58 protein-coding genes and 2 pseudogenes (1 of these 60 cut by a window edge) are annotated in these 56011 nt (G+C 52.8%); 23 read left to right on the top strand and 37 right to left on the bottom strand.

What is annotated here, in order from left to right:
- Positions 1 to 32, bottom strand: partial view of a hypothetical protein gene (locus tag ACGYLI_RS17015; RefSeq protein WP_394420018.1) — the 5' portion only. 385 nt of this gene lie to the left of the window's left edge; the window shows 32 of its 417 coding nt (coding positions 1-32); it begins with the start codon at positions 30 to 32; its stop codon lies off the left edge, out of view.
- Between the two features lie 116 nt (positions 33 to 148).
- Here ACGYLI_RS17015 and ACGYLI_RS17010 point away from each other — a divergent pair.
- From ACGYLI_RS17010 to ACGYLI_RS16995, 4 genes and pseudogenes are all read left to right on the top strand, one after another.
- Positions 149 to 906: pseudogene (locus tag ACGYLI_RS17010) on the top strand (IS5 family transposase).
- A 53-nt stretch (positions 907 to 959) separates the two neighbouring features.
- A complete protein-coding gene (locus ACGYLI_RS17005; RefSeq protein WP_394420017.1) occupies positions 960 to 1241 on the top strand; it encodes a hypothetical protein in 282 nt (93 codons plus the stop codon).
- 207 nt (positions 1242 to 1448) lie between these two features.
- On the top strand, positions 1449 to 2474 hold the full coding sequence (locus ACGYLI_RS17000; RefSeq protein WP_394420016.1) for a hypothetical protein: 1026 nt from the start codon (positions 1449 to 1451) through the stop codon (positions 2472 to 2474).
- A gap of 101 nt (positions 2475 to 2575) precedes the next feature.
- On the top strand, positions 2576 to 2977 hold the full coding sequence (locus ACGYLI_RS16995) for a hypothetical protein (RefSeq protein WP_394420015.1): 402 nt from the start codon (positions 2576 to 2578) through the stop codon (positions 2975 to 2977).
- A gap of 57 nt (positions 2978 to 3034) precedes the next feature.
- Here ACGYLI_RS16995 and ACGYLI_RS16990 read toward each other — a convergent pair whose 3' ends face one another.
- The 7 genes and pseudogenes from ACGYLI_RS16990 to ACGYLI_RS16960 all read right to left on the bottom strand — a co-directional run bounded on the left by ACGYLI_RS16990 (position 3035) and on the right by ACGYLI_RS16960 (position 7502).
- The gene (locus tag ACGYLI_RS16990) at positions 3035 to 3238 is read right to left on the bottom strand and encodes a hypothetical protein (protein WP_394420014.1); all 204 of its coding nucleotides are present in this window, start codon (positions 3236 to 3238) and stop codon (positions 3035 to 3037) included.
- Positions 3239 to 3804: 566 nt separating this feature from the next.
- Positions 3805 to 3963 (bottom strand): annotated as a pseudogene (locus ACGYLI_RS16985) (IS110 family transposase); the annotation flags it as partial.
- 128 nt (positions 3964 to 4091) lie between these two features.
- Positions 4092 to 4493: a replication initiator protein A gene (locus tag ACGYLI_RS16980; RefSeq protein WP_394420057.1), complete on the bottom strand. Its 402-nt coding sequence runs from the start codon at positions 4491 to 4493 to the stop codon at positions 4092 to 4094.
- Positions 4406 to 4996 carry a replication initiator protein A gene (locus tag ACGYLI_RS16975; RefSeq protein WP_394420013.1) on the bottom strand — a complete coding sequence of 197 codons (591 nt, stop codon included), beginning with the start codon at positions 4994 to 4996 and terminating at the stop codon, positions 4406 to 4408. The genes ACGYLI_RS16980 and ACGYLI_RS16975 overlap by 88 nt, the downstream gene beginning before the upstream one ends.
- A gap of 489 nt (positions 4997 to 5485) precedes the next feature.
- On the bottom strand, positions 5486 to 6256 hold the full coding sequence (locus ACGYLI_RS16970; protein WP_394420012.1) for a hypothetical protein: 771 nt from the start codon (positions 6254 to 6256) through the stop codon (positions 5486 to 5488).
- A gap of 65 nt (positions 6257 to 6321) precedes the next feature.
- Positions 6322 to 6489 carry a hypothetical protein gene (locus tag ACGYLI_RS16965; protein ID WP_394420011.1) on the bottom strand — a complete coding sequence of 56 codons (168 nt, stop codon included), beginning with the start codon at positions 6487 to 6489 and terminating at the stop codon, positions 6322 to 6324.
- Between the two features lie 551 nt (positions 6490 to 7040).
- Positions 7041 to 7502, bottom strand: coding sequence for a hypothetical protein (locus tag ACGYLI_RS16960; RefSeq protein ID WP_394420010.1), 462 nt, complete (start codon positions 7500 to 7502; stop codon positions 7041 to 7043).
- Positions 7503 to 8291: 789 nt separating this feature from the next.
- On the opposite strand from ACGYLI_RS16960, the gene ACGYLI_RS16955 reads away from it, so the two are divergent.
- From ACGYLI_RS16955 to ACGYLI_RS16935, 5 genes are all read left to right on the top strand, one after another.
- Positions 8292 to 9284 carry a site-specific integrase gene (locus tag ACGYLI_RS16955; protein ID WP_394420009.1) on the top strand — a complete coding sequence of 331 codons (993 nt, stop codon included), beginning with the start codon at positions 8292 to 8294 and terminating at the stop codon, positions 9282 to 9284.
- Positions 9285 to 9673: 389 nt separating this feature from the next.
- A complete protein-coding gene (locus ACGYLI_RS16950; RefSeq protein ID WP_394420008.1) occupies positions 9674 to 10024 on the top strand; it encodes an H-NS family nucleoid-associated regulatory protein in 351 nt (116 codons plus the stop codon).
- A 685-nt stretch (positions 10025 to 10709) separates the two neighbouring features.
- Positions 10710 to 11408 carry an ArsR/SmtB family transcription factor gene (locus ACGYLI_RS16945; RefSeq protein WP_394420007.1) on the top strand — a complete coding sequence of 233 codons (699 nt, stop codon included), beginning with the start codon at positions 10710 to 10712 and terminating at the stop codon, positions 11406 to 11408.
- A gap of 82 nt (positions 11409 to 11490) precedes the next feature.
- On the top strand, positions 11491 to 11952 hold the full coding sequence (locus tag ACGYLI_RS16940) for a hypothetical protein (RefSeq protein ID WP_394420006.1): 462 nt from the start codon (positions 11491 to 11493) through the stop codon (positions 11950 to 11952).
- A complete protein-coding gene (locus ACGYLI_RS16935) occupies positions 11949 to 12407 on the top strand; it encodes a hypothetical protein (RefSeq protein WP_394420005.1) in 459 nt (152 codons plus the stop codon). The genes ACGYLI_RS16940 and ACGYLI_RS16935 overlap by 4 nt, the downstream gene beginning before the upstream one ends.
- A 659-nt stretch (positions 12408 to 13066) precedes the next feature.
- Here the strand turns inward: ACGYLI_RS16935 and ACGYLI_RS16930 are convergent.
- The 4 genes from ACGYLI_RS16930 to ACGYLI_RS16915 all read right to left on the bottom strand — a co-directional run bounded on the left by ACGYLI_RS16930 (position 13067) and on the right by ACGYLI_RS16915 (position 16855).
- Positions 13067 to 13786, bottom strand: a complete 720-nt coding sequence (locus tag ACGYLI_RS16930; protein ID WP_394420056.1) for an IS110 family transposase — start codon at positions 13784 to 13786, stop codon at positions 13067 to 13069.
- Positions 13787 to 14064: 278 nt separating this feature from the next.
- Complete coding sequence (locus ACGYLI_RS16925) at positions 14065 to 14733, bottom strand: MAE_28990/MAE_18760 family HEPN-like nuclease (RefSeq protein WP_394420004.1); 669 nt, start codon at positions 14731 to 14733, stop codon at positions 14065 to 14067.
- Positions 14733 to 15794, bottom strand: coding sequence for a DUF262 domain-containing protein (locus tag ACGYLI_RS16920; protein WP_394420003.1), 1062 nt, complete (start codon positions 15792 to 15794; stop codon positions 14733 to 14735). The genes ACGYLI_RS16925 and ACGYLI_RS16920 overlap by 1 nt, the downstream gene beginning before the upstream one ends.
- A 332-nt stretch (positions 15795 to 16126) precedes the next feature.
- The gene (locus ACGYLI_RS16915) at positions 16127 to 16855 is read right to left on the bottom strand and encodes a formyltetrahydrofolate deformylase (RefSeq protein WP_394420002.1); all 729 of its coding nucleotides are present in this window, start codon (positions 16853 to 16855) and stop codon (positions 16127 to 16129) included.
- Positions 16856 to 16945: 90 nt separating this feature from the next.
- Here ACGYLI_RS16915 and ACGYLI_RS16910 point away from each other — a divergent pair, with 90 nt between their 5' ends.
- Both ACGYLI_RS16910 and ACGYLI_RS16905 read left to right on the top strand, forming a co-directional pair.
- Positions 16946 to 18835: a restriction endonuclease subunit S gene (locus ACGYLI_RS16910; RefSeq protein WP_394420001.1), complete on the top strand. Its 1890-nt coding sequence runs from the start codon at positions 16946 to 16948 to the stop codon at positions 18833 to 18835.
- A gap of 234 nt (positions 18836 to 19069) precedes the next feature.
- Positions 19070 to 19336, top strand: a complete 267-nt coding sequence (locus ACGYLI_RS16905; RefSeq protein WP_394420000.1) for a hypothetical protein — start codon at positions 19070 to 19072, stop codon at positions 19334 to 19336.
- Between the two features lie 332 nt (positions 19337 to 19668).
- Here the strand turns inward: ACGYLI_RS16905 and ACGYLI_RS16900 are convergent, their stop codons facing one another.
- From ACGYLI_RS16900 to ACGYLI_RS16865, 8 genes are all read right to left on the bottom strand, one after another.
- Complete coding sequence (locus ACGYLI_RS16900; RefSeq protein ID WP_394419999.1) at positions 19669 to 20016, bottom strand: hypothetical protein; 348 nt, start codon at positions 20014 to 20016, stop codon at positions 19669 to 19671.
- 283 nt (positions 20017 to 20299) lie between these two features.
- Positions 20300 to 20740, bottom strand: a complete 441-nt coding sequence (locus tag ACGYLI_RS16895; protein WP_394419998.1) for an HIT family protein — start codon at positions 20738 to 20740, stop codon at positions 20300 to 20302.
- 217 nt (positions 20741 to 20957) lie between these two features.
- Positions 20958 to 22118 carry a 2Fe-2S iron-sulfur cluster-binding protein gene (locus tag ACGYLI_RS16890; RefSeq protein WP_394419997.1) on the bottom strand — a complete coding sequence of 387 codons (1161 nt, stop codon included), beginning with the start codon at positions 22116 to 22118 and terminating at the stop codon, positions 20958 to 20960.
- Positions 22119 to 22121: 3 nt separating this feature from the next.
- The gene (locus tag ACGYLI_RS16885) at positions 22122 to 23162 is read right to left on the bottom strand and encodes a Rieske 2Fe-2S domain-containing protein (RefSeq protein ID WP_394419996.1); all 1041 of its coding nucleotides are present in this window, start codon (positions 23160 to 23162) and stop codon (positions 22122 to 22124) included.
- A 112-nt stretch (positions 23163 to 23274) separates the two neighbouring features.
- Positions 23275 to 23562 (bottom strand): hypothetical protein, encoded by a 288-nt coding sequence (locus ACGYLI_RS16880; RefSeq protein WP_394419995.1) that lies wholly within the window; start codon positions 23560 to 23562, stop codon positions 23275 to 23277.
- Positions 23478 to 24176 (bottom strand): LysR family transcriptional regulator, encoded by a 699-nt coding sequence (locus tag ACGYLI_RS16875; RefSeq protein WP_394419994.1) that lies wholly within the window; start codon positions 24174 to 24176, stop codon positions 23478 to 23480. Before ACGYLI_RS16875 ends, ACGYLI_RS16880 begins: the two co-directional genes overlap by 85 nt.
- 66 nt (positions 24177 to 24242) lie before the next feature.
- Positions 24243 to 25082 (bottom strand): S-formylglutathione hydrolase, encoded by an 840-nt coding sequence (fghA, locus tag ACGYLI_RS16870; RefSeq protein ID WP_394419993.1) that lies wholly within the window; start codon positions 25080 to 25082, stop codon positions 24243 to 24245.
- A 59-nt stretch (positions 25083 to 25141) separates the two neighbouring features.
- Positions 25142 to 26260 carry an S-(hydroxymethyl)glutathione dehydrogenase/class III alcohol dehydrogenase gene (locus ACGYLI_RS16865; protein ID WP_394420054.1) on the bottom strand — a complete coding sequence of 373 codons (1119 nt, stop codon included), beginning with the start codon at positions 26258 to 26260 and terminating at the stop codon, positions 25142 to 25144.
- A 162-nt stretch (positions 26261 to 26422) separates the two neighbouring features.
- Between ACGYLI_RS16865 and ACGYLI_RS16860 the strand changes: the two genes are divergently transcribed.
- Positions 26423 to 27292, top strand: a complete 870-nt coding sequence (locus ACGYLI_RS16860; protein WP_394419992.1) for a LysR family transcriptional regulator — start codon at positions 26423 to 26425, stop codon at positions 27290 to 27292.
- Positions 27293 to 27332: 40 nt separating this feature from the next.
- On the top strand, positions 27333 to 28238 hold the full coding sequence (locus tag ACGYLI_RS16855) for a bestrophin family protein (RefSeq protein WP_394419991.1): 906 nt from the start codon (positions 27333 to 27335) through the stop codon (positions 28236 to 28238).
- Positions 28239 to 28787: 549 nt separating this feature from the next.
- On the opposite strand, the gene ACGYLI_RS16850 is transcribed toward ACGYLI_RS16855, so the two are convergent.
- A complete protein-coding gene (locus tag ACGYLI_RS16850; RefSeq protein ID WP_394419990.1) occupies positions 28788 to 29348 on the bottom strand; it encodes a hypothetical protein in 561 nt (186 codons plus the stop codon).
- Positions 29349 to 29532: 184 nt separating this feature from the next.
- Entirely contained in the window at positions 29533 to 30336 is an 804-nt protein-coding gene (locus ACGYLI_RS16845; protein ID WP_394419989.1) for a metallophosphoesterase, read from the bottom strand.
- 555 nt (positions 30337 to 30891) lie between these two features.
- Between ACGYLI_RS16845 and ACGYLI_RS16840 the strand changes: the two genes are divergently transcribed.
- Complete coding sequence (locus ACGYLI_RS16840) at positions 30892 to 31680, top strand: hypothetical protein (RefSeq protein WP_394419988.1); 789 nt, start codon at positions 30892 to 30894, stop codon at positions 31678 to 31680.
- Positions 31681 to 31686: 6 nt separating this feature from the next.
- Here the strand turns inward: ACGYLI_RS16840 and ACGYLI_RS16835 are convergent, their stop codons facing one another.
- Positions 31687 to 32730 (bottom strand): TRAP transporter substrate-binding protein, encoded by a 1044-nt coding sequence (locus tag ACGYLI_RS16835; RefSeq protein WP_394419987.1) that lies wholly within the window; start codon positions 32728 to 32730, stop codon positions 31687 to 31689.
- Between the two features lie 372 nt (positions 32731 to 33102).
- Between ACGYLI_RS16835 and ACGYLI_RS16830 the strand changes: the two genes are divergently transcribed.
- The 3 genes from ACGYLI_RS16830 (at position 33103) to ACGYLI_RS16820 (ending at position 35492) form a co-directional block, all read left to right on the top strand.
- Positions 33103 to 33894 (top strand): alpha/beta fold hydrolase, encoded by a 792-nt coding sequence (locus tag ACGYLI_RS16830; RefSeq protein ID WP_394419986.1) that lies wholly within the window; start codon positions 33103 to 33105, stop codon positions 33892 to 33894.
- A gap of 120 nt (positions 33895 to 34014) precedes the next feature.
- Positions 34015 to 34503, top strand: coding sequence for a GFA family protein (locus ACGYLI_RS16825; protein ID WP_394419985.1), 489 nt, complete (start codon positions 34015 to 34017; stop codon positions 34501 to 34503).
- Between the two features lie 356 nt (positions 34504 to 34859).
- Positions 34860 to 35492, top strand: a complete 633-nt coding sequence (locus ACGYLI_RS16820) for a tyrosine-type recombinase/integrase (RefSeq protein ID WP_394419984.1) — start codon at positions 34860 to 34862, stop codon at positions 35490 to 35492.
- Positions 35493 to 35721: 229 nt separating this feature from the next.
- On the opposite strand, the gene ACGYLI_RS16815 is transcribed toward ACGYLI_RS16820, so the two are convergent.
- Positions 35722 to 36462: an alpha/beta fold hydrolase gene (locus ACGYLI_RS16815; protein WP_394419983.1), complete on the bottom strand. Its 741-nt coding sequence runs from the start codon at positions 36460 to 36462 to the stop codon at positions 35722 to 35724.
- A gap of 425 nt (positions 36463 to 36887) precedes the next feature.
- Here ACGYLI_RS16815 and ACGYLI_RS16810 point away from each other — a divergent pair, with 425 nt between their 5' ends.
- Both ACGYLI_RS16810 and ACGYLI_RS16805 read left to right on the top strand, forming a co-directional pair.
- Positions 36888 to 37445 (top strand): hypothetical protein, encoded by a 558-nt coding sequence (locus ACGYLI_RS16810; RefSeq protein ID WP_394419982.1) that lies wholly within the window; start codon positions 36888 to 36890, stop codon positions 37443 to 37445.
- Positions 37445 to 38719, top strand: coding sequence for a HEPN/Toprim-associated domain-containing protein (locus ACGYLI_RS16805; protein ID WP_394419981.1), 1275 nt, complete (start codon positions 37445 to 37447; stop codon positions 38717 to 38719). Before ACGYLI_RS16810 ends, ACGYLI_RS16805 begins: the two co-directional genes overlap by 1 nt.
- Before the next feature lie 373 nt (positions 38720 to 39092).
- On the opposite strand, the gene ACGYLI_RS16800 is transcribed toward ACGYLI_RS16805, so the two are convergent.
- From ACGYLI_RS16800 to ACGYLI_RS16755, 10 genes are all read right to left on the bottom strand, one after another.
- The gene (locus ACGYLI_RS16800) at positions 39093 to 40130 is read right to left on the bottom strand and encodes a serine/threonine-protein kinase (protein WP_394419980.1); all 1038 of its coding nucleotides are present in this window, start codon (positions 40128 to 40130) and stop codon (positions 39093 to 39095) included.
- Positions 40127 to 40594: a hypothetical protein gene (locus ACGYLI_RS16795; protein WP_394419979.1), complete on the bottom strand. Its 468-nt coding sequence runs from the start codon at positions 40592 to 40594 to the stop codon at positions 40127 to 40129. Before ACGYLI_RS16795 ends, ACGYLI_RS16800 begins: the two co-directional genes overlap by 4 nt.
- 202 nt (positions 40595 to 40796) lie before the next feature.
- On the bottom strand, positions 40797 to 41267 hold the full coding sequence (locus tag ACGYLI_RS16790; RefSeq protein ID WP_394419978.1) for a DNA methyltransferase: 471 nt from the start codon (positions 41265 to 41267) through the stop codon (positions 40797 to 40799).
- 549 nt (positions 41268 to 41816) lie between these two features.
- A complete protein-coding gene (locus ACGYLI_RS16785) occupies positions 41817 to 42083 on the bottom strand; it encodes a helix-turn-helix domain-containing protein (RefSeq protein WP_394419977.1) in 267 nt (88 codons plus the stop codon).
- Positions 42084 to 42274: 191 nt separating this feature from the next.
- Complete coding sequence (locus tag ACGYLI_RS16780) at positions 42275 to 42646, bottom strand: hypothetical protein (protein WP_394419976.1); 372 nt, start codon at positions 42644 to 42646, stop codon at positions 42275 to 42277.
- Positions 42647 to 42915: 269 nt separating this feature from the next.
- Positions 42916 to 43965 carry a helix-turn-helix domain-containing protein gene (locus tag ACGYLI_RS16775; RefSeq protein ID WP_394419975.1) on the bottom strand — a complete coding sequence of 350 codons (1050 nt, stop codon included), beginning with the start codon at positions 43963 to 43965 and terminating at the stop codon, positions 42916 to 42918.
- Positions 43966 to 45272: 1307 nt separating this feature from the next.
- A complete protein-coding gene (locus ACGYLI_RS16770; protein ID WP_394419974.1) occupies positions 45273 to 45665 on the bottom strand; it encodes a hypothetical protein in 393 nt (130 codons plus the stop codon).
- Positions 45662 to 46411 carry a ParA family protein gene (locus ACGYLI_RS16765; RefSeq protein ID WP_394419973.1) on the bottom strand — a complete coding sequence of 250 codons (750 nt, stop codon included), beginning with the start codon at positions 46409 to 46411 and terminating at the stop codon, positions 45662 to 45664. Before ACGYLI_RS16765 ends, ACGYLI_RS16770 begins: the two co-directional genes overlap by 4 nt.
- Positions 46412 to 46960: 549 nt before the next feature.
- Positions 46961 to 47269: a helix-turn-helix domain-containing protein gene (locus ACGYLI_RS16760; protein WP_394419972.1), complete on the bottom strand. Its 309-nt coding sequence runs from the start codon at positions 47267 to 47269 to the stop codon at positions 46961 to 46963.
- 22 nt (positions 47270 to 47291) lie between these two features.
- The gene (locus ACGYLI_RS16755) at positions 47292 to 47798 is read right to left on the bottom strand and encodes a hypothetical protein (RefSeq protein ID WP_394419971.1); all 507 of its coding nucleotides are present in this window, start codon (positions 47796 to 47798) and stop codon (positions 47292 to 47294) included.
- 158 nt (positions 47799 to 47956) lie between these two features.
- On the opposite strand from ACGYLI_RS16755, the gene ACGYLI_RS16750 reads away from it, so the two are divergent.
- Positions 47957 to 48361, top strand: coding sequence for an H-NS family nucleoid-associated regulatory protein (locus ACGYLI_RS16750; protein ID WP_394419970.1), 405 nt, complete (start codon positions 47957 to 47959; stop codon positions 48359 to 48361).
- 502 nt (positions 48362 to 48863) lie between these two features.
- Here ACGYLI_RS16750 and ACGYLI_RS16745 read toward each other — a convergent pair.
- A complete protein-coding gene (locus ACGYLI_RS16745; RefSeq protein WP_394419969.1) occupies positions 48864 to 49190 on the bottom strand; it encodes a hypothetical protein in 327 nt (108 codons plus the stop codon).
- 31 nt (positions 49191 to 49221) lie between these two features.
- Positions 49222 to 51165: a hypothetical protein gene (locus ACGYLI_RS16740; protein ID WP_394419968.1), complete on the bottom strand. Its 1944-nt coding sequence runs from the start codon at positions 51163 to 51165 to the stop codon at positions 49222 to 49224.
- Positions 51166 to 52711: 1546 nt separating this feature from the next.
- On the opposite strand from ACGYLI_RS16740, the gene ACGYLI_RS16735 reads away from it, so the two are divergent.
- Entirely contained in the window at positions 52712 to 53590 is an 879-nt protein-coding gene (locus tag ACGYLI_RS16735) for a hypothetical protein (RefSeq protein ID WP_394419967.1), read from the top strand.
- On the opposite strand, the gene ACGYLI_RS16730 is transcribed toward ACGYLI_RS16735, so the two are convergent.
- Entirely contained in the window at positions 53575 to 54825 is a 1251-nt protein-coding gene (locus ACGYLI_RS16730; protein ID WP_394419966.1) for an IS256 family transposase, read from the bottom strand. The genes ACGYLI_RS16735 and ACGYLI_RS16730 overlap by 16 nt on opposite strands.
- Before the next feature lie 184 nt (positions 54826 to 55009).
- Between ACGYLI_RS16730 and ACGYLI_RS16725 the strand changes: the two genes are divergently transcribed.
- On the top strand, positions 55010 to 55510 hold the full coding sequence (locus ACGYLI_RS16725; protein ID WP_394419965.1) for a hypothetical protein: 501 nt from the start codon (positions 55010 to 55012) through the stop codon (positions 55508 to 55510).
- A gap of 20 nt (positions 55511 to 55530) precedes the next feature.
- Complete coding sequence (locus tag ACGYLI_RS16720; protein WP_394419964.1) at positions 55531 to 55962, top strand: hypothetical protein; 432 nt, start codon at positions 55531 to 55533, stop codon at positions 55960 to 55962.
- The last annotated feature ends 49 nt before the right edge of the window (positions 55963 to 56011 follow it).

Below are 56011 nucleotides of genomic sequence, written 5' to 3'. Positions count from 1 at the left end.
CCCTGCTTTCTGTTCATATTTTTGTCAGTCATAGACACCTCCATTCCCATAAGGAAATGTGTGGCAACCCTAAAAGGAAAGCTAGGGTCAGGATGCATTGATTTCGCTCGCACAGCATGATTCACCGCTCGGAAAATGGAGCAGTGATATGAGCGATCTTTTCTGGCTGACCGACGCGCAGATGGCCCGTCTGGCTCCCTTCTTTCCCAAGTCACACGGGAAGCCCCGGGTAGATGACAAGAGGGTGCTGAGCGGGATTATCTTCATCAATCGCAATGGCTTGCGGTGGCGCGATGCGCCTGCTGCCTATGGTCCTCACAAGACGCTCTAGAGCCGGTGGAAGCGTTGGAGCGAGAAGGGGATCTTCGCGCGGATGATGGCCGGGCTGGCGGCAGAACACGGCGAGAAGACGACCGTGATGATCGACGCGACGTATCTTAAAGCCCACCGAACGGCGACCAGTATGGCCGCCAAAAAAGGGGGCGTGGTCGCCTGATCGGTCGAACCAAAGGCGGCATGAACACCAAGCTGCACGCCATCTGCGACAGTCAGGGACGACCGATCGACCTGTTCGTCACCGCCGGACAGGTCAGTGATTACATCGGCGCACGGGCCCTGCTGAGCGGCCTGCCAAAGGTCAAATGGCTACTCGGGGATCGCGGCTATGATGCCGATTGGTTCAGAGAAGCGTTGCAGGACAAGGGGATACGCGCCTGCATCCCAGGCCGAAAGAAGCGCAAGACGCCGGTCAAATACGACAAGCGGAGATACAAGCGGCGCAATCGCATTGAGATCATGTTCGGAAGACTCAAGGACTGGAGGCGTGTGGCCACCCGATATGACCGATGCCCGAAGGTCTTCCTTTCGGCCATCGCCCTCGCCGCCCTCGTCATCTACTGGCTATGAATCCTGACCCTAAGGAAGTAATGCGGAGGGTCGAACGTGATACAACTGATCGCATGTCGCATTGGCTGAAGAAGTCACGGCGCATTGAAATTATGACGCCATCAGAAAGCGAACTTCGCTCGATGTCCCGGACGCAGCTAATCGAGTACAAGCAGGAAGCCATCAGGCAACGCAACAGGTGGGCTGACCATCTGCGCCAAGCACTCGAGATCTCTCCTCAGCTGAAGAACCTAGATCCAGACGAAACCGATCCGCTTGCCTTCACCAGGATCCAGATCAACGGCTGGAATAGCACCCTCGAGTGGATAGATGACGTGCTCACCTTGAAGAGCTAGCCAGTTGACCACGGCTCAGAAATCGAGGACCATCATCTCATGACCTCGATCTCGTTCACCACTCACTTCCGAATATCCGGCTGATTTCAGACCGGAATTTTGGGAGTGCGTTGGTACGGCAATGGGTCTTATACCCCCGTTTTGGACGCCAGATTAGCGTCAGCGCGACGGTTCGATTCCGTCCACTCCTACCATAAGGGCGCCCCAATGAAGAACATTCTAAAGTTAGCTGCCACAGCTCTATTAATTTGTTCGCCAGCACTTTCCGCAGAGCTTAATCTAAAAAAATATCATAACAAAACAATAGTTCACCTAAGTGGACCGATAGAACTTGGCGATGCAGAAGAATTTCGCGGGATCATGAAAGCGGCAATTCTAGAACCTGGTATAGAAAGGTTAGTGGTGTCCTTGGATAGCCCAGGGGGAAATGTTCATGAAGCAATCGAAATCGGCAAAACTGTTAGAAAAGTTCTCGCTGAAACGTGGACCACTTCCACAGAAGTATGGACCCATAACCTGAAACGAGAAGTCCAAGGAACATTGATTCCTGGACATAAACAGGCTTTTGCAGACCTAGATGCACCCCTCCCTGAATTATCCAAGTGCTGGAGTGCATGCACTATTATATTCTATAGTGGCGCGTCTCGAGCGGTGTTTGACAACAGAGACCACCGCTTAATCGAGCTAGGAAAGACTAGGGTATACCCAACCATAGGTGTTCATCGCCCAATCTACCTAGCTAAAGAGTACGGCAAACTTACTCCAGAAGAAGCGCAAAATGCATACGCAAATATGCTTCAGGATATGTCGGACGCATTAACAAAGATGGGCGCGCCAGATGAGTTCATAAAACTTACAATGGCTACGCCTTCGGAAGATATCCAATTAATTCCCAAGGAAAAAATGGAGACCCTCTTAGAACCAACTGAACCGTTCTTTGAGGAATGGGTAGCAGCAAAGTGCGGACGACGGACCGATGTACTAGCAGATCAGGAAGAGCATAATCTATTCAATCGCTATAGCCAGATGTGGTCAGATGTTATGGATATGTCGATAAATGAACGGCTTGAATGGAGCGAAGATGTCGCTTTAGTAAAAGAGTTTGGTCTAACAAATGCAGTTCGAGTCAAAGAAATTAGCAAAAAAGTCAGCAATTGGGAAAAATCCCTCCAATTTTGTGAAGATATACTCGTACGGACTACTCGTAACGCATGGGCTAAAAAGGCGAACTGAAAGGATATATGGTGTTTAGATGGATACGAAAAAAGGCTCTCTCGGCAACCAGCAGTCTTCAGGAAAGTGAAATAAAGGATCAAATACAGCTACTTAAGGGCATGTCAGACGAAGAGATCGGATTCATTGTTGCAGGGAGCACAATATTACGTCTGAATTACATAGCTGAAGGTACGATCCCCCCTGAAGCACTAGACTTAAGCTTGGAACGGGATGATCTAGAAGTGGATATGGTTCCAGTAAAGCTAATTAGCTTTATTCGTGAGTTTCAGAAAATGGATCAGCCGATAGACGCAGCTTTCACAATGCCATGGCTGCATAGCACCAGAGCTTTGAGCAACCACGATATTCGCGTTTTCGGTAGGGAAATGTGGGCTGAGATGTCCCGTGGGTTTCCTTATGCAAGAATGAAGCTCAACGAAATTGAGGAAATGTCATTTAAAACCAGAGAGATATCAGATGAAGATCTTACATTTATACCTATAGGGCTTGAACCATCGTAACCTTTCAAAAACTGACACACCCCCTTGGTAGGAGAAAGTCGCTTCTCTCCGACTACCTCACATGCTCGTCGGCTTTTTCTTCGGGTACTTCGTAATCTGTGGCCAGCCTGTACCGCATTCGCAAACAGCCCTCTTCTCAAACTGATGGGCTGTTATACCTTCTGGCACCTCATTGGGCTTCATCATCACCGTGTGGCTGCACTCCCAGCAGCGAACTTCGATGAACGTGACCCCCGGCGCAAACAAAAGATCATCGGTCATATTTCTATCCTGCCGCCTCAGCTTCCAGATACCTGCGAAGTCGTACCATTGCTGGAAGGCCACCTTCCACCATCGTAACCAAGGCAGATCGACCACCCATAGCGGGTGCCTGATTAGGCGCTAAGAGCCATTTCTGTACCCGTGCGGTATCCCCCAAAAAAAATGACCATCAAGGCGACGTGGATCCCCACTAGGCTCAGGACTTCGGTAACGGGGACGTGTCTGTCAATGATAAAAAGACAGCCGAACATTGACGGCGGCGGAAGTTTTCGTCGTCGTACTGTGATGACAAGGTTGGGAGCAGACCCTCGAAGCGCTTCGTATTTTCAACCCTTCAATACAAGATCTTCCCCGGGTTCATGCTTCGGTCCGTGGTCAGCGCGATGGCTGCCAACATGATGCTGATCCAGTGTGGTGCCCGAAGTGCCCATCTCATAAGCGTGCTCGAAGGTCCATTCGGCGACAGTCCTGACCACGGCATCTTCGGAACCACGTCCCGGTGGGGACCTCGAAGGGCCGCAGTCAAGCAGCCTTCAATGGTTCGCTTCCAAGCGTTCTAATGCTGTCTAAATGCCTCCAACGATTGGTGAGGTTGCGTGATTGAACTCGGTGCCGTCCCGCCACATGCGATGAAGAACAATACCAATGCGCCTTGCCAGCGCGACCATTGCCCTCTTACTTCCCCGACGCTTGGCCACTCGCGCAGCCCATGCTCTGAGCCATGAGGGCGGCCGCGATGTAACATGACTGTCGCGCTGCAGCAGCTTTTGATAAAGTGTATTTCATACAATATCGCTACTATTGAATAATGTTGCGCTGTTGCGTTTTGCAGTGCGTATCGCTGTCGCCACCTTCATCTTAGAGTGTCCTGTTTTTTGCAATATGCAACAAAAGCGGCGCCTGCATTTTGTGGTGGGTTGCCCTTACTAATCGCCTCGTGTGCAAAACCGATCCAATTTGCACGGAGGGTCTGATAGTCCCAGCCTTTTTCCCGCGCAATTTCGCGAGCTTTTTCCTCCGCCCATTCTGGGAGAGAAATGTCTGCCGTAATGGCCGCGCTCTGTTTGCGCGGGCGGAAGACAACCAGATCGGCACAGGTTAGCTCTAGCCTGTAGAAGAGCAGGTGGTCACCCTCAATGATCTGGCGAATGTTAAGGCGAAATTTCTTTAATGGAGCGTTGCTGCCTGTCTTGTCTTGGAGCTTGGATAGATTGATGTGCCAGCGCTTCTGGCTACCGCAGTGTTTACGAGCAATCTCATAGATGCGACGTTCGAGCGGTCGGCGGAGACGGAAATAGTCCTCAGAAATGCACTGACGACTTCGTTCGCTTCAATCGCCCGCATGAACCAATCTGACAGGACAACCTCGCAGTAGTCGAGCCGCCATTCGCCTTCCTCGCGCATCACATATCCGCCTTCATCAATCAGGCTAAATATGCGTACTTCCTTTTTTCCGCCCGTGCGGATGCTGGTCTTAAATTGCGTGCCTTGTAAACGCTGAAAGGCTTTCTCAACACGTTTGTATTCACGCCCATCAGTGTTGCGGTTGGTGGCCATCATCAGCTCTCGTGCGCTGAATCTGACGCGCTTTCCGATTTCTTCGCCACGGTTCTTCCGGTGCATCAGCTGACTGATGCAGAAAATGAGGATGTCTTTGTCCTTGATGGAGGGTGACCCAAGACCTGACGGGATAATTTCAAGACTGTTTTCGCCACTCTTGTAGCGCAAAAATATGAAAACCGAGCCGAAGTCTCCCAAAAATATGAAAAAGCTCGAAAATATGAAATTTGCGGGTGCCTCTAAGTCACTTTGAAGAAAGAACAAATTAGGTTCGATAATGAAACTTATCGGATTTAATCGATTTTTCTAAGCCTGCTCGTTTTCATATTTTTGGTGCCGGTTCTGTCGGCCCGCTGTTTTGCGAACCACTCGCAAGATCGGGTCGATACCTCCGAGCAGGTCCGGCTCGACGCTCACCTGGACGACTGGCCTTCAGCTACCGACCCTCAACTACATGACCGGCGTCAGCAAGACCGTAGAATGGCCCGATCCACTACATTTTCAAAATGTAGTGGATTTCAGCCCCGATCAGGCTTTCCAGCGGCATTGTTTTTAGGATGGATTTCGGCCCCAGCCAGCATTCAGATGCCTAAAAATAAAGGGATTTTTGGTAACTGCCCTGACGATACGGATGCTCATACGGCATCGAAGATCTACTCAGACGATACGAAGGTCGATGAAAGCGCTCTAGGACGCGTTTTGGATGGTGGATACCGCATCAGAGATATCCGGCAGTAACTTATGCACCAGTCGATGACCGGTTGGCTGCGCTCCGCACTTCAAACACCGTAATTTCAGGCTCAGGCTGGCTAAGACCTCGCCCTTTTTACGGAGAGCCATCAACTGCTCGTTGGAAAGTATGGAAGAATTTCTGCAATCGGGCATATAGCAAACAACACGCATGTCTAATCCGGTTTCTGTCCAGCGGATTAGGTCATCTCTATTTCTATTGAACAAGCGGATGTGCGAATTGATGACTGGATAAGCGAGCCTTACCCAATTAAATAGTTTCGCTTGATCGGGGAAACAAAGATACAATCCTTTAATATCAAACTTATGCTTACCTCGGTTAAGGGTTGGCATAGAACTCTTTCTCTGGTCTCGCCAAAGATCGGCTTCATAGACGAATATATCATCAAGAGCTGAATCAAAGTATGACGAAAACTCCGCAATTAAGAAGCCTCCAGCATCCTTAATAGAAACCGAACGGAACTGCTCCCCGGTCCCATTGACATCGTTCTTATAGCTAGCCTCGATCCCATGCACCCTTTTGAAAAAGGCGTGGTGTTCGTAGGAAATGACTGACAAAGAAGCCAGCTCACGGGCCCCTATCTCGTGGGCGCCTTGAAAGATAGGAGCACTAAGGGCTTCGTCCTTGCTCCAGTTGAGGTAGCTCAATCCAGAGTCGGCTCTCTCGGCATCTAAAGAGCCCGCGTCTGTAAGCCAGATATCGTCCATGCCTCAGAAACCCTCATGCATGCCCCATAAGGCAGCGTAATGCGTCACCGAGAGGCCTTCAACACTTACCGCTTCGCAAGGCCCCGGTAGACTTCCTCGCGGGTCTCCATGCTGTCCAGGCTGCTTTTCAAGATCTTCTCCTGGGCCTCTACCTCAAACAGCTCGTCAGCAGAGAGCCCTTTGGTCGGGGTAGAAGCCTTCTCAGAGGCTTCGGTCTTCTTTGCATCGGTCATCGTGGTTTCCCTCCGAACATGACGATATTTGGCCCCATGTAGGTACTGACTTGAAAGGCAGCCTCCTCAAGCACGCCGCGCACGTAGCCTAAGTTGCGGTAAACCTTCCTGCGAGGCCGGGGTGAAGGCTTCAACTGGAGAACCTTCAGGTAATCCGGCTCATTCGGCAAAAAGTCCCCCCGTGCGCGCAATCGAAGCCGATCCACCAGTAACCGTCTTCCTCATTAGTGTGCGGGTGACATGCGGAGGCGTAGCTCCAGCCCTTGTGGGAAGAAATTTCGGCAGGAACATCATCGATACCCCATAAAACATGGGTGTTGGGGATAGCTAGATAGCCGTTTAGATGCCCAAAAGTAGGGTTGCGCAGGACCAAAGCCCGAAGCCCATGGGACTCGAACTCAAGGTGGTCAGGTTCTCTATCCCATTCATTCATGTGGCCTAAAATGCCCTATGGTGAGCTTGAAGGAAACCATATCGTTGCCCAACCCCTCCCAAGACATACTACAGCCGCCTTGTTGTCCTTGGCGGCCGTAGCGCTTTCACCTACTTGTTCAGGCCGAAACAGGCTTTCCGCCGACTGCGACCAAAGCCTTCAGAACATCGTTGAACTGGCTGTTTCCATTCAGTTCGACCTTGTTAACTTGGCCGAAAGCCATTTGGGTTTCGACCCATTGGTAGGCCTGTACGCGGGTCTTGCCGTTGGACGGAAAGATGGAGAAGCGAACATAGCGCTCGGGCGTCGTGCTGTACGAGTTCCCAATCAGGAACTGAGTCATGATAGCATCCCCACCATCCATGGTGCCGCCACAGACCACCTGATTTTGCGAGGACTCCCGGATCAGCAGGCCTTTCTGCGCACAGAGCGCTGTGAGCTTCTCACTTACGGATGCCGTGTTCCGTGTAGAGAAGACTACCTCAGGCCTCCCAGATGGCGTCTTTGCCATCCTTTCGACAGGTTCAGCGCATCCAGCCAGGCCAGCGACCAACGCAGAGATTGCAATAAGCTTTTTCATAACGATCCTCCATAAAATGATCGCCTTAGCATCTCCAAGAGGCACAACCGGTCAAGGGAAATCTGTACCCAGCACTCAACCCTAGGAGCGAGTGTTATTCGCATATCGGGTTTTTAGAATGCAGTGGCTACCGTTTGAGCAATCCTTTGCGGGCCGCTTCATGCACACGCATGCTTTTGACGCTCGATTCCAAAATATCCTGTCGTGACCTCTTCTCAGATACCTCTTTAGCCGCCGCCTCCTTTTCACTCGGCTTAATTGAGTCCTGATCGCTTTTTTTATTCTTGGACTTAGGCAATGTGGCCTCCGGCGCTCGACTATAATGGATTGAAAATACGGTAAGCCGCACTTGGAATAAGTAAAGGCCTACCTGCGCGCCAAGCCAATAAATCTTAGCATTTATGGCCTTATTCTAGATTTTATCTAGAATTTCACAAAAAGCCACCCATTATTTTGACTGTTTATTAAAACCAAAATGGTGAGATCCACCTTTAAACTCTTCTAGAGCTCTCACTCAGGATTTCGCTCTGGCGTTCTGGTTCCTTCAAGTTCCATAATCTTGTTTCCGGTTCATATGATGATCCAGAAAGAGGTGAGAACATTTGGTATGTTATCAATTGAAAGCTATGAATTTTTCTAGGCCGCTCTACCTAAGTTTAACATGCAGCCTATGCTGACAAATCCGCCGCAGTAACCTGCATTTGATGTAAGCAATCAGCAAACATACCTTTCAGCTATTGCTCTCAGCGTGTTACGCTCCGACAACTCCGAATTTCAGGGATCAGAAATATGCCAGATCGCCCGTCAGTAGCCCTCAAAGTAACCGAGAAAGCTTCCACGAGCGTTGGCTACCCCCCATCGATCCATGAAGACACTCAGCGCTATATCGATGCTTCCCAAGCGCCAGCTACCATCAGAGCTTATGCAGCTGACTGGAGGATCTTCGAAGATTTCTGCCTACGGAACGATCTATGCCCCCTCCCAGCTTCACCAGAGACGGTAGCTTACTTCTTGACGAATGAAGCCAACCGAGGGCTGAAGATAAAGACGATAGAGCGCCGAATATCGGCTATAGCTGACTATCATGGTAAGATGGGGCAGCAGGCTCCTACCGGCACACCCGGCGCCAAGATCATTGCGGCCGTCATGCAAGGCATCCGTAGAGAAATCGGTGAACCGGTAGAGAAGAAGCATCCAGCCACTGACGAAGTAATTATCCGTCTGATCGAGAAGATCACTGGAGATGCCCTGTCCGATTACAGAGATCGCGCTCTGCTGGCCTTCGGGATGGCTTCTGCAATGCGCCGTGGTGAAATCTCAGCTCTCTCGATGGAGGACCTCTCCTTTGGGCCTCGTGGGGTCACCGTCACTATCGAAGGATCGAAGACTGACAAGAACCGAACTGGTCAGGTTATCACTGTCCCGCACGGCAGGGTCATCAGGCCTGTATCCATCCTTCAAGACTGGCTTGAAGCCGCAGAGATCACCTCTGGGCCCGTTTTCCGGCCTGTTGTGAAAGGCGGTAGGAGAACCCGGCGCATGCACCTCACAGGCCACGCTATTGCTCGCATCGTCAAGAACCGTGCGCTTGATGCTGGGCTCGATCCGAAGCTGTTTTCTGGACACTCTTTCAGAAGCGGTTTCGTCACTACGGCAGCCCTAAAAAACGCTCCCTTGTCGAAGATCATGGAGCAGACACGCCACAAAGACGTGAACACGGTAAGACAGTATTTTGCGGAGTTCGAGAAGTTCAACGACCACGCGGGAACGAGCTTTCTTTAAAAGCTACCGCTTGAAACAAGGCTTTGATCTCAATTCTAACCTCTCGCTATACAACCTTGAGAGAATTGAATTCACGCTATTATGAATGATTTGCCCGTGTGCACAGATGTCTGCATTTCTGACTGCCAACCCGTTCTATCACGATCGCTATAAAGCCTCCGAAGTAAGACCCCCCGAGCCATGAGGCCTAATGGGAGCCTACAGAATGGCCACAGTAGACCTACAGAACAACCACAGAAGGTCGCTGGACAGGGCTCGGCAGAGTTCAACACCAGATGTCTTAGGTGTTTTGCCGGGGAACAAAAATACTAAGCCCCCCGCGTTCTTAGAGGGTCGACGTTGATGTGTAGTAATACATATATGGACGCATATCTGGAATAGAGGTTGATATGCATACGAAAAATGATCTGAAAGCAATGTCGCGAAAAGAGCTCGAAAGGCTTTTGTCTGATGTAAAAAAAGCATTAGAGGCTGCTCGAGCCCGAGATCAGAGAGAGGCAAGAAAGGCTGCTAAAAAGGCGGCCGCAGAGTTTGGATTCTCCCTGGGGGAAATTTCTGAAACGCAACCCTCAGCTCCTGCGAAAAAGCGAGCTAAGGTTAAGAAAGCTTCGAAGCCTTCAATACCAATGTATGCCAATCCAGACGACAAAAAGCAAACTTGGACAGGTAAGGGCCGACAGCCAAATTGGTTCCGTAGTCAGGTCGAGAGCGGCACTGCGCCCGATGCTATGCGTATCTGACCTCTGTAAACCCGAATACAATTATTTCTTGACTGGAAAGCACGTAGGGCATCAAAGAGCAGGGCTGATGGTTAACTGCGTATTTCAGAATGGTTTTCCCCTGATGCGCAGCTCCCTGCGTTTCGCCAGTCCTGCTTATATTGATCAGTATAAGGTCTCTCAGAGGCTCTTCCCTCTGCATGAGGTCCATACCGGGCTACAGAACGACCAAAGTTGTCTACTGGGCGCCTACTGGAGGGCCACAGAAGGCCTACAGCATGGCCATAAAAACGGGCCAAACTAGAGAACTTTTGCAGTTCTTCGGAATGGGGGCTGAGACTTAGGCCATCTACTATTGGGATCTTTGCGGAGACGAGCCAACTGACGACATTGAGAGATAGTCCGGTTCGTTTGACCAGTTTCGGGCTGTTATCTAAGTGGATTTTCCGTTCGGTTATGGATACATGACTGACTGCGGGCGAGTTCATGCCCAGCGTTTTGGACAATACCCCCGGCCCAACACGGTCGTTATCGCCTGTGACAGAAACGGTTGAGTTTTGGCACATCCTGCGGTGCAGAGAAGGTCGGCTTTGAGCCCAAATCTCCCAAATGCTGCACCTTGAACGAATGTCCGGATTGTTCGGTGAGGACCGAACAACAACTGGTATCGCCAACGCCCTTCATCATTTATTGTTGCCATATGTCTATGGAACCACGACTTGATATCGTCGGCGCGGCCCTTGCAGACCCCAGTCGCATTCGCATTTTGTGCGAGCTTATGGATGGGCGCTCCCACACCGGCAAGGAGTTGGCGTCAGTGGCGGGAGTGGCGGCTAACACAGCGAGTGGTCATCTCGGCAAACTCATCGAGGCCGGTATTGTAGCCGCAGAGAAAAGTGGGCGATGCATCTATTATCGAGTGGCAAGTGCTGAGATTGCCGAAGTGCTCGAACAGATGTCGGCACTTTCTCCGACCGACCATCTCTATCGGGCACATGGAACATCCATCGCTCCCGAATTAATCGCCCGTACCTGCTACAACCACATCGCCGGCAGATTAGGTGTTTTGCTCGCTCGTGAAATGACTAGTCAGGGTTTGGTCAGTGTTGAGGGCACCTCAGCAAGGGTTACGGAGGCCGGAGCACAGACTTTTGCTGAGATCGGTATTTGGTCCAACGGTACCCCGCTCCCAGATGTCAAATGCTGCCTCGACTGGTCGGAGCGGCGGCAGCACTTTTCTGGCCAGTTGGGTACAGCACTGTTGTCGCATGCACTATCACAGAATTGGGTCACACGGCCGAGAAACGGGAGAGCTTTGGCGATTGAACCAACAGGATACGACACCTTCGAGCGATATTTTGGTGTCAAGCGGGCTGACCTGTCAGGCCAAGCTGATCCTCAGTAAAGTTCGGTTATCGCCGAACCGATACCTTTTGTAATCGAGGCCTAGTGGCGGTTGTATACCGCAAGTGCAAGAGGCCAGCTACATGACGCTTTCCATCCAATCAGAACGTTTTGAAATCGAAGAAGGTTTCGAAATATCGCTGCAAGTGCCAACGGCGCATACGGCACAGCTGCTAGAGGCGATCTATCGTACAGATACGCTTCGTTATGGCGACTATGATCGTGTGTCTTTTACCACTGCGCCGGGCCTTCAGCGTTTCCGGTCATTGCCTGGCGGACGTAACGCAGCGTCTGAGACTGTGCTGGAGGTTCAATGCGAAGAGCTTTCCTTCTTTGTTGGTTCGCAAGAGCAGGTCATGGAGGTAGTCCAAACGGTCCACGATCATCATCCCTATGAAGAACCCGTGATCGTTGTCCGTACCGTCCAACGTAGCTTGCATCGCTCGGGAATGGACGAAGATAATCCCAACAAATTCTGGAACCGTGGTCCCGAAGATTGGGTGCCCGAAATCCATAGAAATCAATCCGGGGACACCAACACATGAGCCTACTTGAAAACTATCAAGCGAAATCCGGCCATTTCGTGCCAGTCTGGACCATCGAGGTTCAAACGTTGCCGGAAGACACAGATCGCATCCTGGATGAGATCATAAAGGTGTATCCGCTTAGCTATGGACGCTACCAACGCAACGCCAGCGTCTCAGCGGTTGGTCAAGAGACGTCGCAACCGACCGAAGGGTCAACCACCACAACGCATGTTGATACCTATACCGCAGGTGATACTGAGACATATCCCATGGTCGAACTGAAAATTTCCATCGACCGAGACCCCAAGGTCTTGGCCGCTGTGATGGACGCAATCCATTTTGCACATCACTACGAAGAGCCAGTGATCTTTCTCCGTGAGGACTGGGCGAGCCGGGCAGCTTATGACCCGAACAATGACAATCCAAACAGGTGGTGGAACAACGATCGCGGTTTGCCAGATCGTGTTGAGTAGGAACTCCGAACATCGCTAAAGTGGACCTCGGCGCAGTCGCAGCGAAAGCTCACTTTGTCCGCACTGTGTGATTTGATGCACATCGCGGCGAATGGCGGCTTTCACAAACGCAGGTTTGTGAAACGGATGTAAAATAGGCTCTCAGATAGCGAAGTCGTGCATCTCAGCTCCTGTCTCAATGTAAATTCCGCAAAGGGTGCCAGCGTCAAGGACAAATATTCCTTAACGTAGGATTTGGCACTGAGCCGGAGCAGACCCCCAAGAAGGGGCTCTGCAGACGCTGAGCAACTCGTCGAAAGCAATCCGTTTGAGCTGAATTTTTTAGGGAACGAAGGCTTCGCGGCGAACGTTTACATATTTTAACAAACAGGAAAAGGATATTAATTTCAATTATATAGTTCACCAATAGGATTTTATGTTGATAAGAAAATTTAAGAAGGTTATAGCTGACATCAAGGCTTCGAATGCGAAGCGTCCGAACCGAAAACTGAGTCTGTGGGCTATCGCGGCGCTCATCTTCTGGGCAATCGCACTTTCAAAAGTTTTTGCAGGTCTTGTCTTGTAGTTTTGTGCTCTGCAGCACGTGACTAATTCATTTTCAGAATAGGAGAAAAACACGGTAAGCGGTGTTCCGGTTACACGGTCTAGCAACTGTATCTTCAACTTTCTGGAACGGCCCATTTCTGGCTTGATTTACAGAGGGCGTTGACGATTGTGACGAGCTTTCGAGCGACAGCTGTAATGCTGACCTTGTGTGGCTTTCCTGCGGCCCGCAAACGACCGGCGAAGATTTTCAGGACTGGATTGTGATTGCTGGCGACGAGAGCAGCCTGGAACATGACATGTCGCAGCAGCCGCCGACCGCCTCCAATTGCACGCTTGCCTCGCATCGCCCCGCTGTCATGTGCAATGGGGGCCAAGCCTGTCAGGGCAGCAGCTTGCTCGCCACTGATCTGACCGAGTTCTGGCATTTCTGCAATTAGCATTGTGCTGGCAACTGGGCCGATTCCAGGAACGGAACGCAGGATATCGGCAGTCATGGCAAGGCTCGCATCGGCCGCGATGATATCTTCAATCTGAGCTTCGAGCCCGGCAATTTGCCTGTCGAGCAAGCCTTTGAAGTCTTCGTCCATGGCTGCAAACATCTCGGTTGATCCGAGCTTCCCCTGCGCCTTGATCTGCCCAAGAAGGCGTTTTCGGGTTTTAACCAGCTGCGCCCGCTTAGAGGTCAAGGCTCTGAGAAGACGTAACTTTCCATGTGGGAGGGTTCGCCCGGCATCAGGTCTGAAAGCCACGAAACGCGCAATCAGTTCCGCGTCGATCCGGTCGGTTTTGGCCCGTGTGCCCCTGCTCGGGTCGTTTGCGGGAGAGTGTGAAATCCTACGCTAAGCTGACAGCGGTCGTTCGTGCAGCGCGCGGCGAAGGTCGGCTTCGAGCCCAGACCTACCGCGTGAGGGGTGAAGCTATTCGCAGTCGCAGCATCGTATGCTTTGCAAGAGACGGCCCTAAGCCGACATCCAACCCTCTTTCTCCATGATGCGGACGCAGCCCGCTTACCGGCTATTCGCTACGGGTGCATAATCTGGCGGTGATCGAACTCACAGATCGCCGGCCAAGGACGAAACCACTCTCGCGGTATTGGAGCTTTCGGCGTAAGTCAGGCGATCTGCCTCAAATACCCCTTTGTTGCGCAGTGCCCTTCAATAGAAAGGACAAAGGCCGCGACAACCTCGTCAGCTGCGTTGTAGAGATTGTCGAGTTCTGTGATGGTGTAGCGTTCCCCAACCTTGGATGCACTTTCCCGACCATGCGCTACGGCATTTCTTCGTTCACGAAGTGTATTGGTGCGCCCAATTGATGCAACGTCTGGTGTCATCTCGGGCGCACCGAACAGCTTCAATATCCACGATAAAGTCTTGGCATCAACATTCTGAAGGCTTTCGGCTAAAGGATTGTCAGTGGCCGACAAGGTTGCATCGCTAAAAGCGACCTCAAAGAGGTCTGCGGACTTATCAAACAAGGAATTGCGACCACAAGAGTGAACAGCTTGGACCTTGTTGTAGTGAAAAATACCATGCAAGTTGAACTTACTATCGGAGCTCTTTATCGACTTGGATGAGATATCCGCGATAGCCGCCTCTACCACTGAGTTTGCTGACCTCTCAACTGCCGCATACAGCGAGACCAGCCAAAGCCCTCTTAGGGCCTTTTGGGTCTCGTCAACCGGCGTGAAGGCGGGTGGAGAAGACTTTCGTAAGTTTTCTAAGAGCATTCTTGCCTCAGAGAAACGTGCCCGCACCTCAGCCTTGGCAGAAGAAAAACTCATTATACCACCGAGGCACTGACCAAATCGATTCTTGCATTCAACTTGGGTAAGCTGTTGGTCGCTCCTGTCGTCACCGCCCTAAGATCTTCGCTCTCTATAACATCGCCAAGCTTTTGCGGGTCTATTTGCTGGCCAGCCAATAGGACATCTGCCACCCCGACAGAGACCGCCTCAAATAGCACGAGTGGTGTTGAGTTTGGGCGACTGGCCCGCACAATTCCGTTAGGCAAGGCCTGCCTTAGAGTTTGGAATGTTCTGTCAAAAATGCTTCTGAGATAGTCTTCGTTGTCAAAGGATTCAGATTTTGCCTCCATGTAGTCGTTCAGGAAGTTTTTTACAGAGTGCCTGAAGTCAGCTCGCTTCTCCAAATATGCGAAAAACTTCAGCGCAAGCTCTTCCACGTTACCTCGGCCGCTTTTGTCTGATCGCTTGATGACATAATTGAAATCTTCTTTAGCGGCGCATTCTTTCAGGAAATGATTAAATCGGCCCTGAAATACACAGTTTCTAATCTCCTGATCGTGGAGAATAATCCCACCGGTATTCAATCTCTCAAATAGATCAAATCTCACCTGAAAGTCACTATTGTCATTGAGAACTGTAATTCTCAAGGGGCGCGTCATGAAATTAAGTTTTAGATTTGGGGGCAGATCGTCGAATTTGGCACCGTTCAGAGAGGGAATCTTCTCCATCCCCTTCAAAGTTAGCGTTTTTCCCGGGGGGGATACCAAATTTGGCGAGACGAAATTGAGGATAGTTGTGAGTCGCTGCAAGCCGTCAACAACATCCCATGTAGAGTCTCTATTTGTCGCCATGAAAAGATTTGGCACTGGTATTCCAAGGTAGATAGACTCAATTAACTGAGATTGACGGACCTGATCCCAAACAAACCTTCTCTGATAATCTGGCGCAACGTGGATCGCCTGTTCTTCCACCATATCAACTAACTGCTTGACTGTGATGTCATAGGTGTCAAATCCCACGGCTCGGCGTTCAGACTGGATCTCACTTAGTGCCTCAGAGATATTCATGTTTGCTTCCACCGAGAATGTTTGTTTCATGCGCTTCCGACCAACGATAGCAGTGGCATAGTTGCTGCAACTTGTCACGCTGGTCAGCCAGTGTGTTTCCTCCAATGCCCTTGCTTGCTGCTCTCGGGTCGCAACTCGGTGCCCAAAGCATTGCGAAGCTCTTCGCATAGCTGCCGTTCGTCGTGAATGCAGCGAAAGTCGGCTCTCCGCCCTTCGTGTCGGAGTCCTCGCAACCGCAGCGAAAACTGAGCGCCCGCAACGAACGGCGGGAAGTTTCCGCATAGCGGCCCACACGGTATGCGGACGCCCCCAATACTTTTGGCGCAGGCGGGACCGCTGCGCTTGGTCCGACGATGTACTTTTCATCCCATACGTTTTGAGCTGTAGCTACCAGGCGATGCGGGAAGCACTACAGTCTTATTCCCGATTAGAAACACGCGGTAGTTAGCATGAGCATGGACAGCTCGAGCCAACACGCTGGCTTCTACGTCCCGCCCTAGCGAAACATAATCCGACCCATTCTGCGCATGGGTAACTCGCACGGTATCCTGCTCAATAATCGGACCCTCATCCAGATCAGCGGTCACATAATGCGAAGTCGCGCCAATAAGCTTTACGCCACGTTCATAGGCTTGCTTGTAGGGGTTCGCTCCTTTGAACGAAGGCAGAAAAGAATGATGAATGTTGTTAATTCGACCGCTCATCTTCTGGCACATGGCATCAGAGAGAACCTGCATATAGCGGGCGAGCACGATCAATTCTCCGCCTACTTCTTCGACCACGGCCATGATCCGCGCCTCAGCTTCGGGTTTATTTTCTTTGGTCACCTTTATGTAGTGAAATGGAATATCGCAGTCACAAAGTGTAGGGCTTCCAACAAGTCGAAGGCGGCTTTTCGAGGCTGCGAAGAACTGCTTTGACGTCGTCACCTCAAAACTTTTTTCACGCTCATGAGTCCAGAGCGGGAAAACTCTCGGTACAAAATCATCGCACATGGCGGCCTCCAACCTTTGCGATTCGCCCTCCGAGAAGAACGACAGTGCAGCTGTAGGCTGATGGCTCGCGGAGAGTTCCAGTCTGTCTTGCGCCATGGGCAATCTCCTCTCCGCCTGCAGCCTTTTTTACCAAGTAATCGGTAATCGGCCTGTGTGTTTGTCTGACCCCAAGGTAGGTGAAGAAGCGTGTCGTGGCCAGAAAAGCTACGACGCGAAACAACTATCTATCAGGCGCTGATAGATAGTGGAAAAGATGCGCTCTTACATTCTTTTGCGGGTTCGGACACTGTAGGCGAAAAAGAGATTGGCCAAATGTCAGAGACAGAAATACCATCAGAAGTTGATATCCATAGCCACGAAGGCCTAACCCGCCTTTTCCAGTTCGGCATAAGTTTTCGCAATCAAGAGGACGACCTGGCCAGCCTCAAGCTTCTCGAAGAACGATTTGACCTTGCCGCATACGCCCCGCCCATTCGCGGAGCACTCGAGGACACTGTTCGCCATCTTGATAGTCTTGGAAACGACGAGCGCTTTGACAAAGTCCTTGGCTTGATTGCAGGGGTCATCGGCCAGGAGATGGCGCTGAGCCCTGAACTGGCGGCTGACATCGCACAAATCAGCAACGCAGCACGAATTGTTCGGTTTTCGTTTAGACCGGCACTGATACCGTGCCTTTTGCGTGCCCGGGTCGCTGCAACTGACCGTGGCAAGCATGCGCCCAGCTATGCGGTCAGATTTGCAGGGATAGGCGATGACGCACCCCTTCTGGCGGTTGCAGCGCTATTTCTGGGGCTACGCCTCTACGCAGAGGACAACCCACCCTGGGTGCTTAAGGCTATAATTGAGGACAATGAACCACTCACTGAAAACCCCAACCTCGAGATCACATTTCCACCTGCAGAATTTCGTGCGGAGAATGGGGCTCAACTTGAGGAAAGCGTTCGAAGAACTCAAATCCCGCGGGCGGTAGACCGCGGAAAGTTCGATCTCGAAAGCGTCATGCTCGATTATCTTTTTGCCGCCGACTCGCCATCTCTGGCGTTCGTTTCAGAGAGCTTCGTTTCGTCGACGCGACAATCACGCTTGCTTACCCGGCAACGCCTATTGGAGAGCGGGCGCATCAGTAGGGTTTCTGAGATCAACACTGCGTCGCCAAGGCAGTTCCTGATTAAACTCGGTGCAACATACGGTGCAAACGAAACAATTCAGATGGTGTCCGCAGATACGGTACACCGCTTTACAGGTATGGAACTCTACCAAAGGAACCTTCGTGGGAAATCCGATGTCGTCGCTGTTGACGAAATACTTGCTGCAGGTGGTTCGCTCGCACCCTCCCGGTATCTCGGCAAGGGTCCCACCGGTGGGCGTAGCCTTTCTGATAATTTCCAGAACACTTACAAACCCACCAGGCACCGGCTTGCCGATTTTTTCGAGATCATTCGGCCAAAGACAACCAAAGCTGACCCCGTTGGCACGCTGCAGTTGCGAGAGGTGCGCGCAGGCGACCTCACTGAAAACGGCGAAATTTCCGGGGCATCACGACAAATCAATATACGTGCGACGTTAGAAAGAGGGTTAGAGGAGCAACTCTTGAAGCCGGGTGACGTCTTGTTTGCTCACCGGGCGCCAGTCGGGCGGGTTGCCTACGTCAACGGCAATGAAGTTGACGCCTCTAAAATATGGGCTGCTCAGTCACTTCTGATATTCCGTTCCCGCAGGTCAACAACCGCGAAAGACGGGCTTCGCTACTGCGATCCCCGCGTGCTGTTCATGTACCTGCTTACAACCAAGGTCCGAAGCAACTGGTCCAAGTTAGCAATCGGTGATCGCAGCCCCGCAATTCCAATTGGGGAAATCGAAAGATTCGGCTTGCCGAACAACCTATTGCTGCCCAAGAAACCAAATGAGCCGATTGATGCAACATTGCCGCCCGAGAACTATACAGCACTAATGGTGGCAGCTTTCAAAATTCGCCAAATCAAACTTGCTGAGATCCACGATATCGAAGCCTCGATGTCAGAGGGTCTGGAACAGGTGTGGGAAACAGCTTGGTCAAAAAGCCTAGGATCGCCGTGAAACTAAGGGCATTTCGCTTCGTAGTCGGCAGTGAGCGAACGATCGCCCGCCGCCCATCAAGCCGAAAGGCCAGGTCAGTCAATATCGGCCCAAAGCCGACATAATCACTAGCCAGATGGTCCGGGCCAACCCACCATTTGTCCCTTTCGCAACATTTAGCTGGCTGAAACGTCAGTCAGCGGACTTTGTCGCCATTTAAGGTTAAGCTAATCCAATACAAATTTTTGTATCAGCATGAACAGCACTGATCATTGGAACGAGGTCTACAGCAAAAAGTCAGAGGACGAATTGAGTTTGCATCGGGATGACCCATCGGTTGCACTCAATCTGATGAAAGAGGCGAGTCTGACTACAATGTCCCCTGTCATCGACATTGGAGTAGGAACCTCTCGCTTCATAGAACCGCTGGTAGACTTCTTAACGATCCCGCCGCTCTCGATCTATCAGAAAGTGCGTTTGCGGCAGCCCAAGCCCCGCTGGGGAAGCGCAATCAGTTCGTGAAGTGGATCGTGAAGGACATCCCCAAATAGGATCCACTGCAGACCTGACTACCACATCCTGATCGCATACAGGTACCCAACTTCCTTCTGAAAACATTGTTGTTTGGCCACCTTCACTATGGCGACCTGCCCATGGGCGGCTTGGGTAAACCGGACAGCCCAAGGCCAATGGCGCGGGATCAACAAAGTGGGGGACGTAACGCGTATTGTGGGCAAAGTGATCAGTCTACGGCGAGTTCCGTCCAGCGAAACTCATCTATTCATCGGCAATATGGAAAAGAGACCAGATAGAAATTAGCTGACCAGCATCTGCAAGCCGGTCAGCGCAAACCATCAACGCGACCGGATACGACGCGTTCTGCGCCGCCTCAACAGCATGCCAGCGCGATTTGATGGTATTTGTTCTCGCCAAAATACATAGAGCCTGGAACTCAGGATGATACCGATGCCGACCCAAGTTAAAGCATCCGGGAAGTCAGCAAAAACCAGATAGCCGGCGGCTGTGGCTCCGATGATCTCAAGATATTGGAACGGCGCCAACATACCCGCATCCGCTCGACGAAAGGCTTCAGCAATGAGGATGAAACTCGCGGCGGCAAGAGCACCAGCCACCAGGATTACACCCCATGCCCAGCCCGGCAGGTTTGCAAATGAGGGCACGATCTGCCCAGATATCCGCATGACTCGGCTGAGTCAGAATCTGGCGCAGGATCGTGCGCCCCATCCTTCCAAACCCATTAATGCCATGTGATTGTTAACATTGACGACAACCACATCCTGCTTGCAGACCGGTACCCAACTTCCTGCTGAAAGCGTTGCTGTCGGACCACCCTTACTCTGGCGACCTGCCCATGGGGGGGGAGTTGGGTAAACCGGGGAGTCTGCGCCCAATGGCACAGGGCTAACCCAGTACGGGAACGCAATGCTTATAGTATGCAAAGTAATCAGCCGTAGCGAACTCCGTTTAGCGGATCTCACCCAACTGAGCCCGGATCCGGTCTGCCGTTTGAGCAAGCACCGTGCCTTCCGGGGTCGGTGGCAAAGAGAATTCCTCGACCCCATCTTCGAGATACCGGACCGATGTTACATCATGGCGGTGCAACATAGGTACAACGTGAGCATGGGTGTGGGCGACATGGATGCCCGTGAAGAAAAACGCAACGCGTTCCGCGCCCCATTCCCTCTTCATCGCACGCGCCAGCCGTTGCCCCGTTGACATGATCCGGGCAGCGACGTGCTCCGGCATGTCTTCGAACCACGGGTAGTGCTGTTTGGGTACGATCAGCGCGTGACCTTCCCGGATCGGGTGGAGGTCGAGGAAGGCGAGCACGAGATCGTCCTCAAGCAGATTATACGCGGGCAGGCGTGCATCAGCTATTCGACAGAAAGTGCAGGTTTCAAGCATATTGGATCCATTTCGGACGCGTAGCGCACGGCTCAAGCTACACGGTCTGGCTTCCATCGCAAGTTGATGCTTGAGTGATTAAGGCAGGTTAGGTTTCTGCCTCCGGCGCGGCTTCTACTCTGTGCCCTGACCCTTGTCATTGCGCAAAAGGACAGTTTCTGGAAACGCCCGGCAGCGAGTTACCACATTCCGCGGCCGAACGGTTCCTTGGCGCGATCTACAGGTTAAGAACGACTGATCCCTTTGGGCGGGCGCAACAAATCAACACTTGCCCGGCCTGCGGCATTTCCAATGGCTCTTCGAAGTATTCAACGTCACCCGAGATCAGCCCGCATCTGCACGAATTACAGACCCCCGCGCGGCAGACAAATTCGGGATCCAGCCCAGCATTTTCGGCAAGCTCCAGCAGCGAGCCTGCCGCCTCGTCCCAGTCAACAGTGGCACCTGAAGCGCGGAATTCGACTTGGGTGTTCGATAGGGTTCCCGCACTAGCTGCCACTGGCTCCTTCGCCAAACGGCCCTCATCGTCCGAGGCCCATGCATCAGGATTGGTGATGTAGGCTAGCGATTGAATGGCCGCTGCCGCCCGCGATGCAGCCACCGCGGGTACCACCTGCTTTTTAACCGCCTTCAGCAAAGCGGCCTTGCCGAAGAACTCATAGGCAATGCGGTCTTTCGACACGCCTAGCTCCTGCAACATCTGATACATGGCGGCCATGAATGGCGCCGGGCCGCAGATATACGCCTCGTAATCGCCAATGGGCAGATACGCACGCAGGAAGTCTTTATCGATCATGCCTTCTGCATCGAAAAGCTCACTCTGCTGGTCCAACTCACTCGGGTTTCGATAGACAAAACGCGCCTGTATCCGATCGGTGACGCAGCCCAGAACCTCGTCACGCAGTGCATGAACCTGCCCATTTTCGCAGGCATGGAGGAAATGCACCTCCCGGTCAGTCTCTGCCAATTTGTGTAGTATAGACACCATCGGCGTCAGCCCCACCCCGCCGGAGATCAGCAACACCGGTCTGTCGCTTGTCTCATTCAAGGTGAAGGTGCCGCGCGGCGCAGCAACTTCGAGCGTATGGCCCACCTCGACGCGGTCGTGCAACCAGCATGATCCGACCCCATCCGGCGCACGTCCCAGCCCGTTTTCGCGCTTCACCGTGATCCGGTACTGCTGCGACCCAGACGGGTTGTTAGAGATCGAATAGGTCTTGAGCACCGGCCCGTCCGGCCCGGGGACGCGCAGCGTAAGATATTGGCCGGGCTTCGCCTCCCAAAGCGCTTGGCCATCGCTTGGCTCAAGGTAGAAGGAAGTGATGATGTCGCTTTCAGCAACCTTCCCCGCCACGCGAAATTTGCGAAATGTCGCCATGACTTACTGGCTCATCTTTGCATCAACCATCGCCTCTTCGGCGATCATCGCTTCCAGTTGACGGCGGTAACGCAGTTGGCCCGCGTCGATCCCTAGGTCGATATGCGGCGAGGTCTTCTCTGACATTCCGATCTGCACGGCATCCAGCACCGCGCGGTCTTCTTCAAAAGCGTGGCGCACGTCTTCGCTCATCATCTTTGAAAGTTCTTCGTCATCGGGGCGGATATTGCGGAGTTGGAACCAATAGTACCGCGTCTCTGTCTCGCTCGTTGGGGTCATGAAATTGTAGCTATCCATGACGAATGTTTTTTCATGCAACGTGCCATCAACGCCGCCGGTGCCTGCAGGGGTAAACACCGCGCGGATCAGCGCGTGACTGGGGTAGCGCACTTCGTAATGCTGGAGCCGGTCACACTTACCCTCAAACTCCACCACCTTTTTGTAAAATGGCGCGGGTTCGTGATCCATCATCCATCGATGCACGATCACGCCACTGTCGGTCTTGGTAACCCGCAGCGGCGTGTCCTTTGTTGCTGCCGTTGCGAAGGACGTCTCATGAACCCAAGCCACATGGGTGGGGTCCAGTAGGTTGTCGCACATCAGGAGGTAATTGCAGTTCAATTCCATCGCCGCGCCGCGATTGATGCCCCAGTCGGGGCTGTCGAAGTTGGGGATGTCGATGATATCTTCAGCGTCAGCGATGGCGGCGTTGCCCATCCAAATCCAGATCAGCCCATATTTTTCATGCACCGGATAAGGGCGCACCCGCGCCGCCGAGGGAATGCGCCCCCCGCCCGGGGCCCAGACACATTGCCCCGCACAGTCGAAGGTCAAACCATGGTAGCCACATTCGACATTGTCGCCCTTGATCCGCCCTTTGGACAACGGCAGCTTGCGATGCGGACAGGCATCCTCCATCGCGATGACTTCGCCCTCAGAGTTGCGGAACATGCAGATCTTCTCGCCCAGAACCTTGACCTGCCTCAGGTCGTTGACGATCTCATCGCTCCAAGCGGCGACATACCATGCATTCTTCAAGAACATGCGGCTTCCTTACTGATGTAGAAATGGGTGGCTCATTGGCCGGAAGATACGTCGACCATTCGATCGAAAAAACCGACCTTCCGATGCATTATCGTTTAGAAATCCTAAACAGTTACCCGGTCGCTTCGGACAGAACCCAGTTGAGGAAGCTGCGGCGTTTCTCGTCATCGAGCACAAACGCACCCCAGCAAATGAAATAAGGCTCGGGCATGGGAATAGACGCTTGGGAAAGCCGGATCAGCCGGCCGAGACTGATATCGGCCGAGGCAAAGGACATTTGCGCTAAACCAATCCCCTGCCCGCTCGCCACAGCCTCTAGCGCCGAACTGGAAAGCGAATGGATAGATGCCGCACGTTTGATCGGCTTCGGTAGGCCCTGTGCTGCAAGCCATGTCTGCAACCTTGGACGCCGGCATATGCAGGTCCCCAGTCGATATCCACCCAAGGCATTTCACACAGGGATACCGGGTCAAGAGCCTGAGGATGGACCTTTAGAAAATCGGGCGAGCATACCGGAAAACACACGTCCTGAAACAAGGCCCGCGCGTGCGGGAATGCTTGCGAAACAGACCCATAGGTCAGTCGAAACATATGGTCGAGAAACTCTGGCTCTGGCTCGCCATGAGTTGCTTCTAGCCGGATTGATGCGGGGCCGAAACGTGCCTCAAAATTGTGCAGCCGCGGCTGTAGCCATTTCGACAGTAGCGTCGGCAAACCTGACACATGGATGTCGAGGTCGGATGCCTGTTGTGCAAGGAGCACTTGTGCCTGCCGCAGCTTTTCGAACCCCGCCGCGAGCACTCCATGATAAGAGTGTGCCTTGGGGGCAAGTGCTGCGCGACGGCCGTCTTTCATAATCAACGGGGTGTTCAGCTGGTCTTCGAGCAGCTTGATCTGCTGACTTATCGCCCCCGGTGTCACCCCAAGTTCCCGGGCTGCGGCGGTGACAGAGCCTAAGCGGCCGAACGCCTCGAATGCCTGTAAGGCCCGTAGTGGAGGCAAATTCAGTCGCACAGCTAACCTAAATCATTCGGGGGCGGAAATCACCTCAGAGGTCTTTGTTGATACTGACGCAATTCTTCACGGGTGCAAGTGGTCAGCATGGAACCGCAGGTGTTCTTCAATGAAGCTGGAGATGAAGTAATAGCTATGATCATAGCCCTCGCGCTGGTGAAATGTCAGTGGGTAGCCGCTCTCCTTTGCTGCCGCTTCGAGCGTTTGAGGTTTTAGCTGTTCCTCAAGAAAGTCATCTGCGTCACCCTGATCCACCAGAGCTGGAACAGCGCCTAAGGCTTTGCGCATAAGTAGGCTCGCATCGTATTCAGCCCATGTCTTGCGATCCTCACCCAGATAGGCAGCAAATGCCTTTTGCCCCCAAGGGCAATTAGTAGGGTTGCTGATCGGGCTGAAGGCCGAAACGGATTTATACCGCTCCGGGTTGTGCAGCGCGAGAACCAGCGCACCATGCCCGCCCATGGAGTGACCGAAGATCGAACGCTGATCCGTCACCGGGAACATTGCCTCAATTAGTTGCGGCAGCTCGTTCAGAACGTAATCATACATTTGATAGTGCCGGTTCCAAGGCGCCTGGGCCGCGTTAACGTAGAAGCCAGCACCCTTGCCGAGGTCATAGGTATCAGCGTCAGCAACATCAGTGCCGCGGGGGCTGGTATCGCAGGCGACAATGGCCACCCCCAGTTCAGCGGCGACACGCTGCGCGCCGGCCTTCTGCATAAAGTTCTCGTCGGTGCAGGTGAGGCCCGATAGGAAATAGACAACTGGAACCTTCTGGCCCTTTGCTGTCTGCGGCGGCAGGTAAATCGCGAAACGCATGTCGCAGTTCAGCGTTTCGGAATGATGGCTGTAATGCTTGGTCCAGCCACCGAAGTTCTTGTTCACGCTTTCAATTGAAAGTGACATGGGACGCCTCCTAATGGGTCGCTCCGGCCGCGCAGACAGAAGGCGCGACCGGGGGAAGGTTATTTATCGAAGTGGATGACCGAGCGGATGCTCTTTCCTTCATGCATGAGCTTGAACGCCTCGTTAATCTCTTCCAGCGCCATGGTGTGGGTGATGAAATCGTTCAGCTTAAACTCGCCGTTCATATAGCGCTCGACGTAGTCAGGTAGCTCCGAACGGCCCTTGACGCCGCCGAAAGCAGACCCGCGCCAAACCCGGCCTGTGACCAGCTGGAACGGACGGGTAGAGATTTCCTGACCCGCGCCGGCGACCCCGATGACCACAGATTCACCCCAGCCCTTGTGGCAGCATTCCAGCGCCGACCGCATGACATTGACGTTGCCGATACACTCGAACGAGTAATCCACGCCGCCGTCGGTCATTTCGACAATGACCTCTTGGATCGGCTTGTCGTGATTTTTTGGGTTGATGAAGTCGGTCGCGCCCAACTTACGGGCCAGATCGAATTTGCTTTCATTAATGTCGATCACGATGATCCGGCTGGCCTTGGCCATCGTCGCACCGATAACAGCGGACAAACCAATACCGCCCATGCCGAAGATCGCAACGGTCGATCCCTCTTCGACCTTCGCGGTATTCATCACCGCGCCCATACCGGTAGTGACACCACAGCCCAGCAGGCAGACCTCTTCGAGCGGCGCTTCGGGGTTCACTTTGGCGAGCGAAATCTCGGGCAGCACTGTGTATTCCGAGAAGGTCGAACAGCCCATGTAATGCAAGATTGGCTGGCCATCCTTGTAGAAGCGGCTGGTGCCGTCGGGCATCAGGCCGCGCCCTTGAGTTTCCCGGATCTTTTGACACAGGTTGGTCTTGCCGGATTTGCAGAATTTGCACTCGCCGCATTCTGGCGTGTAGAGCGGTATTACATGGTCACCAACGGCGACGCTGGTGACCCCTTCGCCGATGGATTCGACGATCCCACCACCCTCATGGCCGAGAATGACCGGGAACAGGCCCTCGGGGTCGTCCCCGGACAGGGTGAATGCATCGGTATGGCAAACGCCTGAAGCAATGATCTTGATGCGCACTTCGCCAGCCTTAGGCGGCATCACGTCGATTTCCTCGATCGAGAGCGGTTCGTTGACGGCCCAGGCGACGGCCGCTTTGCATTTGATGATATCGGTCATGGGTCTCACTTCGCGGTTAGGGCTAAATTGGCGGGTGACGTTGTATAGGACTGTCATTTACACTGTTTCGCATTGGCGATAATCCGGGGTTATTGAAAAACACCGTTACCCAATGGCAATAATCGTGCCGCTGTTAAGATCGAAAGGATCATCATGCTGAGTTGGGAGGGGGTATCAGAATTTGTTGCCGTCGCCGAAGCACAAAGCTTTACTGCTGCTGCCAACAGCTTGGGGATTTCCACGGCTCAGGTCAGCCGCCAAGTCGGCGCACTTGAGGCGCGACTGGACACCAAGCTGTTCTACCGCACCACACGCAAGGTCTCGATCACTGAGACTGGTCAGGTGTATTACAACCATTGCCGGCAGGTGCTTGACGGGCTGGCCGAAGCCGAGCGCGCGATTACCGATCTGCATCAGAGCCCAAAAGGACGGCTGAACCTTACAGCGCCAGTGACGTTTGGCGAGAACCGCATCGCACCATTAGTGAACGATTTTCTGCAATGCTATCCTGACCTTGAGGTCAACCTCAAGCTGACCAATCAGCTGCTCGATCTTGTAGCGGAAAGCTACGATCTCGCAATTCGGCTGGGAGAGTTGGAAGACAGTTCCATGATGGCAAAGCGGTTGGCCTCTCGCAGGCATTTCACTTGCGCTGCGCCCGAATACCTTGCCGCTCACGGAACCCCGCACACCCTGTCCGAACTTGACACGCACAACTGTCTTCAAGGCACTTTGGGCTATTGGCGGTTTCAGGAAAAAGGGACCACCCGCCATATCCGGGTGAAAGGTAATTTACGCTGCAATAGTGGCGCGTCACTGGTTGATGCAGCGCGGAAGAACTTGGGGATCATCCAGCTGCCGGATTATTATGTCGAGGCAGAACTTCGGGCCGGGCGGTTGATCTCTGTGTTGGATACGTATCGCGCACCGGACGATGGCATATGGGCGATCTATCCGCAGAACCGGCATCTTTCGCCAAAGGTGCGACTGTTGCTTGATCACCTTGGGAAAGGGTTGCGATGAACCGAAATATCATTGCTCTACAGTTTAAGAGGAAGTCAGGATGATCGTGAGGGAGCCACCAAGCGCGCTGAAGCTGTTCTTTGTCATGCAGGGATCGATCGTTCCGAAAATCACCAGCAGGATTATCGGGGTCGCTTTGCTGACAGCGGTTGTGCTGCTGGTGGATCATCACGTTATCGTATTGCCAAGGATTTCCATGGCCGCCATGGGGATTTTTGGCGTCGCGCTGTCTCTGTTTCTCGGTTTTCGCAATAATGCTGCTTATGATCGCTGGTGGGAGGCCCGTAAGCTCTGGGGTGCGATCATCGCCGATCTTCGAAATTTGGGCCGTCATCTGAGCATCTTTGTCCGAGAGGGCGGAGACCGTGCAGAGATCTTGTCTCTCGGCGTGGCGTTCAGCCATCTACACCGTGGCTCTCTGCGAGATGTAGACGTGAGTGCCGAGATATCAGGCTGGATCGGCGAGACGCAATCGAAGGCCCTGATCGCGCATGCCAACCCCGCGGATGCAGCCTTGAGGGCGATGGCTGACCAAATTGGGACGCTTGGTGAAAGTGGGGCCATCAACGGATTTGGGCAGATGAGCATTTCCGATACGCTATCCTCATTGGCGCTGTCGCAAGCGGGATGTGAACGCATTGCGACGACGCCGTTGCCCTTCGTCTACTCGTTGATGGTGCGCCGCACGACATACCTGTATTGTTGGTTGCTGCCCTTCGCACTGATCGAGGCGACGAACTGGTTCGCGCCGGTATTCGCGGCGGTAGTCGCTTATGTTTTCTTTGGCCTTCAGGCCGTTACCAATGAACTGGAACTTCCGTTTCGCAACGTCCAAAATGGCCTGTCCCTCGACGCAATGTGTCGTGTCATCGAGATCTCAACCTGTGAAGCTTTGGGTCAAGAGGCGCCGCCGATTTGGGCTCCAGAAAACTACGTATTAACTTGATGGAACTGAGAATGTTCGTTCGATCTCAATTTCCATAAGGTTTGCGTTTAGAGGGCATTATTGTAGTACCAAAGCCATGCAAGTTGGGAAGGTCGGAATGGTGCCCTACCGCCGCATCCCCCCCCGTCATCCAGACGCTGTAGCACGCCGGCCCCGCGAAGGGGCGCACGAAGGGGAAACCGCGCTGCAAAGCGTGAATACCTGTGACCCCCATCCCGCTTTGCGTCCGTCCGGCAATCGTCTCCGTCTTGCCGGTTGAGCAATCGCATCGCAGACCACGCGCCATGATTGGTCTGGCCAGCGTGCGAAGTGCAAGCTCCAGATACTGCAGAGAATTCCATCCCTCAGAGTCCTTCGCAGTTGCAAAGCCTATCCCGCCCGCGATTCATGAGGCAGTCGTTCGACAAAAGCGGACCGACTTTTGCCGAACTCAATATTGCGCCCCAACCACCCCGCTAGGCTCCTCATTTCAGATCCAGGATAGGGCATCGCGAGCCTTGTCAGGACTCAGATTTCCCGCCCAAAATCAAACTATGGTACCGACCTCCCCTAAGTTGATAGTTCCGTGCCATTTCTCTGGTAGAGGTCAAAAACTCCTAGGCCATCCAGAACGGCTAAAGTCTGACGGATTGTCATGCCACCATCCAACAGCGCGCGTAAGGCCTGCACATCCCGCACACGGACCTCCCGAATATCTTCATCCGCCTCCCGTTCCGGGGGGATGAAATGTATATTTGTGACATATAAGGTTTCACCGTCGACATCCTCAACACCCGTTGCGATGAATACGGACGAAGCAACCTGCTCTTTTCTTTGCGCCATAGCCTCAACAAAAAGATGATCGTAGTAGACCTCATGATCACGGCCGCTTAGCTCCTGCCGAAAGCCCACTAAAATTTCATTTTCAGCGATAGGATGGACCTTATAGGCAGACATTTCGCTCCAGCTGTTGAAGCCATACTGCTTTGCGATTTCATCCTGCGCCTCGTGAAGCTTGAGGTTTTTAGCTTTCTTTAGCGCCTTCGCATTCTGTCTGAGCAATGATGTTGGTGTTCCATCACTCAAGAATGTGAGGCCTTCTAACTTATTTCTATCTAATTTCTTTGTCATTTTCCGGGAACCAATATTCTTAGGGAGCGCCACCAGTATCTGTGATTAGGATTAGGTCGCTTTGACATGTTGCCTCAACAATCTTCAGGTCAGCTGCACTAGGGTTCGTCTTTGCTTTCCCAAATACCTGCGTCGATCAGATACTCACTCTCTGACCGGAGAAACTCCCGACAATATCCAACGCTTACGTTTCGGCATCGGTTTGCCCAACCATGGCGCGCAGCCGGCGATGTGAATGTCCAAAAAACCAAGCTGTGGGGGCAAACCTGTCAATCAGGTCTGCTAAGTCAGAGTGGAATGCGGGGGTCAGGCCATCTACTGACCCCGCGACCGACAGAAGCGGCCCATGATGGGTTACGACAACCGTGCGGCCGGCCTCCCCGCAAGGGTGGGGGGACATCAACTTGTCCTCAAGCCATTTGCGATGGTCGCAGTGAACGGCAAGCGTGTCCGCGGGCTCTATTTCCCTTGCTAAAGATTGCCACGTGCCCCCGTTCCCTTCAGCAGAACCTACGGGGGGATCAATCCATATACGAGGATAGTCCCGCATGACGCTTCCGGCGATCCCCATCGCCGTTTCAGAATCCCCCAAGAGATCGAAGTCCGTCCACATCGTGCAACATAGGATGCGGGTGTCGCCATGGTGTAATTCTTCTTTCTGCACGTAATGTGCGCCGACGGACCGCGCGTGTTCAGCAAGCAGATGGTCATCCGAAAGTGTGCCGCCGTAATAATCATGGTTTCCGGTCATCACATAGATGCGCTCCGGAGCGACATGGGGCGTTAGTTGAGCGAGCCCCCGGATCCACCTGGGCGCTGGCCCATCCGTAAGGTCCCCGGCTATAATAAGCGCATCAAGCGTGTCGTTCACGATGCCATGAAGACCCAGCGAGGTGATCGGATCAGTCCCTCTGTGCTCGTACGTATTGGCATGCAAGTCCGAAAGGATGGCGATCCGGCCGCTGTTGAATGGAATCGTCAGTGTCATGCCGGTCGCCCTCAGCCATGGGAAGGTGATTTGCCTCCCATGTGACACCGGGTCGCGACGTGAGTCAACTGCATGTTTTTAAACGATTTTCGAATAATTCTCCTACCATGCAATTCGCAAGTTTTCAAAGATCGGTATTTGCAGCCCAATATGGGCATCCAGAGGGGTTTTTGCGCTGTTTTTCGCAATACAGGCGCGTCTGAATAGCGTTGTGGTCAATGAATTCGCCAAAAAGCACGCAGTGGTGAAAGCAAACCAAACTCTCTTTTGGAATGTTTGTGTCTACGCGCAGCATAGGCTGAAAAGAACGGGGTGCAGACTTTGAGCAGTCTTCCGGTCACAGACATCTACCTAGCGTTTAACCCTGCCTTACGGGACCCTTATCACGGCGGCTCTGACGCATTTGTTGGAGCATCGAGGACGAATAAAGGACCGCCGGAAACCCTCTTCAGAGGGTGGCGGTTGGCGTGGATAGGTGGCCTTATAATCGCCATCGCCGCTGCTGTCTTGGCTATTTGGTGGGGAAGCGATCTTGAAGGCCCGAGCTCCGAACCTGTGACCACCAGCCCGGCGATGTTGCTGGCGGACGAACTGCTCGATGCTCGGGACTGGCAGAACCGGGAGGAGAATCAGCACGCGCGGATGCTGCTTATGGAAATAGTGGAAAATGATCCTGCAAATGCAGAAGCCTGGGCCAGCCTCGGGTTAACCTACTGGCTGGAAGTCCAGCACCTCTCCTGGGGCGGAGGCCGACGTGAGATGGCTCTGGCGAGCGAGATGGTAGAACGGGCAGCAACACTCGGCGGTGGTGCCCGCGCTCATCGGCTGCTCGCCGAGATGCGGCTACTCGCACCGTTTCCGGAAATGCGCTCGCCCGTCGATGCGATGGCCAACGCGCGGGCAGCTGCAACAATCAACCCTGACGACCCCGATAATCTTGCCGTGCTCGCGCATGTGCTGGCGCTGACCGGTCACGATGCCGAGGCCGTGCAAATGATTGAGCGCGCCATGCGCCTCAACCCCTCCCCGCCAGATTGGTATTTGCATGTCGCCGGGATGAGTTACTTGATCGCAGGCGAGCCGGCCCGCGCAGCAGAGGCCTTCGGGCCGCTTTACGGCGCTGGCACCTTCACCGGCACGCGGTGGTGGCCCGGATGGCTCTTCGCTGCGAGCCTCGCGCAGACTGGCCGCATTGAGGAGGCGATTGCGATCGTGGACGCCGCCGCAGGGCGCCGTCCGGAACGAAGCATAGCTGCCGTTGAGCAGTCCCTGGACGGGTGGGCAGACCGCGCAAGCCTGGAGAGTTTTCTCGATAGTCTCAGGCTGGCAGGGCTGCCGGGCTGAGGTATTCTATTCTGCGTAACCGCGCGGTTGTGCAGCACCGTAATTGTCCTCAAAGCGCAGATAGCTGTCCCAAGCTTGGGCAAGCAACGGATTGCGCTTGGTTTCCTCTGCGATCACTTCCTGCCAAGCCTTCCGCAGCGCCACAAGGATTTCCGCTGGCCAGTCATGCAACTCTACGCCATCGGCGCGAAACCGGGCGATTGCCTCTTCCTGCTGTTTTGTTACCGAGGCGAGGGTCCACGACAATGTTTCGTCACAAGCGCTTTTGATTGCAGTCTGGTGGCTGCCGGAAAGCGCCATCCAACTCTTCAAAGGCATGAGGATTTCGAGTGAGGTGGACGGCTGCTGCCATCCCGGTTGATAAAGGTGCCGCGCCACTTCAGATAGGCCAAGGTCAGCGTCGATGGAAGGCAGAGAGAACTCGGCAGCATCGATCAGCCCAGTTGCCAGAGCCGGACGGATGTCCGAGGCCGGAAGCTCGTAGGTCGTGGCACCCAACTTCATGAGCGTGAGGGCGCCGTAACCAAAGCTTCGCATTTGCAGTCCGTCGAGATCCTCCACATGCTGAATAGGCGCACGAAACCAACCGCCTCCCTCGATGGAAAGGATGCCGCAATAGAGGCTTTTCAGATCATGGCGCTCGTAGATTTTGTCGAGCGCCTCAATGCCGCCCGCTTCGCGCATCCATGCCGTAAAACCCTCAGAGTCCGGACCGAAGGGAAAACCGCTGAAGATCGCTAAGGCAGGATCTTCGCGATGATGGTGACCAGCAGAGCCCCACACTGCGTCGAGCAATCCAGAGTTCAGAGCACCGAAGCTGTCTTGATCAAGGACCATCCGGTCATGCACTTCGATGATGAAGCTGCCGTCCGACCTCCGCCGGACTTCTTCGGCAAAATGCTCTTCGGTCTCACCAAAGAGCTTCGGGTAAAGCAGGCTATTCATGCGCCAGCGCAGAACGTCCTCATCGGCAGCCGCGATGTCGGCATGTAGCACCATCGCAAGGGAAAGGGAGGCTACCAACGCAACGGAGGTGTTTGAATACAACATATTCTCAAGCTCCTCACGAGTTAGGACCGCTTACCTACCTGCCGACTGATGCTGGAAGCATGCTCCGATCTCCGGAATTACGCAAAGAAGCATTTTTTGATGAATGTTCCGCGACGCGGGCACTCGGCGGTGTTTGGCGACAAACGGAGGAGCACCGCCATTCACCGCCCGATGCGTCAGGGGCAGCTATGCAGAGGTGGGTGCTATGCACGCAAAGAGGGGCCAGTGTGCTCGCATAACATTTAATAGATCAATTCGTGATCTGAAAAATAACCAAATGCTGCACCCCCAGTTGCTCCGGTATGTAGCGCATATCGCGAATCCACTTTTTGTGTTAATGAGGAAAAATATCCTGAATATTTAGGTGCTCTCATGTTGATAGAACAGCCTGATTTTATCGAAGCAGGCCATGGAGGAACCGTAGTTTTGATCCATTCAAGCGTTGCTGGTGCCAAGCAATGGCGAGGGCTCATGAAAGTGCTTTCCAACGACTATCATGTAGTTGCTATCAACTTATTTGGCTATGGAACCACCCCAGGTTGGAATGAGGGCAAGACGCAAACCTTGAGGGATCAAGCGCAGCTGGTGGAACCGTTCCTGCCAGCCGACGGGACTAAGGTTTCTATAGTTGGACATTCGTTTGGGGGAAGCGTCGCGATGAAGGCGGCGCAGCTCTATAAGGATCGGGTGCGCCGCCTGGTTCTAATCGAACCGAACCCATTCTACCTCTTGCGGGAACAAGGCTGTCACGAAGCATATGCCGAAGCGGTTAGTCTTCGGGATACGATCAAAGAATGCGGGAGTGCAGAGCGGTGGGAAGTGGCAGCTGAGAAATTCGCCAACTATTGGGCTGGTCCCGGAAGTTGGAACGAGATGCCCGACGACCGAAAGACAAAATTCGCACAGGCCTTAAAGCCGAATTTCTTCGAGTGGGACGCGGTAATGCACGAAGATACGCCCTTCACCGAATGGAGCCAAGTGCTTCCGAGAGACACTACGGTGATCTCTTCCGCAGATACTGTTCGGACAATCAAGGAAATCGTTCAGCTGATGGAGGGGCATTTCCCTGAGTGGACCTTCGACACGGTAGCTCAAGGAGGGCACATGGCGATTAGGTCCAAGCCGGAGGAGGTAAATCCTATTGTCGCAGGAGCACTAAGGTGAACCTGAAATGTTCATCAATTTGCACGTGAAAACTAACTCCTAAAGGTAGCCCATAGGGTTTTCACCCGGCGACCCTATAAGCGGCTTATTCATCTTTCGCGTCAGGGGAAGGAGAGAAGAATGTCTGTGGGACTTGAAGGCCGCTGCCTATGCGGTAGCGTCAGCTACAACACCGGAGGTGATCCACTCTGGGTCACAGTTTGCTACTGTCGGTTCTGTCAGCGCGCGACAGGATCGGATCGAATGATCGAGCCAATTTTCGAACGCTCATTTTTTGAATTCACGAGCGTTAGCCCCTCGGTCTACACTTTGCCTTCGGAAGGCAGCGGCAAGGACATCAATGTCCATTTCTGCCCGAACTGCGGCACTAAGGTAGTCTTGACTTTCGAGCGCTGGCCCAACCGGATCGGAATTTTGGCAGGAACCCTGGATAAACCTTCAGCGGCATTGCCAACGAAAGAGAATTCAAAGCATATTTTTGTTTCGGAGGCTATGCCGGGAACGATCTTGCCAAGCGGGTTCAAGATCTTTGACCGCCATGCCACAGAGAACGACGGAACCCCGCTTGAACCTTTAGTGCATGCTTCTCCCCATGTTGTGGGCACCTAAAGCGGAAAGTCGGGCGTCAGGCTTAGCTGTATCGACACAACAGTCTATATCAGAAGAGCCAAGCCTCAAGAAACAGATTGAAGCTTGGGCATCGCTCTTAAATGGATATCTCCAGTCTGACCTTGGCCGAAGGTATATAACCGTCCGCAACGCAAAGCGGACGTCCGCCAGAGTAGAGGCGAATGGCCGTTAAGGGCCGCTCTTGCCGGATCAGCTTTTGCTGCAATTGCGAAGGCCTTCGTCCCTTACGCTGTTAGTTTGGGCTCGAAGCCGACTTTCGCCGCAGATCGATTGTAAAGTTGGCCGTCGGCGAAACGCCGAAGACGTGGCGGGACCGGTGGATTGGAGGAACCGCTATGCCTACCGCCAACCTACCAGCAATCCGTGCCTGCCGTCCCGCTTGGAACAAGGGGCGCATCGTCGGCCAGAAACGACCGCTGCAACCGAAGCATGTCTGGGCGATCCGGGTCCGATTGGAGATCGCCCATCGGACCCGAGAACTGGCGCTCTTCAATCTCGCCATCGATAGCAAGTTGCGTGGCTGCGACCTGGTGCGGCTCAAGGTCGCCGACGTCTACGCCGCGGGGCAGGTCAGGCACCGCGCTGAGATTGTCCAGAGCAAGACAAGCAGGCCCGTGAGCTTCGAGATTACCGAAGGGACTCGGAAAGCAATCGAAGCCTGGCTCGAATCCCCGCTCATGATTGGGTCGGAACATCTCTGGCCGGGACGGTTCCACGAACGGCTGCACATTTCGACTCGGCAGTATGCTCGCCTCGTCCGGGACTGGGTGGCCTCCATCGGTCTCGAGCCGAGCGCCTACGGCACCCATTCCATGCGTCGCACCAAGGTTGCTGAGATTTATCGGAAGACCGGCAATCTTAGAGCAGTGCAGCTATTGCTTGGCCATACGAAGATGGACAGCACCGTGCGCTACCTCGGCGTCGAACTGGAGGATGCGCTCGCGATCGCAGAGTCGGTAGAGATCTAAGCGCCAGGGGCCGGTCTGTCGCGGCCGGCCCAGACCTGCCATTACCTTGATGATCGAACGCTGCGATGCAGCTTCAAGATATCGGCCATTCATCCCTCGCGCATCATTTTCGAAGGTGAAGGTCGGCGGAGCGGACAAAGGAAGCATCCGCTCGAGTTATCTCCGTCTCATCATGCAGTTTCTCGAGGAGCTGGACCGCGCGTGAGAGGTCATGTCCGCTATCCGCGCCTTATCTCGTTATCGTTTTTAAGATGACCTCTGCGGCCTCCTTCGGGCGGTCCCATTGCGGGAAGTGGCCACACCGCTCGAACCAGTGCAACCGCGCGGTGGGGAAGGCCGCTTGTGCTCGCTCCGCCTGACGTGGCAGCAGGAGACGGTCCTGACGGCCCCAGCCAATCGTCACGCGGCCCGGAGGTGTGGCGGTCCCCTCCTGCAACGGACCACGCGCCAGTTCGCGCAGCATCGCGTCGAACACGTCTGTCTCGGCTATGGCCGTCAGCTCGTTCCGGACCAGCAGGGGATCAAGAGCGCCGGGCTTCGCCGACAGTTGCGCGAGCAAAACGGCCCGCGCGGCACGGCTGTGCGAGAGCGCCGGAATGTGCCGCCGCAAGAGGCGCACCAGCCGGACCGAGACGGCAAGCGTGGAGCGGAACCACGCCGTCTCCCAGCCGCGCCAGAAACCACCCGGATCATAAGCGACCGTGTGGCCGCCGATGCCGCGTCGTGCCAGTTCCAGCACCAGCCGCGCGCCGACAGAACTGCCGACAGTATCGACGCCGGCGAGCCCGTTCCGGTCGATGAAGTGTTCGAGCGCATCCGCATAGGCGGCAATCGTCTGGCGCCCCGAAAGCGCCGGAGACCCCCCGTGCCCAGGCAGATCGACCAATATGACTTCGCGTTCGCGAGCAAGCATCGGCAGGATGCCGTCCCAGGACCGGACGCTTCCACCCAACCCGTGAACCAGGAGCAAGGGTGGTCCGGCACCGTGACGTTCACAATTCAATTCCATGCTCAAGGAACGCTTGGCAGCGGAACTGGTTCCGCCGGTTGTGCTGGTAGCCGACGGGTCGTCGTGCCGACGGCTTGGTGCAGCGGGCGCGCATATTCCGGTCCTCCTGGGCATCGCCGCCGCCGACGCCCCCGCGCAGCGATATCAATTCCTGACCCCCTGTGCGGTCGTCTCGCCGCAGTCAAAAACGGCCCAATGCCGTCATTCACAGCAGGCAAGTCGAATGACCGGTCTCAGCCCTTTGCGGCGTTTGTGCCACGCGCGGTACAGACTTGCGGTCAGATGACAGTATTGCACGATACAGCCCGCTTTGACGGGTCGCGCCGTGCATTGTCACCGATCTCAGGATTGTTAAGTTGCGAAGGTGTTCATGTTAAGGCCGCGCGATGATAACCGAGAGCTACTACTGGAAAAAGCCGCTTTTAACCGGCGCGAAATTTATTCAAAGGCATATGGATGCCGAGAAAATCAGCGACGAGCAAATTGCACAAATTGAGCGCGAGATATTCATAGGATTCTATTCGATCCGAAAAATATTAGAGGCCACAGCAAAGGTTAGCGCTCAAACTCGCGACATGAAAGTTGCCTTGAGATGGTTCCCGAAGAAGGCCGATCAGCCTATCGTTGATTGGTACAATCGCAATGAGTTTTGGGATCTGTATAACCTTGAAAGGCCCCTACAAGAGTTTCGCGATCTTCTCTATGTTTCGCATAGAATGGTCCATAGCTTTATCTTCAATTTGTCGGGTGACGACGAAGGGCATGGAGCGTTCTTCACAAGTGATCGCGACAAAGAATCTCGGCTCAATTTTCTGAGCACAAACGAGATAGTTCGCATCTTCGAGGTTGTAGGAAACGACTATCCATCTGACTTCCACGCATGGCGCGATCCAGATACAGGCGAAATGAAATGGAGCGTTGATTCTGGGGAGAACTTCACCTGATGGGAACCTCGATTGAACTTACAATAGCCGGTATCTCGTTATCCTATGCCAAAAACCACATGGGGTTGGACTTCGGCTTCTTGTTTCAAGAGGGCGACGAAACGCGACGCAAGTTGGATGGAATCGACTACGAGTATTACGAAGAGCACCCTGATGAGAGCGCAGATCTGGTAGAGTTCGAGGAAGTGTTTGCGAGGCCTCTGGCGCGTATACTACCCAGATTGCGCCTCTTAGGTTCGACGATCGAAACGGCACGTGCTGAGTATGAGGCGGTCATGGCCGAGGCGCTGGAGATCAACTCACACACAACCTCTCCAGAAAAACCTAACTATTTGACCTTTGAGGAATATTGCTCTCTGGCTTGTCGCTATCCGTTGTCGGCCCTCGAAAACGGAGCCGAATTTGACGACGAGGAAAAGGCCAAAGGAAAGCTGGTGGCCGACAAGGATTTCCAACGTCTACCTTGGACAGATAACGCCGACATGTATTGGTCTGAGGCAAGCTATTTCAGCGCGAAAGTTGCTATTCTCAGTGCATCTTCGATGCTTCAGGTTTTCGGCCTCAATCCGGCCAATCAAAATGCCGATGTCGTCTGGGAGTTCGGCCCACTTGTCCATTCAGGTTATGAATCTCGCTCCCTCTTTCAACCCGGTGCGAGGCGGAATCAAAAGGTTCTAATCGCGACCGAGGGCGCTTCGGATGCCCGGATCATCAAGCGCGCCCTCGACATTTTGCGCGCTGATGTCACCGACTTTTTCAATTTTGTAGACGTCGACGAGCGGCACCATTTTTGGGGAACGGGCAATCTAGTCAAATTTGCGGAAGGGATTCTCCGCATCGACATACACAACAAGGTGCTCTTCGTTCTCGACAATGATGCGGAAGGCGTGGATGCTTATCGGAAGCTCGACGCCCTTAACCTACCACCAAATATGCGAGCAATGTTGCTGCCCAACGTCGATGAATTCCGTCGGTTTCCAGCGCTTGGTCCGGAAGGCGTCAGTTACACCGACATTAACGGGCGAGCGGCAGCGATCGAGTGCTATCTCGATCTGAATTTGCCCAAGTATCCGCCCGCGCAGGTGCTATGGAGCAACTACAAGAAAGATATTGATGCCTGGCACGGAGCCCTACAGTTTAAAGAAACATACCAGAAGCATTTCTACGATCAGCCCCCTGAGATGCTTCGAGATGGCCCCTACGAGACTTTCAAGCTGCAGAAATTGATGGATGCCTTGATCGACGAGGCAGCTTTGGTATTGCCATCCGACTAATCTCTTGCGTGACAGCTAGGTCAGCCGATCAACAGCCGTTCCCTTGATGTTGCAGACTAAATTTACTTTGGGTCACTTCGAAGCGCTACCCAAATAAAATTTGCGATTCACGACTGTTCTGTGTATGTTCTTGTACGCAAGGGAAGATCAACAATCCAACGGGTGCTATCATGATGACTTTGTGCTTACCAAAGTGCAGATTCTGCGGGCGTGTATGGCATCCACAAGGGGGTGTCGTCGCCGCAAGGAGCTATTGTAGCGCATGTGCTGCCGAGCGCCGTAGCATTGCTAAAAGCAAGTTTGATCTGCGGAAATTGAGTGCCGCAGATGTCGAGAATGGATACCTTCTGCCAAAAGACCTTAGAAAGACAGTCTAACTGCTACCAGCAAAGAAGTCTTCTAGTTGCTTCAATGCCAATCGGCGACCAATCACGCCGCCCGATCCAGCGAGCCGCCGGGTTTTGCCGGTTGTTGTCGGTTCGCTTCGCGCTGACCACTCATGCCTAGTTCCCGAGTGCTGCAACCATTCGACAACGATCCGACGTCCTTTCTTCAAGCGCTCCCAAACAACCCTATCAGTTGCGACCTTGCAGTCCCATACCGGCGCGACGGGCAGGCTTGCGAATTTTGCCTGAACCGCGCTTACGTTCTGGAGGCGTGCCGCAGTGTCGTCACGCAGCATCTCTCGGATGACCCGCCTCCATCGTTTTGGGATGTGCGGGAGCCATTCCAGAGTATCCGCAAACCCGCCGTTGACAATCTCACCGCGTGGCTTCGGTGCTCGCTCGTACCAATCGTGACCGTGAAGTAGGCGGAACATCGTCATGCCAAATGCCCAGACGTCACTTTTTTCGCTGGTGCCTTGCCCATGCCAGACTTCGTAGGCGAGATGGTCAACATAGATGTAGCCTCCGACATCGGCATAGCCAAGGATCAGGTCGTCCGTTACCAAACCGAAGTCACCGATTTTGATTTTCCCATGTTCATCTACAAGGATGTTGCCGGGTTTCAAATCTCGGTGGAGCATCTCCCGCGCGTGCAATGCGCCTAGGCCGAGTAATACTTGCGAACCAATATTGCGTACCTGCAATAGGTTCATCGGACCAGCATCATAAGCGCCTTGGAGTGATCCTCCCTGACACAGCTCCATGCAGATTCTTACACTATCTCCGCCATCGGCTTCCTCAAGGTGGAAGACGCGCACAATGTTCCGATGTGTCGCTTTGGCGAGGTTTTGCGCCTCCTTTAGGAATCGATCCTTCTGCTCGTCCCATTTGGCAGGAGGCTTGCTGGTGTCTCGCTCGATCACCTTAACCGCGACTTCTCCATGCACCGGGTCGTTGGCAAGGTACACTTTTCCGAAGTGACCAGCGCCAAGCTTCTTTCCAAGCGTTGTTTTCGGGGCAGTCAATTCAACTTCCTTTCAGAGAGAAGCATCAATGCCGCCTCGCGACTGCCAATTCGCAGTTTAACTCCATCAACGTTTTCGTCCCAGAAGTCGCTATCCGATATATACTCGTCGGCCTTTCGTTCACCAAAACGCTTACTGACTTGAGCTTTCTGCAAGACACTCACGTTACAGTTTTCCGATGCTGCCGCCATGACGACGCCCCGAAGTTCAGCGCTGTGAAGGTGTGACAGCCCTCCGCCTTTGGCCACAGCGCTCGCTTTAATGACTGCACGAGAGACTTTATTTTCACGAAGGTAATCGGAAATCTGGTGAAATAGATGATTCAGGGAATCCGATTTCTCACCGTCTTGAAGCTGAAAGGTTTGGTCGGCTTGCAGAACAATGGGGCCATCTTTCGCGACCTCAGCATCTACGGCAATTACTTTGTCGCCACTTACAACAATTCCTACCCAACGCTCTGTCATATACTCGTTCTTTCGTTCTCGATTTCTTGCCTCTAACTTTATAGCCAAACTTCGGTGTTCGTGGAAGTTCTACATGGTAGACATTTCAGTTCATTCGCCTATTTTTGGGTGAGTACAGCCGGAACATTTCGCGTGTTAGAAGTGCGCTATGCCCTTTAGCGGACTTTGGCGCTAGCCGCAGCGTATGACCGCTCTCCGCCCTTCATTCCAAAGGCCCTCGCAATCGCAGCGCAAACTGAGCGGTCGCAACGAACGGCAGGAAAGTCCGCTCAGCGGACCTTGCTGCACCACGCAGCGAAGGGCGAAAAAGATCGCATAGCTTGCCTCCCCAAAATGAAAGCCGCCGAGATAGATACAACGCTACGAGCAAGTCTCGCAGAAGTTCGAGTCTAGGCTGCATGATTGAAAGCCATTGAGAGTGCTCAAGATTATCGTCGTAGTGCTCAAAGGCCGATCCGGTATTGTAAGGTGGGTCGATGTAGATGCATTTCACTTGCCCCGCATAATATGGTTGCAATGCCTTCAGAGCATCCAGATTATCTCCTTGGATCAATATGTTGCCAGCCCTAGGGTCGCCATAGCCTAGCTCAGACTGCTCCTCCAAAAGTCGGTAAGGCACTTTATCGGCCGCGCGTACATCTTCATCTCGGGTTAACCATCGTAGTGTCGGCATACTGTCCCTGCTCACTCAATTTTTTTGACGCAAAAGCGTTTTATTTCTTTTCTCATAGCTTGGGGCTGTCAGGAAGGTAACTTCCCAATTAGTCTAGAGGACTTTGCTTTTTGCATGCTTGCATGCAAAGCGCCTTGAATGCTTGATTACGCGTGAAACCCGTTGTTGGGTGTCAGCGAAAAGAACACGCTCTCGCGTTGCTTCAGGCGGGCAACCATGGCCAGCAGATTATCAGCGCGAGGTTTTCATTCGCGCTGAGCATGCGCATTAGACTTTTGGGGTCTCTCTGCATGTCCTCGGCAAGAGTCTCGAATCCTACAGTGGCACACGAAACTCAGGATCGCGTTCAGCGCGTGCCTTGATGGTCTCTTTGAAATCTTTTGTTAGTGGCATGTCAGCCTCCTTTCTGTTTTCGTTTTTTGTAGGCGTCCCAAAATGCCTTGGCTTGCTTGATGTCCGCAGACTGGAGCTTCTTCGTGCCGCCGCAAAGCAAAATCACAAGCTTGTCACCATCTTGGCCAAAATAAGCGCGATAATCACAAGTCCCCATCACCTGCCCATGATAAAGAGATCGATTCCGAGGGCCTCTGTAAGCTGCATGTACGTGCTTAGCCTCCCATCAAGCTTCCCCCGCTCTAGCCGCGATAGGTTGGCTTGGGTAATCCCTGCCACTTCTGCCAGCGAGTTCTGATCAAGGCCAAGCTCGATACGACGAGATCGGATACAAGCGCCGAGACGTTCCTGAGAGGAAACCTGGTGCAAATGGTCTTTCATAAAATCTCCGTATGTCATTTCAGATATATCGAGTGTGAACATTTTAGGAACATATCGTCAATATATTTAATTTGGCATAAGAACATTAAGGGAACTATATTTGTGCAAGATTAACCAAGGCTATTTTATGAGGTTTCTAAGATTATACCCTCCACACTCCCTCCAAAACCGCGCCGCTGGCTGTTATCGGCATACAAAAATATGAATAACGGGATCGCATCGAAGAATTAAAGCTATCCAGCCACTTCAGCTTCCAGATAACTACGGATCCGCATCGCCTCTGGAAGTCCGCCTTCGATCAGAACTTCTATCGGCGTTCTCCCCTGCATGATCGGGCCAGAGTTGGCAGCATGCACCCAACTCGACACCCTGTCCGCCTCCCCAGCAAAGATGATCTTTAGGGCGCCGTGTGTGCCAACGAGTGCGCCGACCAGCTGCAACTGATCGTCTGTGAGCTGACAATCATCGTTACCCGATTTGATAGCCTTCCACTCGGCATCGGGCAGCCTCAACAGCCTTGCGGCGTCAGCGTCCCCTACCCCCCAAGTTTTCAGGAGCCTAGGAGCAGTACGCGTCAGCGCGGCCTTCTCATCTTCTGTCATCATAGGATCCACCTTATCAGGCCTTTTGCCCCCAGTTTGGCATCTCTCACATCTTACTTGGAATGATCGGAAGCTAGTGCCAGCTCGTTCCTAAGCAGTTTATGCCTGAAGCATAAAAACACCTCAAAAATGGTACGTTCGGCTACCACTTGCCCCTACTTTGGTAGCCGAACGTACCATTTTTATGTAAAACGACCAAAACGGGATTTCTGGAAATGCCTCGATCTCATTGGCTTTCCTCATGATCTCAATCCTCCGCTGCGAGGTGCATATCAGGCATAGACCCGCACAGTAGCTCGGCTTGGATAGCCACGTTGCTCACAGATACCGACGTTCGTCTTCAGAGCGCTCATCAGCTTCTCCACGCTATCCCCCTGCCCTTCTTTTGAGGCTTTCACGAAGCTCTGGAAGGTTGGCGGGATCTTCCAGTGAGGCTGGAACGTAAGCTGAAGCCCTTTGCAAGCCGCTTTGAACTGCCGGTAGCTCATCGTCGAAACGAGGTTATCAACCAGGTCCTTGGTTTCTTCAGCTGTTGGCGCATCCCAATTCATTGAGGCGTAGAACCCCTCGAGGAACGCAGTCACCTCCGTGGTATGCAGGGGTCGATCTTGGAAGAGATGGGCATATTTTGCGAGGACGGATTTCGCCTGCGCCATTGCCGCCTGCTCATAGCCCTGCACGTTTGCGCCAAGGTGGTAGGAGAGCGACTTGAGCTTCTCCAAGAAAGCCGGGTTCTTCCGAAGCTCCTCTGCTTTTGGATCTTCAAAATCCTCACTCTCCCCCCTGCCCTGCTGGGGAACGACTTCCTTGCGAGGTGTTGATGCCGTTGCTGGCGGCTTAGTTGATTTAGTTTGAGTATAGTTAGATGAGTTTAGTTCTGTGTTCATCTGTTGCACCCCCTCGGTACAACCGTTGGCCCCTGTAAAGTTCATTGATTGAATCGTTGGAGGGGGTGTTTCGTCCACAGGGGTGCAATGATTGAGCCCTACTTCGGTCTTCTCTGATGCTGATTGACGGTCGTCAAAGAACTTGACCACGTAGAGGTTGGATCTGTGCTCTTGGCGGCCGCTATCGACCAAGATGTAACCGGTTTCACGAAGAAGCTTCAGGTACTTCAACAGCGTGGCTTTCGATTTGATCTGCGTCAGCTTCATCAACGTCTTGTGCGACGGATTACACTTCCCTGTCTTGTTGTTGCTAAATGAAAGAAGCGTTGCCCAGATCGCAATTGCCGTATGCGGCAACCGTGTATCTTCAACCACCCTTTTCAATGTCTTTCTTGCGAGTAGAAAACTGCTGGTCTCTTTTTGTTCGTTCTTCATAGCTCTTTTCCTCTAGGGCCCCTCTTCGGAGGCTGGATTGGTAAGAGCAGGCAAACCTTCCCCGATGCAGAAAAGCATATTTTCTGCTTGTTTTCGTTTGGGAGGTTGCTAGGATAGTCAGTGAAAATAGGACTATCGAAGCACCGCACTGCTTTTGATTTTGGAACCCCTGGTGTTAGCGCACTGGGGGTTTCGCGTTTTAGGACTCCTGTGTCGGCTTCTCCTTTCGGTAAGTCAGATTCGTGTGGGCACAATCATCTAGTGAATCAGGTGCCACGCCAACCCCGCAGGATAGGTGAAAACAGCATAAATTGTGGTTATCTGATCGCCGCATACTAGAGTTAGCCATTGAGCCCACACCCTCTCGTTGCCGGGTCTACGGGAATTACATAGATACATGTAATTTCTGTAGACCGACCCGAAGTTGAGCTTTCGATGCCCAGCTTTGGCTCGATGCCCACTGATCGGCGTGCTGCACCCGTCAGTCTCTCGACTCTTTCCAGGTGCCTACTTCCAGTATTCTTCTGATCGTCCATGCTCGTTTCCCTCATTGGGGCTTATGTTTGAGCAGGCAAACCTCTCCCGTTGTGAAAATCATATTTTTCACTTGTCATCGGTATGGAGGCTGGTAGGATCAATCTTGACTTTAGAGTTGGTCCTATCGAAGGCCTGCTTGTTTTAAGAAACCCTCTGGTGCGTCAACACCGGGGGGTTTCGTCGTTTAAGTGGTCGATTCCTCTCCTGTTTACAGATTCGTGACCTTGAGTATCGCACTCGGTTACCACATCCGCCAACCCCATCACTGGGGTCTTAGGGCCATGTATTGTGGTTTAGAGCCCAACAACTACTATGATTTGCCAAGCCTCTAGGCACATCTATCCAGTTACAAGAACCGCAATTCTTGCTTGTATTAATGGGTGATGATGCTATCCTGATGAGGAATTGGTAGGATCACATCTGTAGATCTTATGAAAGGCTCCGGGCGGCAACCTGGAGCTTTTCGCGTTCTGGGGGAATCTGTTCTGCTCGCCTCCTCGCTGGTTCACGTTCCTTCGATAATCTCCAAATGAACCTAATTTTTCAAGCAGTTTCGGCAGCTTAAGAGCATTTCTGTTGAAAACCCAATTACTACAATGGGTTGCAACAATTGATCTACGTGATGTGCCCTATAGCTGTATCATCGGCTACCTGTAGACATGTCATAGAGTCTACCTGATGTATTGTATAAGGGTATACGCGTAGCCATAAAAAAGCCAAGCCAAATCATATAGATAAGGCTAGGCTATCGTCTTGTCTAAGCTGTGAAGTTATCGTTTTGGAAGCTTGTTGCCGTCAGGTGGGTTATCTACGTCCTCTAGCGGGTAACCTGCGTCTTGCAGTGCTTTCAGGACGAGATGGCGCGATGTTACCCCCTCCTGTGCCGCTTTGATTTTCAGATGACGGTGCAGGTATTTGGGGATCGAGAATGTGAAACGCTCGGTTTCGGCCATCCCCGGGCGCCCTTTCCGCTTCACTTCCTTTGGTGCGGTTTCGAGCTCTAGGAGGTCATCTTGGGCAGTCCTTGTGCGGCCTGCAATGCCAGGGACCTTAGGCTTATCCTTCGGCTCCTCGGTCAACCGCACCTTCCCTCTCCTGCTGAGCTTGTTTGCAATGCGATCTTCGCCGGTCTCTTCGGGCGTTGTTGGGATGATATCGCTCATGCTGCATCTCCTGTCAGGCTAATGACGCCAGTGGCTGCCAGCTTTTCAAGAAGCTCGTCGGCTAGCTCACGGAAGTTCTCCGCAAACCGCTCGATCTGTTGAGGCTTGCTTCGGCCTTTGTTCACAGCACTGTTCTCAGCCAGCTCATAGATGTCCTGAGAATAGCTAAACATGGATTCAAAGATGTTCCGGCGCACGATCCTGGTGCGGAACACGTCGAGTTCCCCGTCGTGCCGAGCCTGTTTCTCGATCTCAAGCATTTCCTTGCTTGGGAACTGGCTATCTACCTTCGTCCAAAGCAACGCGTGCGGAACGTCATGTGGGAGGGTTTCACCGGCGTCTACGATGTCACTATGGGTATCGAGCACTGCGGCCACATCCACATAGCTGATAGACGCAGGGATAATGCAGAAGTGGGCAAACTGAATGGCCTTATAGGCAACTGTGTCCATGCCGCCGGGCGTATCGATAATCACGAAATCTGCGCCCTCCTGCTTTGCTTTACGAACGCATTTACCGATGTTGTCGGTTTTGACGCCGCTGATCACAGAGTAGTTCGCTCTGCTGTAGTCTTCCGCGAAATCTGGAAGTGCAGTCTGCTTTTCCTCGCAATCCAAAACTACCACCTGGTAGCCTCGGTATGCCAGCTCTGTCGACAACCCCAAGGTCGTCAGTGTTTTCCCAACGCCGCCTTTGCGCTGCGAGAATGTGATGACCAGTCCTTGGCCTTCATTACTGTCTGCCATGCTCTGCCTCGTATTTTTATATTTGTGCTACCTGCATACGAGATGCCGAGATTCAAATCAACAAGTTGCTTTGTCTACAATGCATCGGATGAAGTGCCGACAAGTCTACAACACATCAGGTAGACTTGTAGGAGTGGTGACTTGAAGGAATGTATACGCTTAGCCTGATAGCTGAACCCCTAATAAATTAAGGGGTATAGATAACACGATGGGTCCGCGCGGAACCGTATTCGGAGCGATGCTACAAGTAGCCAATACATCAGATGTATTGAAGACGTGTAGGCGTGATGGAATGACTACGTTGATACCTTGCACATTCAAGACATCTAGACTTGTAGTGGGCGGTGAGCCGGGAAGGAGGCTGTTAAATCTTGACTGCCACTTCGGCCCTAGGCTTCGAGGAAGGTCATCTACGTTAAGAGTCGATACCACCCTTTTACCTGATGCATTGTAGACGGGTAGACTTGATGTAATGTCTACAAGCCTACAAGCCTACAAGCCTACGAGATGACATTACTACAAGTCCGCACTAAGACTCTTATACGAGTATCAGCTTTGGTTGTTTGGCTGCCATAACCGGCGCAGGAACCAGTATAGCTCGGGGTCGTGGCCTCGAATATGCTCTTCATAGAGCTCATCAACGGGTTTCCGAAGCGCATGTGCGTAGATCTCCATCCGTTCTAAGGCGATACGCTTCCTGCCATCTTCAATGGCCTGGATGAAGCCTCGCGTAACACCAAGACCCTCTGCAAGGGCAAGTTGGGTGAGACCAGCACTTCTGCGCCAGTCGGCCACCAACTCCCCAAAAGCTTTCTTATGACCGTTTTGTTCGGTATCCGTCAGCTGTGTAAGCGCCATACTGGCCTCCTATATCGTTAGCTCAAGAAGAGGCGAACTCACTAACAAAGTTGTTGTAGATACTGTTGGCCTCAGACTGAAGCATGCCTTCTTCGACCTTTCTGTTCAGATCTGCGCAGAGATTGATGAGCCCGCGTTCGAACTCGGCAAAGTTAGTTGAGCTCTTGTGCCTGTTTTCAATCCAGAATGAGGCTCGGTGAATTGGGAGAACCTCCATTGCCGCAAAGAACATCTTTGTTTCAGAGGGTAGGGGGGTCATTATCTCGAGCCGGATCTTTTCAGCCCAGTCTTTTTGCTTTTTGGAGCCTGTCAGAGCTTTAAAGCCAAAGGGTCTAAGTTTGGCGCGTGCGTCCTTGGCTTCCTGTTTTACAGGGCCGCTGGAGCGTTTTACTGTATTTTGAGGTACGATTTCATCATAGGTTCCTATGTTGCCGGTGTCGCGGCATTCATAGCGTCCACCACCTATGTAGTAATAATCTCCAAAATAAGAAAGCTCGTCTTCAATATTACTGATTGCTGAACTGTACATTGTATTATCCTCACCCAATGTTATGGTTAACAAGTTGTTGAGGGCGGCAGAATTGCAATACCTTTTAGGTATCTTTTTTTAATTATAGGCTTTTATTCTTGAAGTTGGCTCTATCTATGCGATAGAGGTTCTCATCACTTAGCTTATTAGAGGTAAAAATGAACGCTAACAAAACTGAGAATGCGTCTTCTGTCGCTCAGGTCGATGTTGACCACATGGATTTGAATGAGCTTTCTGCTCTGCGCCAAAAACTTGATGGTGCGATGGAGGCCATGATGAAGAAAAAGCGCCGTGCCGCTCAGGACCAAATTCGTGAACTGGCAGCTGGCCTTCAAATCAGTGTTGGAGAACTTCTTTCGGATATGCCCGAAGCCTCTGAAGTAGGTGACAAGAAGCCGAAAACGAAGCTGAAGCCCAAGTATCGCAATGCTGATTGCACTGAAGAGTGGTCCGGGCGCGGCCGCACTCCGAAGTGGGTTCTCGAGTACGTAGGTGTCGAGAAGCTGGATCGCGATGACCCAGAGCACGTAGCGAAGCTTGAAGAGCTGGAAATTAAAGCCTAAAAAGGCTTAGAACTTGTGAATGGCCCGACCTCGAGTGAAAATGAGGGCAGGGCATTTCATTACTCGACCCTGTATTCTGCTTTGCTGGCTCCGCTTTCGATCCGCTTGGATTTAATGAAGATGTGGAGGAGATCTAAGATTTTCCGCAAGGTCGTCGGGAGGAGGGTTTAGAAGCAAGTTCATCCGTGTGATATCTCGCACTGAAATGTCGCACGCATAGAACATAAAGTATGTGCGAACACTGAAGTCCATAGAGTTCCAGCCACGGTATCCCGAGAAGATCCTATCCAGCTCTCTGCAAGCTTTCAGGGTTACAAGATGCAGGTACTTAGGGTTATTGACGGAGCTAGGATCCGTCGCATCATAGTTATACGACTTCAGATAGTTGTAGATCGCTACGCCCAGCTTATAGTCTTCATGGTCGCGTCTCACCAAGGGGCCAAAAGCTGATCGACTTCTCGAAGGGGTAGGGGGGTACCATCATCGATGATCCAGCCACACGCTATTCCTGCGAGGGGACCAGCGTCTGCAATCGCGAAACTTCTTTTGCCAAATCTGCATTGTTCTTCTGTAGCTCCGAAACCAGATCTTTCTCTTGTCTTAGCTGTTGTTTGAGCTTGAGCTCTTCCTGAGTTCGGACGGAAGCGAGTGAAGCTTTGGTCAAAAGCATCCCGATTATCATCGTGATACCGCTGGTTTCGTTGCTGCATTTGCCTTCAGTTATTCGAGTGCTAAAAACTTGGATGTAGCGTTCGTCTTCTATGCGGAAAGTTTCAGATTCATGGTTGAAGACTAGGGCACCTTTGAACTCGTGGCCTTCCCAATCCAAGTTCTTCGTTCATAGTGTTGGTCCTTCTGGATTAGGGTCTTGGTGAGGTGTGGTCGATGTTGGAGGCATTACGGAAGTTATTGCGAACTCCACGAGATGCGCTGAGGGTGATCTTACTGAATTTGCCGCCGCGTGCAGAGTTTCGCCCGGAGCGTTTGTGCCCGTATCGAGATTGTGTTCGCTCAGATACCTGACCCAATGCTTTGGCGCGCTCTTCATAGCTCTTGGCATACAGTTTCACGTCCGAAGAGAACTGGTGGCGCCAGCAATAGGCGGTAACAAACCCCTCTATGGTTGGGAAAACATGCGTACGAGCGTGGTACCTGGTCCATGCACTGATGCTATCTACAACCCGAAGATTATCAGCCTCGTTGTTCACGTTGATTTTATGCTTCGAGACGTAATCCGGCTGGATGGTTAGCGATGCAATCGGATCGTTTTCGAGGATATCGTCAAAGGCTAACTGCTCGGCGAAGCCCATGTTGTCCATATTTTGCGGATCATCTGCTTGCCCATCTGCATTTCGAGTGACGTAATCTCGCAACCAGAGTGCTTCGGCTGACTCTGACTCAACCCTGATGTAGCGCCACTCATGCCCCTTCTCTAAGGAAGTCTGGTACTTCTCATTATTGTAGAGCTCACGCTGATAGATTTTCTCGTCAGCATTCAGGGTTTCATAGATACTGATCTCAGTCTCGTCGCCACGGTTGGTAAACTTCGCCCCCGGGACACGGAAAACCATTGCCACTGACTTGCTGTTCGGCTTGCTTGGCTCGACATGAACTCGGACGCCCATGACCAATTCCTTCGGTCGGCAACCACTGAGGCTCAAAACAGCAATCTGTTTCTGCCGGTCTTCTCGCTTTTGCTGGTTGTTCGGGGAGAGTTCCTCCAGCGAGTTAAAGAAGCGCTGGCGCCATTCGATGCCATCACCAAGTTTGGCGTCCAGGCGCTTCAGTTCGCTTACAACGAGACCTTTCGTGTCGGGCTTTTTGTTTTCATCAAAGAAGATGAAGTCCTCTTCCCTGTAGCCCTTACCCTGATACCTTTTCTTCTGAACGACCTTCAGGTCTTCATTATCGTCTGAAATTTCGATACCCGCTGCGCGTTTTGTGCTGACCTCGTGGAAGGCGGCCGCGAACTCTGGCTCATAGAGAAAGAAGCCCGGAGCTTGAAAGGCGCCCTGATACTTACGGTGCTGCTTATAACGCAGCTTGAGCGTGGAATCTTCCGTGTCTTTGCGGCCAACTACATCGTGCAGATGGGCTGTCTTCTCTTCTGCGAGAGGCGGATAAAACCAAAGGAACGCGGCTGCCTTCACTACCTGATCGGAGAGCTCTGAGAAGCAGGTAATGCTGTCTTTGATGCTCAGATTGTCAACATTGGTATAGCGGGCGTATGCGGCCTGGGTTTTGTCAACATTGGTATTCTTTGAGGGGGGTGGCAGTGGCGACCCTCCGTTTTTGTCAACATTGAAGATGTGGCTGATGCGGTTGCCAACGGCATCTATGTTTTTGTTAGCTGCCAAGGCGCAGAGCATGCCGGGGCCTGCCTTTTCGAGGAGGTCTACAGCGTAGCTTTGGAGTGCGGCCTTGAAGCCGTAGAAGGTGCTGGAGCGCGTGAACTCGTAGTTCATGAAGCCTGCGAAGGGGCAGCGGTCGTTGATCCCATCGTCTGAGCTTTCGCGAAGAGTGTTTAGATTTTTAGAATACCTATTCTGAGTGGCGGATTCCTTCCTCCTGATGGAGGGGGAGGAGATCTCGAACCGGCGGGCGCGGTTGAAAGCAACGAGGGCCACCTCGGGCGTAAGTGTCATCGTCCGACCGTTCCGGGCAGGGAACTTTCGATCCTGCATGAGATCTACCACAGGATCCCTGAGAAGGGCCCGCTCGTGCTCTTGCTGTGGTGTTTGCTTGATTTTCTTAAATTGAGAGGTAAAGGGCTTCCTCGTCCTCTTCTGGCGACCTAAATCCATACTGATTCCTATTTATTTATCTTAAAATTATAAGCTCTCTATCATATATGTTAACGGCACCCTCAAATGCAAGTTTGAGACCTAAAAACAGCCTCTTAGAAGGCATCTTCAACCCTGTTTGGTAACCTTCCAGCAACCTTCAGCTACCCTCCATGCGCAGCCATCAGGCCGCCAAATATGTTGATAGGCCCCCATAACTACCTGGGCTTGGTCCTCACCAATCAGGTGCAGGAATTCCTAAATTCATGATGATCGAGGGGTAAGCGAGCATGCAGAACCATGCAGGTAACAAAAATCCGCCAGTTCGTTCGCAAAACACCGGAGAAAAGTACTCCAACAATGGAGTTTGGAAACACAAATCCGTAAAATATAAAGACTTAAAAATATGATGTAAGTATCTGATAACTTTATCATATTATAGGATCTCCATAGATGCTCCAGAACAGTATCCGTTTATAATTCAGGTAGGCCCCTACCTCATTGATACATGAAGGAATTCTTGCCCTCTTCATGATCGAGGACCTTCCAATGACCCCTTTAAGCGGCCAGACAGGCAAAGCCGAAGGCATTAGGAGCCCTTCATCCTTCGTCAGATGGTAGCCAATCACAACAAGATCGCTTCCAGCATGGGCTTGTCAGCTTCCTCTCATCACCATGATCGGCTTCCAAATCAAGCAGAGCAAGCACCCCCCATACTCAACAGCTACCCTCCCCAAGATCCTCTTATCAGGCTCCAGCCAGGCCCTCTAAAAGGAAGCCTACAGGACGACCAAAGGAAGCCTACTTCATCATCACAGAAAGCCTTCACCACAACTACGATAAGGCTACCAGCATGCCCCATTCTGTAGCCCTAAAGATCCGCTAAAAGCCTACAAATATGGAATATCAGGCATCTTCCAGTATCCTTAATGGCTACTACCAAAAGACATAGGTAACCTCCCTATGCCCGGGCTTGTCAGCCCGTTCTGTCAGTAAGCTTTCATCCAACAAAATAAGGGCATCTAACCTCCAAACATGGAGGAACCCCCAGCATAAGGGGCCTTACACAAACCATAAGGATACTCCCAACAATGAATGGCTTTCATCCATCATTTAAAAGGATGCCAAGAAGGAAGGGGAGGATAGCTGTTATTAAAGATAAATAAATAGGTTTAAATGCCCTAAAAGCTACCTTTTGAGCAATTTATAGCCCTGAAAGCTGCTTGTCACGCTCATTTGTCAACATTTCACCCACACCAACACCAACACACCAAGGCCATGGGTCTTTCTCTAACCTTCATAGGAAGCCTAACTGGAAGCTGTAGGAAACCTGATGGAAAGCGGTATTCGACGACCCGTATTCCTGCTGCAAGGTCTATAGGAAACCTATCGGAAACCTCACGGAGTCAATAGGCGGAAACCTAGAGGAAAGCAGGCGTAATCAGATGGTAAGCTGAGGTATATTAGGGGTAAATGCCCGGGAATCGGAGGGAAATTTATCACCTGCCACTTGTAAATATCCGGGATGTTGCAATCTCTCCTTTAGAACCTCGAGTGGAGCAGACCGATGCGCAAATATAATCTAGACCTGAACGCCGCCCTTGAGGTCGGCAAACAGATGGTGAAGCAGCCCCCTTCCAAGAGCAAAATCTTCGTTCGTGATACATTCGTCCAAATCAGGCATCTGAAGGAGATCGAGGGCTACTCCTTCCGCGTCATCAAAGAGCTAGCCGAAAAGCTGACAGGTGAGACAGGGTTCGTCGAGGAGACCATCCGCAAAACATACAATGCTTATGAGAAGGCACTCGAAGCTGGAACGCTTTCTGATCTCGAACTGCAAGCTATGGGTCTACTACCTTCCGCCCAAGAAGAAGAGATCGAGGTGGAAGCTGACGATGTCGTAGAGGAGGTTACCGTAGTGGCTCCGAAACCTGCACCGGCCCCAAAACCCGCTCCTAAAGCTGCGCCTAAGGTTGCTTCCGAACCAGCGCCAGTAGTCACACCAAAGGCTGAAGTAAAAACTACCTCAAAGGCACCGGCTTCCAAGAAAGCCAAGGCGAAGGCTACCTCTAAGATTAAGAAGGGGATGCCAGAGCAGGAGTCCCCATTAGCGAGGAAGATCAGGGAAGACGTTGAAGCTAAGCTTAAGAAGGATCGGGAAGCCAAGGCGGCAGCAGAAGCCACTGCGAAGAAGGATGACACCTTCGATGTAGATGCTAGCTCTGTGGATGAAGTTGTCGGCCTCCAGCAAAACTCTATGAGCGAATACGGCCCATCCCGCCTTCGGAAGAAGGATGAGGTGGAAGCCGACGCGGTAGACCAGAGTGAGCCTGAGGTATCGGATGTCGAGGGAACAGATGCACCTGAGGCTGGAAACAGTGATCAAGACGATGCGGTCTTGAGATATGCGCAGAAGTTGGTGACGCTTGATCAGGCGGCGATTTGAACGTGGCGGAGACCGTCGCGGAACTCAACCCCTTCGATGATTTCGGGCAGGCGGTTCCGGCCGTCGAGTTTGCGCCATTTTCCCTGCGCTGACATCATCAGCTTGAATGCCATGGCCAGTCCGGTCTTGCGGCTGAGGCAGCCCTTGGTGCGTTTCGTGCGATGCCGGACGGTGGCAAAGGTGCTTTCGATCGGGTTTGACGTGCGGATGTGCTTCCAGTGTTCGGCCGGGTAGTCGTAGAAGGTCAGCAGCGCGTCCCGGTCCTTGACCAGCTTGGCCACCGCCTTGTCCCATTTCACACCGTAGGTTTCGACGAAGAAGTCGAAGGCGGTCTCTGCCTCGGCGCGGGTTTCGGCTTGCCAGATGTCATGCAGATGGCCCTTGGCCTTGGCCTGCATGGATTTGGGCAGCGCATTGAGCACGTTCATGGTTTTGTGGACCCAGCACCTTTGCTCCTTGGTCGTGGCGAACACCTCGCGCAGCGCCGTCCAGAACCCCAGAGCACCGTCGCCGATGGCCAGCTTGGGGTCCTGTTTCAAGCCACGCCGCTTGAGATCGAGTAGCACCTCGCGCCAGCTCTCGGTGCTTTCGCGAAAGCCATCGGTTATCGCCAGCAACTCCTTGCGGCCATATTCGTCGGCCCCCACGATCACCAGAACGCATTGTTTTTCCTCGGCCATGCGCGGTTTGAAATAAACCCCGTCAGCCCAGATGTAGAGGAACCTCCGTGTGCCGAGGTCGCGTTTCTGCCAAGCCTCGTAGTCTTTCCACCAATCGGCCTTCAGCCGCGTGATGGTCTTGGCGGACAGGCCCTTGGCGTTCGGACCCAGTAGCGCTTCCAGGGCTTCGCTGAAATCGCCCGTGGACACGCCCTTGAGGTAAAGCCAGGGCAGCAGTTCCTCGACCGATTTCGTCTTGCGCAGGTAGCGCGGCAGGATGCTGGGCGTGAAGCTGATCTTGTCTTCGCCTGCGCCGCGATCCCGCACGCGAGGCACCTTCACCGGCACCGGACCCACCCCAGTCAAAATCTCGCGCTCCGGCAGATGTCCGTGCCGGACTAATCTGGCGCGGCCATCTTCGAGCTTGTCTCCGGCAAACGAGGCCATCAGCGCGGCCAGTTCCGCCTCGATCGCCTGTTCGATCAGCTTGCGGGCCCCATCCCGGATGACTCCGATCAAAGGGTCCGGAGAAAATCCGGATGGATCAGGCAGGGTGGTGATGGTATCTTCCGACATGTGGCATATCCCTTTCTCGGTTGAGAATTGACGGCGCTTAGACACCGCCATGATATGCCGCCCCTCAGGGCATCACCAACTTTCGCGCGTTTCTCTGCGGTCTTCACAAAGGCTCTCAACTCACTGCTATAAAATATTTTCTCTTTGGAAAACCGGAAAGCGTCTCACTTATCACAGTAGATGAATGATGGTTATTCCAAGTATCATCAAGGCCGAGGTCATTCAGGATGGCACTCAGATAGCTAAAACTAACCGAGGGAGCCAAGCTGTGGGCGTCGCGGTAGGTGCCATTGCCTTAGGGGGTGTAGGTGCCCTTATCGGCGGCCTATCCGGCTCCTCGACCACCCGTTCTGGCATCAAGAAGCTGTCACTTAGGTTCACTGTCGATAGCACCGATGAACCCAGTCACGAGTTCACCTTCTACGAAAGCCCCAAGAGTGGTGGTACTCAAAGCGGAGATAGTCTTCTGAAGGACCAGTCCAAGCTGCTGGCTAAGTTTGCAGGTTACCTCGAGACTGCCATCCGCAGAGCAGAAGAAGGCAGGGCTCCAGCTCCGGTGGTACCTCTTCCTCTCCAAGACAAATCTGTGGGTGACCAGATTGCCGATCTGTGGAAGCTTAAAGAGCTTGGCGCTCTCACTCAGTCAGAGTTTGATAGCCAGAAAGCAAAGCTGATCGATAGCTAAAACCACACCAATGGGGTCTAATGCCTGAATTCTGTAGCTTCCTCGTCTTTAGACCTACTGAGATCGATCTGATCCATAAGATATGTGCGGAGGCGGGTTGGCGTGTTCGCGATATCGAGGACCCGACCACCAGATATCAGTTCACTGAAAACAGCCGCTCTCAACTCGCTCAAGTAAGTGCCCTGAAGGATTTTAAAGTCCTCATGGAAGGGCAGCAATATGGCCGATTGCTTGTGATTGACTGCGATGAAGAGGAAGCCGACAATATCTGCAACCTTATCTGGGCAGCAAACTTGATCATCGAAGCTTTCCCTCCTGAGCAAAGCCCACCCTCCTCTGCCTTCCCTCTTCCTGCCGATACGACAGAACGCGATACGATTTTTCAGTGCGTGTTTAGAACAGACGGATACTTCCATCGGTTCATAGTATGCGCCGTCCGCGGCCCATTGTGAATCTACTTGCGGTCGGGTTTTCGCTTTCGTGAGTGCTCAGAATGAGCTC

Origin of the sequence: Sulfitobacter sp. 1A13421, assembly GCF_043557285.1 — a bacterium.
GTDB lineage: Bacteria > Pseudomonadota > Alphaproteobacteria > Rhodobacterales > Rhodobacteraceae > Sulfitobacter > Sulfitobacter faviae.
The sequence above is the reverse complement of the archived record's forward strand: the minus strand, read 5'-3'. Positions and strand labels throughout refer to the sequence as shown.

Excerpts from the sequence above, each read along its gene's own strand:
- ACGYLI_RS17005 (WP_394420017.1), top strand. The coding sequence starts at position 960 with ATGTCGCATTGGCTGAAGAAGTCACGGCGCATTGAAATTATGACGCCA.
- ACGYLI_RS17000 (WP_394420016.1), top strand. The coding sequence starts at position 1,449 with ATGAAGAACATTCTAAAGTTAGCTGCCACAGCTCTATTAATTTGTTCG.
- ACGYLI_RS16995 (WP_394420015.1), top strand. The coding sequence starts at position 2,576 with ATGTCAGACGAAGAGATCGGATTCATTGTTGCAGGGAGCACAATATTA.
- ACGYLI_RS16990 (WP_394420014.1), bottom strand. The coding sequence starts at position 3,238 with ATGACCGATGATCTTTTGTTTGCGCCGGGGGTCACGTTCATCGAAGTT.
- ACGYLI_RS16970 (WP_394420012.1), bottom strand. The coding sequence starts at position 6,256 with ATGGACGATATCTGGCTTACAGACGCGGGCTCTTTAGATGCCGAGAGA.
- ACGYLI_RS16965 (WP_394420011.1), bottom strand. The coding sequence starts at position 6,489 with ATGACCGATGCAAAGAAGACCGAAGCCTCTGAGAAGGCTTCTACCCCG.
- ACGYLI_RS16960 (WP_394420010.1), bottom strand. The coding sequence starts at position 7,502 with ATGAAAAAGCTTATTGCAATCTCTGCGTTGGTCGCTGGCCTGGCTGGA.
- ACGYLI_RS16955 (WP_394420009.1), top strand. The coding sequence starts at position 8,292 with ATGCCAGATCGCCCGTCAGTAGCCCTCAAAGTAACCGAGAAAGCTTCC.
- ACGYLI_RS16950 (WP_394420008.1), top strand. The coding sequence starts at position 9,674 with ATGCATACGAAAAATGATCTGAAAGCAATGTCGCGAAAAGAGCTCGAA.
- ACGYLI_RS16945 (WP_394420007.1), top strand. The coding sequence starts at position 10,710 with ATGGAACCACGACTTGATATCGTCGGCGCGGCCCTTGCAGACCCCAGT.
- ACGYLI_RS16940 (WP_394420006.1), top strand. The coding sequence starts at position 11,491 with ATGACGCTTTCCATCCAATCAGAACGTTTTGAAATCGAAGAAGGTTTC.
- ACGYLI_RS16935 (WP_394420005.1), top strand. The coding sequence starts at position 11,949 with ATGAGCCTACTTGAAAACTATCAAGCGAAATCCGGCCATTTCGTGCCA.
- ACGYLI_RS16925 (WP_394420004.1), bottom strand. The coding sequence starts at position 14,733 with ATGAGTTTTTCTTCTGCCAAGGCTGAGGTGCGGGCACGTTTCTCTGAG.
- ACGYLI_RS16920 (WP_394420003.1), bottom strand. The coding sequence starts at position 15,794 with ATGAAACAAACATTCTCGGTGGAAGCAAACATGAATATCTCTGAGGCA.
- ACGYLI_RS16915 (WP_394420002.1), bottom strand. The coding sequence starts at position 16,855 with ATGGCGCAAGACAGACTGGAACTCTCCGCGAGCCATCAGCCTACAGCT.
- ACGYLI_RS16905 (WP_394420000.1), top strand. The coding sequence starts at position 19,070 with ATGAACAGCACTGATCATTGGAACGAGGTCTACAGCAAAAAGTCAGAG.
- ACGYLI_RS16900 (WP_394419999.1), bottom strand. The coding sequence starts at position 20,016 with ATGCGGATATCTGGGCAGATCGTGCCCTCATTTGCAAACCTGCCGGGC.
- ACGYLI_RS16895 (WP_394419998.1), bottom strand. The coding sequence starts at position 20,740 with ATGCTTGAAACCTGCACTTTCTGTCGAATAGCTGATGCACGCCTGCCC.
- ACGYLI_RS16890 (WP_394419997.1), bottom strand. The coding sequence starts at position 22,118 with ATGGCGACATTTCGCAAATTTCGCGTGGCGGGGAAGGTTGCTGAAAGC.
- ACGYLI_RS16885 (WP_394419996.1), bottom strand. The coding sequence starts at position 23,162 with ATGTTCTTGAAGAATGCATGGTATGTCGCCGCTTGGAGCGATGAGATC.
- fghA (WP_394419993.1), bottom strand. The coding sequence starts at position 25,082 with ATGTCACTTTCAATTGAAAGCGTGAACAAGAACTTCGGTGGCTGGACC.
- ACGYLI_RS16860 (WP_394419992.1), top strand. The coding sequence starts at position 26,423 with ATGCTGAGTTGGGAGGGGGTATCAGAATTTGTTGCCGTCGCCGAAGCA.
- ACGYLI_RS16855 (WP_394419991.1), top strand. The coding sequence starts at position 27,333 with ATGATCGTGAGGGAGCCACCAAGCGCGCTGAAGCTGTTCTTTGTCATG.
- ACGYLI_RS16850 (WP_394419990.1), bottom strand. The coding sequence starts at position 29,348 with ATGACAAAGAAATTAGATAGAAATAAGTTAGAAGGCCTCACATTCTTG.
- ACGYLI_RS16845 (WP_394419989.1), bottom strand. The coding sequence starts at position 30,336 with ATGACACTGACGATTCCATTCAACAGCGGCCGGATCGCCATCCTTTCG.
- ACGYLI_RS16835 (WP_394419987.1), bottom strand. The coding sequence starts at position 32,730 with ATGTTGTATTCAAACACCTCCGTTGCGTTGGTAGCCTCCCTTTCCCTT.
- ACGYLI_RS16830 (WP_394419986.1), top strand. The coding sequence starts at position 33,103 with ATGTTGATAGAACAGCCTGATTTTATCGAAGCAGGCCATGGAGGAACC.
- ACGYLI_RS16825 (WP_394419985.1), top strand. The coding sequence starts at position 34,015 with ATGTCTGTGGGACTTGAAGGCCGCTGCCTATGCGGTAGCGTCAGCTAC.
- ACGYLI_RS16820 (WP_394419984.1), top strand. The coding sequence starts at position 34,860 with ATGCCTACCGCCAACCTACCAGCAATCCGTGCCTGCCGTCCCGCTTGG.
- ACGYLI_RS16810 (WP_394419982.1), top strand. The coding sequence starts at position 36,888 with ATGATAACCGAGAGCTACTACTGGAAAAAGCCGCTTTTAACCGGCGCG.
- ACGYLI_RS16805 (WP_394419981.1), top strand. The coding sequence starts at position 37,445 with ATGGGAACCTCGATTGAACTTACAATAGCCGGTATCTCGTTATCCTAT.
- ACGYLI_RS16795 (WP_394419979.1), bottom strand. The coding sequence starts at position 40,594 with ATGACAGAGCGTTGGGTAGGAATTGTTGTAAGTGGCGACAAAGTAATT.
- ACGYLI_RS16790 (WP_394419978.1), bottom strand. The coding sequence starts at position 41,267 with ATGCCGACACTACGATGGTTAACCCGAGATGAAGATGTACGCGCGGCC.
- ACGYLI_RS16785 (WP_394419977.1), bottom strand. The coding sequence starts at position 42,083 with ATGTTCACACTCGATATATCTGAAATGACATACGGAGATTTTATGAAA.
- ACGYLI_RS16780 (WP_394419976.1), bottom strand. The coding sequence starts at position 42,646 with ATGATGACAGAAGATGAGAAGGCCGCGCTGACGCGTACTGCTCCTAGG.
- ACGYLI_RS16775 (WP_394419975.1), bottom strand. The coding sequence starts at position 43,965 with ATGAAGAACGAACAAAAAGAGACCAGCAGTTTTCTACTCGCAAGAAAG.
- ACGYLI_RS16770 (WP_394419974.1), bottom strand. The coding sequence starts at position 45,665 with ATGAGCGATATCATCCCAACAACGCCCGAAGAGACCGGCGAAGATCGC.
- ACGYLI_RS16765 (WP_394419973.1), bottom strand. The coding sequence starts at position 46,411 with ATGGCAGACAGTAATGAAGGCCAAGGACTGGTCATCACATTCTCGCAG.
- ACGYLI_RS16760 (WP_394419972.1), bottom strand. The coding sequence starts at position 47,269 with ATGGCGCTTACACAGCTGACGGATACCGAACAAAACGGTCATAAGAAA.
- ACGYLI_RS16755 (WP_394419971.1), bottom strand. The coding sequence starts at position 47,798 with ATGTACAGTTCAGCAATCAGTAATATTGAAGACGAGCTTTCTTATTTT.
- ACGYLI_RS16750 (WP_394419970.1), top strand. The coding sequence starts at position 47,957 with ATGAACGCTAACAAAACTGAGAATGCGTCTTCTGTCGCTCAGGTCGAT.
- ACGYLI_RS16740 (WP_394419968.1), bottom strand. The coding sequence starts at position 51,165 with ATGGATTTAGGTCGCCAGAAGAGGACGAGGAAGCCCTTTACCTCTCAA.
- ACGYLI_RS16735 (WP_394419967.1), top strand. The coding sequence starts at position 52,712 with ATGCGCAAATATAATCTAGACCTGAACGCCGCCCTTGAGGTCGGCAAA.
- ACGYLI_RS16730 (WP_394419966.1), bottom strand. The coding sequence starts at position 54,825 with ATGTCGGAAGATACCATCACCACCCTGCCTGATCCATCCGGATTTTCT.
- ACGYLI_RS16725 (WP_394419965.1), top strand. The coding sequence starts at position 55,010 with ATGATGGTTATTCCAAGTATCATCAAGGCCGAGGTCATTCAGGATGGC.
- ACGYLI_RS16720 (WP_394419964.1), top strand. The coding sequence starts at position 55,531 with ATGCCTGAATTCTGTAGCTTCCTCGTCTTTAGACCTACTGAGATCGAT.